The organism is Actinomadura sp. WMMA1423, from assembly GCF_006547145.1.
Lineage (GTDB): Bacteria > Actinomycetota > Actinomycetes > Streptosporangiales > Streptosporangiaceae > Spirillospora.
This window is the reverse complement of the sequence record NZ_CP041244.1, coordinates 3086777-3142110: the sequence shown is the minus strand read 5'-3', so window position 1 is coordinate 3142110 and position 55334 is coordinate 3086777. Positions and strand designations below refer to the sequence as shown.

Below are 55334 nucleotides of genomic sequence, written 5' to 3'. Positions count from 1 at the left end.
TCGCCGAGGTGCTCCAGCAGGAACCGGGCCTGGGCGTTCTCCAGCCGGTGCAGTTCGGCGATGATCGCCTGCTCGCGGGCGTCCTCCGGGGTCTCCAGGACCGACCAGTCCACCTCGCCGATGCCGTAGTGGTGGTGGTAGATCCCCGACACGTCGCCGAGGCGCAGGTTGACGGGATTGCGCTCGGTGTTCCAGTAGGTGGCGACGTCGTGCTGGTAGACGCTGGCGATGGCCGTCATGAATGCCTTCCTCCACGGGGACGGGGGGTTCGGATCACGGGTTGAAAGCTAACGGTGACCGTCCGTGTCCGAAAGGGCGGTGTTCAGCACAGAAGGAAGGCAGCGTCGTCAGGGGAATGTTCCGCCCCGGACACTCCCGCTGCGCCCGCGCCATCCGGGATAGGAGCGCCGTCCGGGATGGGGGTGAAAAGGGCGTGCTGTCCGGAGAAGGGGCGCGCTACCCGAGCCGCGCTACCCGAGCCGCGCTACCCGAGCAGGGGGCGCGGTTCGCGCTCCGGGCGGCGCGGGTTGCTGACCGCCAGGTAGAGCAGGACCATGCCGACGATCTGGGCGAGGTGGTAGACCGACGTCGGGTCCAGGGCGACGCGGCGGGTGAGGCTCGGGTCGATCGCCTTCGTCGCGGCCGCCGCGGCGCTGGCGACCAGCGCGACGATCACCGGGCCGGCCATCGGGTGGCGGTGCCAGGCCGCCCGGCCCCAGAGCGCGAGGATGCACGCCATCGTCACGCTCTCGCAGGCGAGCAGGGCCCCGACCCCGGCGTGGCCGGTGAACGCGAGGACGGCGTAGGCGCCGATCCCGACCGAGCGCAGCATCCAGAACGTCCTGCCGTGGCGCGGGCCGAGCACCTCGGCGACGGTGGCCGCCAGCAGGTAGGACACGGCGACGACGACCATGGCGCTGATCACGGCCCAGCTCGGCCCCGACCACCGCTCCGAGTATTTGACCAGGCCGTGGTGGACGAACCCGGCGAGCGCCGCGATCCCGGCCCACCAGAAGGCCGTGCGCCAGTGCGGATGCGCCGCCGGGGCCCGTCCCAGCCGGACCGCGAGCGCCACCACGACGAGGCCGAGGGCCAGGTCGCTCAGCGAGGGCGCGGGTTCGGCGAGCATGTTCCGCACGCTACCCGCACGGTCTCCGGAGCCCCTTGACCGCACCCGCCCGCATGAGGGACCGGGCCGGGGGTAGCCCCGCCTTGTGGACGTCGAGCTGGTCGAGGACGGCCCCTACCGGTTCCGGATCGGTCCGGTGGACGGGATGCGCGTGCCCGGCGTGGTGTTCGCCTCGCGGGAACTGCTGGCGCCCGCGGACAACGCGGTCGAGCAGGTCGCCGCCGTCGCGACCCTCCCGGGGGTGGTCGAGGCCTCCTACGCGATGCCCGACATCCATCTGGGATACGGCTTCCCGATCGGCGGCGTCGCGGCGACGGACCCGAGCGAGGGCGGCGTGGTCTCGCCCGGCGGCGTCGGGTTCGACATCTCGTGCGGTGTCAGGCTGCTCGCCGCCGACATCGACGCCGCGGGGCTCGGGCCCGTCCTGCGGGACCTGATGGACGGCCTGGACCCCGTCATCCCGCGCGGCATGGGCAAGGGCGCGGTCTGGCACCTGCCCGGACGCCGGGAGCTGACCGGCATCCTCACCGGGGGATCGCGGTACGCGGTCGAGCAGGGCCACGGCGACGAGCGCGACCTGCGCCGGTGCGAGGACGCCGGGGCCGTCGCCGACGCCGATCCCGGCCAGGTGAGCGAGCGCGCCGTGGAGCGCGGAGCCCGCCAGGTCGGCAGCCTCGGCTCCGGCAACCACTTCCTGGAGGTGCAGCGGGTCGAGGAGGTCTACGACGCCGAAGCGGCCGGGACGTTCGGGCTGCGGCCGGGGCAGGTCTGCGTCATGATCCACTGCGGCTCGCGGGGGCTCGGCCACCAGATCTGCACCGACCACGTCCGGGCGATGGAGCGGGCGATGCCGCGGCACGGCATCGAGGTGCCCGACCGCCAGCTCGCCTGCGCCCCGGTCGACTCCGCCGAGGGCCACGCCTACCTCGGCGCGATGGCGGCGGCGGCCAACTACGGCCGCGCCAACCGGCAGCTGCTCACCCAGGCGGCGCGCCGGGTGTTCCAGCGGGTCGCGGGCGCCCGCCTCGACCTGGTCTACGACGTCTCGCACAACCTGGCCAAGATGGAGGAGCACGTGGTGGACGGCCGGCGGCGCCGGCTGTGCGTGCACCGCAAGGGCGCCACCCGCGCCCTGCCGCCCGGCCATCCCGAACTGCCGCCGGACCTGCGCGAAGCCGGCCAGCCGGTGCTGATCCCCGGGACGATGGGCACCTCGTCCTACGTGCTGGCGGGCGTGCCGGGCGGGCCCGCGTTCTCGTCCACGTGCCACGGCGCCGGGCGGGTGCGGAGCCGCCACCAGGCCGCGCGCGGCGTCGACGGCAGGCGGCTCCGGGCGGACCTGGAGGAGCGGGGCGTCGCGGTGCGGCCGTCGTCGTGGCGCGGCCTGGCGGAGGAGGCGCCGGACGCCTACAAGGACGTGTCCGCCGTGGTCGAGGCCGCCGAGGGCGCCGGGCTCTGCCGCAAGGTCGCCCGCCTCGTCCCGATGGGCGTCGTCAAAGGCTGACCTGCTGGTCACGGGCGAGCCCGCCTCTCACACGTCGATCGTCACGGCGCAGGAGCAGCCTCGGGCGTCCCGGTCGAACCGCAGATCGTGCAGCGACACCGCCTTGGGGACGGCTCCCGTTCCTGCCGCCTCCGCCGCGTCCCCGGCCGGGAGGCGGGCGGTGAGGCCGCCGTCCGGCGCCTCGGCGATCTCGGCGCCCAGGACGAGGAGGCCGTCGGCGTCCAGCCGGTAGATCACCTCGTCCAGCACCGCCACGAGCAGGTCCGCGTCCGGGCCCGGCGGCACGTCCACCCGGAGGTCGCGGGACGCGCGGACGCCCGAGGCGTCGGCGAACGACTCCACGAGCCCGGCGACCGCCTCGGCGACGCAGGCCTCGCGCGTCGGCCCCCACGCCTCGAACCGCAGGTCGGCGGTGTGGGGGACGCCGCGATGCCCGCTCTCAGGATCCGGCATGACCGGACGGCTACCCGGCTCCGTCCAGGGAAAACGGTGCGGAGGCCGGCCCGGCCGCCCGGCCGCGCCGCGAAGATCAGCAATGGGCCTGGCCTGCGGCATGACGACGCAAAATCACGGGCCGGCGCGGCGCCGGGGCCGCGGAGGGCGGGAACTGTCCCCTCTGGAGGTGGAGCGTGGACAGGAGCGCGAGGACGAGGGCGTGCGCGGCGGCCGCGGCGGGGGCACTGGTGCTCACCGGGTGCAGCGGGGGGAGCCAGAACGCCGAGCACACCGGTAACACCGCGGCGGGGCAGACGTCGCCGCCGGTCTCGGGGACGGGGGCGGGGACGGGCCTGGAGCAGCAGTACGAGAAGGTCGTGGACGCCGTCCTGCCCTCGGTGGTGAAGATCCAGACAGACCAGGGGGAGGGGTCGGGCGTCGTCTTCGACGCCCAGGGGGACATCGTCACCAACGCCCACGTGGTCGCCGGGGCGAAGCGGATCGAGGTCACCTCCTCCGGCGGCGGCTCCCCGGCGAAGGCCTCCATGGTCGGCGCGTTCGCCGCCGACGACCTCGCCGTCGTGCGGGTGAGCGGCGGGTCGCTGAAACCGGCCTCGTGGGGCGAGTCGGGCAAGGCGCGGGTCGGGCAGATCGTCCTGGCGATGGGCAATCCGCTCGGGCTCTCCGGAAGCGTGACGAACGGGATCGTCTCGGCGCTGCACCGCACGGTGTCGACCAAGGGGGAGGGCTCGTTCCAGGGCTCGACGATCGCCGACGCCATCCAGACGAGCGCGGACATCAACCCGGGCAACAGCGGCGGCGCCCTGGTCACGCTGGACGGGCAGGTGATCGGCATCCCGACCGCCGCGGCGTCCGACCCGCAGATCGGCGCCGCGGCGCCCGGCATCGGGTTCGCGACGCCGAGCGACACCGTCAAGCGGATCGTCCCGCAGCTCATCGCGTCGGGGAAGGTGTCGAACTCGGGCCGGGCCGCGCTCGGCGTGGCGGTGCGCACGATCGTCGACCCGCAGACCGGCCGGCGGTCCGCGGTCGCCGTCGTGGAGGTGCAGAAGGGCGGCGGGGCGGCCAAGGCGGGGATCGTGCCGGGCGACCTGATCCTGTCGGTGAACGGGACCGCGACGCCCGACCAGACCGCGCTGACGACCGTCCTCGCGAACCTCAAGCCCGGCGACACGGTGAAGGTCGAGGTCCAGAAGTCGAACGGCTCCAAGCAGCAGGTCCAGGTGACGCTGGGCCAGCTGCCCGGAGGTGGCTGAACCTCCTCGGGCCGAAGGGCCCGGTACCGGTTGACGGTGGCCTGTACGGGAGTACAGTGTACAAGCGTACAGCTTGCTGAACATCGGTACAGGGGAGGGTGATGGCCGTGCCAGAGCGCGCCGAGGACCTGACCGGGCGCGCCCGGATCAGGGACGCGGCCCTGGCGGAGTTCGCCGAGCACGGGGTGAAGGGCGCCACGATCCGGGGCATCGCGAAGGCCGCCGGCGTGTCGCCCGCCCTCGTCCAGCACCACTTCGGGACGAAGGAGGCGCTGCGCGCCGCCTGCGACGAGCACGTGATGGAGGTCATCCGCGAGACCAAGCAGGAGGCGCTGCAGGGCGGGATGGCCAACCCGAGCTTCCTTTCGATCGCCATGCGGACCGCCCTGCCGATCCAGCGCTACGTGGCCCGCGCCCTGACCGACGGGTCCGCGGCCGCGGCGGCGCTCTTCGACGAGGCCGTCGCGTTCAGCGCGGAGATGCTCGAGCGCGGCGCGCCCGGCATGGCCAGGCCGGACACCGACGACCTGCACGGCTACGCGACCGCCCTCACCGGCATGAGCTTCGGCGTGATCGTCCTGCACGAGCACATGTCCCGGGCGCTCGGCGGCGACGTCCTGATGGGCGACGGCTACCCCCGGATGGCGCTGGCGATGGTCGACGTCCTCGACGACCGGCTCCTGTCGCCCGAAATGGTGGCGCAGACGCGCGCCGCCCTGAAGAACATGTCCGCCGCCGCCGGGCGGCCCCTCGACGAGGAGGACCGGTGACCACGAACACACCCCCCATATCCGTCTCCGGACTGGTCAAGACCTTCGGCCGGACCCGGGCGCTGGACGGCCTGGACCTGACCGTCGCCCCCGGCGAGGTGCACGGCTTCCTCGGTCCGAACGGCGCCGGGAAGTCGACCGCGATCCGGGTCCTGCTCGGCCTGCTGCGCGCCGACGGCGGGACCGTCCGGCTGCTCGGCGGCGACCCCTGGCGGGACGCGACGCGGCTGCACCGCCGGCTCGCCTACGTCCCCGGCGACGTCACGCTGTGGCCGAACCTGTCCGGCGGCGAGGTGATCGACCTGCTCGGCCGGATGCGCGGCGGCGTGGACGCGCGCCGCAAGGCCGAGCTGCTCGACCGGTTCGAGCTCGACCCGCGCAAGAAGGGCCGCGCCTACTCCAAGGGCAACCGGCAGAAGGTCGGGCTCGTCGCCGCGCTGGCGTCCGACGCCGAACTGCTGCTGCTGGACGAGCCCACCTCCGGCCTGGACCCCCTCATGGAGGAGGTGTTCCAGGAGTGCGTGCGGGAGGAGCGGCGCGCGGGCCGGACCGTCCTGCTGTCCAGCCACATCCTGTCCGAGGTCGAGGCGCTCTGCGACCGGGTCACGATCATCCGCAAGGGCGTGGCGGTCGAGTCGGGGACGCTGGCCGAGCTGCGGCACCTGACCCGCACGTCGATCGACGCGGAGCTGGCCGCGCCCCCGGACGGGCTGGCGCTGCCCGGCGCGCACGACGTCCGCGTCGACGGCAACAAGATCCGCTTCGAGGTGGACACCGCCGAGCTCGACGGGGCGCTGCGGCGCCTCACCGAGGTCGGCGTGCGGAGCCTGAACAGCCGCCCGCCGACGCTGGAGGAGCTGTTCCTGCGCCACTACAAGGACGACCTCGCCCAGGCGGCCCCGGAGGCGACGGCTCCGGAGGCGGCGCGATGAGCGCGGCGGTCCACGGCGTCCGCCAGGCCGCGCCCTCGCGCTCGACGCCGATGCGCGGGCTCACCGGGACCGGCGGGCTCGTCCGGCTCGTCCTGCGGCGCGACCGGTTCCTGCTGCCGTCCTGGGTGATCGTGCTCGCGATGATCCCGATCAACTTCGTGGCGGCCACCGACAGCCTCTATCCCACGGCGGCCGAGCGCCTCAAGTACGCGCAGACGACGGGGACGAACCCGACGTTCCTCGCCCTCTACGGGCCCCTCTACGACACCGGCCTCGGCGGCATCGTCGCCCAGCGCTCCGGGTTCCTCCCGGTGATCGTCGCGCTGATCAGCGTGCTCACGGTCGTCCGGCACACCCGGACCGAGGAGGAGGCGGGCCGCCGCGAGCTGCTCGGCGCCACCGTCACCGGGCGCGGCGCCGGGCTGGCCGCGGCGCTCATCGTGACCATGGCGGCCGACCTCGTGCTCGGCGGCCTGCTCACCGCGGGCCTGCTGGCCCAGGGCCTGCCGTTCGCGGGCTCGCTGGCGTTCGGGCTGCAACTGGCCGCCGCCGGGATCGTCTTCGCCGCCCTCGCGGGCGTCACCGCCCAGCTCAGCGAGGGCGCCGGTGCCGCCAGGGGAACGGCGATCACCGCGCTCGGCGCCGCGTTCGTGATCCGGATGGCCGCCGACGTGGGGGGCGCGGGCAACGGGCTGTCGTGGCTGGGCTGGCTGTCCCCGCTCGGCTGGGAGAACCGGCTGCGCGCCTACGGCGGGGAGCGCTGGTGGACGCTCGCGCTCGTCGCCGCGCTCACCGCCGCCCTCGTCGCCGCCGCGGGCGCGCTGTCGGCCCGCCGCGACGTCGGCGCGGGCGTGCTGCCGCCGAGGCTCGGCCCCGCCGACGCGCCGCGCCGGCTGTCCGGGCCGCTCGGCCTCGGCTGGCGGCTGCAGAGCCGGGCCCTCTACGGGTGGCTCGCGGGCTTCGCCGCGCTCGGCGTCGTGTACGGCGCGGTCGCGGGCGGTGTCGGCGACATGGTGAAGGACAACCCCGAGCTGGAGAAGATCTTCACGCGGCTCGGTGGGCAGGGCGGGATCACCGACGCCTACTTCGCCTCGATCGTGGGCATGCTCGGGCTGATCGCCTCCGCCTACGCCGTCTCGGCCACGCTGCGGCTGCGCACCGAGGAGGCCGGGCAGCGCGCCGAGCCGCTGCTCGCCACCCCCGTCGGACGGCTGCGGTGGGCGGCCGGCCACCTGGTCTTCGCGCTGCTCGGCCCGGTCGCGCTGCTCGCCGTCGCGGGCCTGGCCGCCGGGCTGGCGCACGGCCTGGACACCGGCGACCCCGGCCGCGTGGTGCCGCGCGTCCTCGGCGCCGCCCTCGCGCAGCTGCCCGCCGTCTGGCTGGTCGCGGCGATCGCGCTCGCGCTGTTCGGCCTCGCCCCGAGGCTCACCGCCGCCGCCTGGGCCGCGGTCGCGGTCTTCGCGGTCGTGACGCTCTTCGGAGCCGGGCTCGACCTCGACCAGTGGGCGCTGGACGTCTCGCCGTTCACCCACGTCCCGAAGCTGCCGGGGCACGAGTTCACGGCGGCGCCGCTGCTCTGGCTCCTCGTGGTCGCGGCCGTCCTGTCCGCGCTGGGCCTGATCGGATTCCGGCGCAGGGACCTGTCCACCGGGTGACGCCCCGGCGGAACGATCGGCCGGCACGGGGCAAGAGACATCGCGGAGCTGCCGGGCATCGCCGAAAAATCGACGGGCCCCGGCCGGGGCCAGCCGTTAGATTGGCCAGGTGAACTCCCGGAAACCCCTCGCCGTCTGCGTGTTCTGCTCGTCCAGCGGCAAGATCGACCGCCGCTACGTCGACCTCGCCGCCGAGGTCGGCGCCGAGCTGGCCCGGCGCGGCCACAGCCTCGTCAGCGGCGGCGCCCAGGTGTCGTGCATGGGCGCCGTCGCCCGCGCCGCGCGGGCCGGCGGCGCCCGGACGGTCGGCGTGATCCCCGAGGGCCTGGTCAGCGTCGAGATCTCCGACGAGGACAACGACGAGCTGATCGTGACCGCCGACATGCGGGCCCGCAAGGGCGAGATGGACAGGCGCAGCGACGCGTTCCTCGTCCTGCCCGGCGGCATCGGCACGCTGGAGGAGCTGTTCGAGGTGTGGACCGCCCGTGTCCTCGCCATGCACGACAAGCCCGTCGTGATCCTCGACCCGACCGGCGTCTACGAGCCGCTGCGCGAGCTGATGGTCGGCCTCACCGACCAGGGCTTCGCCCGCCCCAAGATCTGGGACGCCGTCGGCTGGACGAGCGGCGTCCCCGAGGCGTTCGACCTCCTGGAGCGGGCGCAGCCCCGCATCGAGTTCTCCACCGAGGACTACGCGGAGGCCGAGCTCTGACGGACGGCCGGGCCGCGCGGCCTCGCCTCAGTCGTGCTTGCGGCCCGGCATGTTCTCGTACATCTCGGTGAGCTTCTGGCGGAAGCCGCGGGCCGCGATGCCGATCTTCTGCGGGTCCCTGAGGCCGGCCTTGACGGCCTTCTTGGCCTGGTCCTTCATGATGTGCGGCGGGATCGGGGCGATCTCGTTGTCGACCACGAACTCCAGGACCACCGGGCGGTCGCTCGCGAGGGCCTCCCGCCAGGCCTCGGTGACCTTCTTCGGATCGTCGCAGTAGATGCCCCTGAGCCCCGCCAGCTCGGCGAACTTGGCGTAGGGGAAGTCGGGGATGCTCTGCGAGCCCTCGTACTTCGGGTCGCCGCCCATGGCGCGCTGCTCCCAGGTCACCTGGTTGAGGTCCTGGTTGTTGAAGATCGCGAAGATCAGCGGCGCCGAGCCGGCCATCCGGTCGGCGTACCGCTTGACGGTGATCATCTCGTTCATGCCGTTCATCTGGAACGCGCCGTCCCCGATGAAGGCGATCACCGGTCGGTCGGGGTAGGCGAACCGCGCCGCGATCGCGTACGGGACGCCGGGGCCCATCGTGGCCAGGGTCCCCGACAGCGAGGCCTTCATGCCGCCGCGGATCTTGATGTGCCGGGCCCACCAGTTGGTGCCCGAGCCGGAGTCGGCGGTGAGGATGGCGTCGTCGGGCAGGAGCGGGGACAGCTCGTGCGCGACGGCCTGCGGGTTGACCTTGCCGTCGAAGGTCTGGGCAGCCCGCTTGTCCATGACCGCGTCCCAGGCCCGGACGTTCTCCTCGATCTCCTCGCGCCAGGAGCGGTCCTCCTTGCGCCGCAGCAGCGGGATCAGCTCCCGGAGCGTCTCCTTGGCGTCCCCGACGACGTGCGCGTCCATCGGGTAGCGGATGCCGATCATGCGCCCGTCGATGTCGATCTCGACGCCGCGGCAGCTGCCCTCGTCCGGCAGCCACTCGGCGTACGGGAAGCTCGTGCCGATCATGAACAGCGTGTCGCAGTTCATCATCATCTCGTCGCTGGCCTTGGAGCCGAGCAGGCCGATCGGGCCGGTGACGAACGGCAGGTCGTCCGGGACGACCTCGCGGCCGAGCAGCGCCTTGGCGACCCCGGCGCCCAGCAGTTCGGCCGTCTCGATCACCTCGGCCTCGGCGTTCGCGGCGCCCTGGCCGATGAGCATCGCGACCTTGGTCCCCTCGTTGAGGATGTCGGCGGCCTTGCGCAGCTCCTCCGGATCCGGCAGGACGCGCGGCCGGCTCCACCCCACGCTGGAGTACACCGAGCCGTGCTCCTTGGGGGGCGACGGCACCGCGTCGGCCTCCTGGACGTCCTCCGGAATGATGATCGTCGCGACGCCGCGGGTGGTCAGGGCCGTCTTGAACGCCCGGTCGACGACGTGCCGCATCTGCCCGGGGTGCATGACGATCTGGCAGTACTCCGAGACGTCGGAGAACAGGTTCTCGAGGTTGACCTCCTGCTGGTAGTGCGTGCCCTGCGCCAGGCGCTTCTGCTGCCCGACGATCGCGACGACCGGCTGGTGGTCCAGCTTCGCGTCGTACAGGCCGTTCAGCAGGTGGATCGCGCCCGGACCGGACGTCGCCGCGCACACCCCGACCTCGCCGGTGAACTTCGCGTGCCCGCAGGCCATGAACGCGGCCATCTCCTCGTGCCGCGTCTGGATGAACTCCGGCTCGCCCTCCGCGCGGTCGAACGCGCCGAGCATCCCGTTGATGCCGTCGCCCGGATACCCGTAGACGCGCTCCACACCCCACTCGGTCAGCCGCTGGAGGACGTAGTCGGCCACTTGCTGCGCCATCGCTGTCTCCTTCGTCGTCACCTGTCCGTCATCGCCGCAGCAGCCGGGCCGCGCCCGCGGCGGCCCCCGCCGCCGCACCGGCGGTCGCGGCCCCCACCAGGTACTTGTGCCGCCCCGCCCACATCTGCGGGCTCCTGGCGTGCGCCTCCTCGTCGAACCGGCCGTGGCTGCCGCGGTCGCCGTCCGGCGCGCCGTCCGCGGGCTCCCAGAGGTTCACCGGCTGGTCCGGCCTCGCGCGCCTCTCCGTCTGCTGGGCCTTGAAGCCCGTCCGGGCCAGGTAGCGGTCCAGCAGGCCCGTCGCGAACTTGTCGGCGAGGATCGTGCCCACGGTGCTGCCGCCGACCCAGTACTCGCGCCGCCGCGGATGCTCGGCGGCGTGGACGAGCGCGTCCGCCGCGACCTCCGGCTGGTAGATCGGCGGGACGGGCTGCGGGCGGCGCGGCAGGCGGTTCAGCACCCAGTCGAACTGGGGGGTGTTGACCGCCGGCATCTGCACCATCGTCACCTTCACGCCGCTGCGCTCGTGCATCAGCTCCGCCCGCAGCGAGTCGTGCAGCCCTTGGACGGCGTGCTTGGAGCCGCAGTACGCGCTCTGCAGGGGGATGCCCCGGTAGGCCAGCGCCGACCCGCACTGGACGATCACGCCGCGGTCGCGCGGCATCATCCGCTTCAGCGCGGCCCTGGTGCCGTTGACGTACCCGAGGTAGGTGACCTCGGTGGTGCGCTTGAACTCCTCCGGCTCTATCTCCCAGAACGGCGCGAACACCGAGGAGAACGCCACGTTGACCCACACGTCGATCGGCCCGAGCTCCCGCTCGGCCAGCTCGGCCGCCGCGTCCACCGCCCCGGGGTCGGCGACGTCCACGCTGACCGGCAGCGCGCGCCCGCCGGCGGACTCGACGTCCACGGCGGCCCCGCGCAGCCCCTCCTCCCCGCGGGCGAGCAGGGCCACCCCCGCCCCGCGGCGCGCGAACGCCACGGCGGCGGCGCGTCCGATGCCGCCGGAGGCTCCCGTCACCACGACGACCGTGTCCTTACCGATCTTGTGCTTCATGTTCATCCCCACGACGGCGGCGCTGGATCCGGCACAGGGACCCACTGCCCGAGTCGAGGGCTCTGTAACAAAAGGCCCCGCCGGGGCCCGGTGGCCCTCGGATACGGTCGTTGATGTGCGCGTCCGCGCCCTCGCCCTCGCCGAAGGAGAAGAATGAACGCCGATGTCCCCGCCTCGCGGGAGCTCGCCGGGATCGCCGAACTCGCCGCCCGCGCCACCGGGGACCGGCTGCGGACCGCGTTCCGGTCGCGTCCCGAGGTCGACCTCAAGCGCGACATCCACGACCCCGTCACCGAGCACGACATGGCCGCCGAGGAGACCATCCGCGAGGTCCTCGCCGAGCACGCCCCCGGCAGCGTCGTGATCGGTGAGGAGGGCGGCGTGGGCGGCGGGGACGGCGACCTGCGCTGGTACGTCGACCCGATCGACGGGACGGCCAACTTCGCCGTCGGCCTGCCGTTCTTCTGCGTGTCCATCGGCGCCGCCCTGGGCGATGAGATGGTGGCGGGCGTGGTGTACGACCCGGTGCGCGACGACATGTTCACCGCCTCGCTCGACGGCGGAGCCACCTGCAACGGCGAGCCGATCCGCAGCCGCGGCGCGGCCCGCGACGCGAGCGCCGTCGTCGCCACGTCCTACCCGAGCGCCCATGACCTGAGCCTCGGACGCGAGGAGGCGCTGCGGCGCTACGGCCGGATCGTGGACGCGTTCGCCACCGTCCGCCGCCCCGGCAGCGCCGCCCTCACCCTCGCCCACGTCGCCGCCGGATGGGTGGACGTGGCCTACGACTCGTCCATCAACGCCTGGGACATCGCCGCCGGGCTGCTGCTGGTCAGGCAGGCCGGCGGGACGTACGTGCCGCTGCGCGGCGAGCCCGGCGGCCACGACTGGGAGGCCCCCGGCTACCTGGCGTGCGTGGAGGGCTTCGACCTGGCCGGCTCCGCCATCGCCGAGGCCGCGGACTACAAGCCCGCCGACTCCTGACCCCTGCCCACGGGTGCGCTCGCCCGCGGTGCCCGGGAGGTCGCACCGCCGACCGGTGGGCCGTGACGTGCGCCGGTAGGTGAGCGACTCCTCACGAGGGTCCTGCGGTGCGCGCGGCAAGGGTCGTCGGCAGCCCGAAACCCGTGACCGCGCCCGGGTCGCCGAAAGCGGTGATGCCGGCGATCCCGGCCGCGGTGACGGTGAGCACCGCCACTCCGTACGCGTGGTGGACGCCGTCGCCGCCGAGCCGGTACGAGGCGGCGGCGGGCTGGCCGTTCGCGGCGGTGGGGATCATGCGCCAGTCGCCGGGCGCGCCGGCGGTCCGGGCCAGGAAGGGGACGCAGCGGCGGCGGCCGGAGAACCAGGTGGCCGCCGGGGGGAACTCCAGGGCGGCGTCGGCGCTCAGCAGCCGCTCGAACGCGGCGCCGTCCGCGTTCTCGAACGCCGCGACGTAGCCGTCCAGCAGCGCGCGCTGCTCGGCCCCGCCCGGCGGGTCGCCCCGATCGACCGGGGAGGCCTCGTCCAGGCGGGCGCGGGCGCGCTGCAGGGCGCTTTTGACCGCTGCCGCGCTGGTGCCGAGCATCCGAGCCACCTCCGGCGACGAGAACCCCAGCACCTCGCGGAGCAGGAACACGGCTCGCTGCCGGGGCGGCAGGTGCTGCAGGCAGGCGGTCAACGCCAGGCGCAGGTTCTCCCGCGCGATGGCGGCCGTGGCGGGGTCGTCCGCCTCCGAGGCCACCAGCGCGTCCGGGATCGGCTGCAACCACCTCACCTCCGCCCCGGCCGCCCGCACCGGCGCGTGCGGGTCTTCCCCCGGCGGGCCGAGCCCGGAGGGCAGCACCCTCCGGTCGCGCCCTCGCAGCGCCGACAGGCACGCGTTGGTCGCGATCCGGTACAACCAGGTCCGCAGCGATGAGCGGCCTTCGAAGCTCCGGTGCGCTCGCCAGGCGTTCAGGTACGTCTCCTGCACCGCGTCCTCCGCCTCGTACACCGAGCCCAGCATCCGATAGCAGTGCGCCAGCAGTTCCCTGCGGAACGGCTCGGCTCGCTCAGCGAACTCCGCCGACGCGCTGCTCCCGCCCTTGGTCCGCGTCATCTCGCTCCCTCGCTTGACCACCCTGCGGACCGTTCAGGACGATGCCACCGCCCCCGACGCGGCGTTGGCGTCGGCCTCAAGGCCCACTTTGGGCCGTGCCCAGTCGGCCAGGCGCCGGATCGCCTCATCCGCCCGGGCCGCCCGGCCCGCACCGAGCTGGAAGGTGTGCTGCCGGCCCCCGACCACGTCGAGGCGCGCCTCGACGCCCGCTGCGCGGGCGCGCTCGGCCAGACGGCGGGCGTCGTCGAGGAGGGTCTCCTCGCCACCGGCCTGGATGTACAGCGGTGGCAAGCCGGTCAGATCGGCGTACAACGGGTTGGCGTACGGGTCCCGCGGGTCACCGTCCTCGCCCAGGAACATCCCGATCAGCAGCCGCGTCATCTGCGGATCGCCCAGCAGCGCGTCCCTGTCCCGGTTGGTCACCATTGATCGCCCCTTGGCCTCCATGTCCACCCACGGTGACAGCGGCATCGACGCCGCGGGCAGCGGCAGGCCCCGCGCGCGGGCGCGCAGCAGGGCCGTCACGGCGAGCCCGCCGCCGGCGGAGTCTCCGGCGAACGCGATCCGGCCGGCCGCGAACCCCTGGTCGAGCAGCCACCCGTAGACCGCGACCGAGTCGTCGACCTGTGCCGGATGAGGATGCTCCGGGGCGCGCCGGTATTCCGGGATCAACGCCCTCACGCCCATCGCCTTGGCCAGGTGGGCGAACATCTTGCGGTGCGTGTACCTCGAGCATGTCGCGAAACCGCCGCCGTGCAGGCACAGCAGGACCCGGTCCGGCGAGCAGTCCTTCGGGACCGCCCACAGGGCCGGCAGCCCCGCCGCCTGGGTCTCCAGGTAGTCCACGGCACCGGGCTCGGCGGTCACGTCGCCGTAGTGCTCCACGACGTCACGCCACCGCGCCAACGACATCCCCGGCGACATCTCCCGCCCCAAGGCCTCGAAATGCGCCTTCACCACATCATCCTGAGCACTCGACACCCGCGACGCCCCTCTCGAATCGACCTGACGTCCTCACATCTGCAGACGCGGCCGGACCGCGAAAGGAATCGGGGCGGTCCCGGTGCCGGCCGGCGCCTCGACCCGGCCCGGCGCCGCCCTCAGGGGCGGAGCAACGTTGTCCTGGGGTTTTTCCTTCCGGTCGGTGATCGTTCATTTCCGGTTCAGGCACGGCGACCAGGCTCCGGCGTGATCCCCTCAGATGAAGGAGTGCCCATGTCAGTGACCCGTCGCGGAGTCGTCAAGGGCGGCGCGGCCGGCGCGCTGTCCATCGCCCTCGCCGGAAGCCTGGACGGAATCTTCCAGACGTCCGCGGGCGCCGAAACGGGGGAGGCCTACGGGTACGGCCCGCTGGTCCCCGACCCCAAGGGCGTCCTGGACCTGCCCAAGGGCTTCTCCTACAAGACGATGTCGGTCGAAGGCGACCCGATCTCCGAGGGCGTCGTCGTCCCCGGGCACCACGACGGGATGGCCACCTTCCCCGGCGGCCGCCACGGCCGCACCCGCCTGGTGCGCAACCACGAGCAGAGCAACAACGGCACCCGCGCCGTGGGGCGCCCCGAGTGGACCTACGACCCGGCGGCCAACGGCGGCACCACCACGCTGGAGGTCGACGGCCAGGGGAACCTGCTGTCGCAGTACGTCAGCCTCGCCGGGACCTCCACCAACTGCGCGGGCGGACGGACCCCGTGGGGGACGTGGCTGACCTGCGAGGAGACCGAGGGCTTCACCGGCCAGACCAAGAGCCACGGCTGGGTGTTCGAGGTCGCCCCGACCGGCCGCAGGACCGAGCCCGTCCCGCTCACCGGGCTCGGCCGGTTCGCGCACGAGGCCGTCGCCGTCGACCCGCACACGCTCACCGCGTACCTGACCGAGGACGCGTCCAAGCCGTTCGGGCTCTTCTACCGGTTCCGCCCGCGCGCCCACCGCGGCGGCTACCACGCCTACATGGCGGGCGGGAGGCTGGAGGCGCTGAACGTCCGCGGCGTCCCGGACCTGTCGGCCGTCCAGGAGCCCGGGACGCGGCTGCGCGCCGAATGGGTCGAGGTCCCGGACCCGTCGGCGCAGCAGACCTCGGTCCGCAAGCAGTTCGACACGATCACGCGGAGCCAGAAGCTCGAAGGCGCCTGGTGGGGCCACGGCAAGGCCTACTTCGTGTGCAGCTACTCCCGGAAGTCCGACGGCGGCGCCGCCGACCACGCCGGGCAGGTCTGGACCTACGACCCGCGCCGCGGCGAGATCGAGCTCCAGCTCGTCTTCAAGCCGGGCGGGCGCTTCGACGGCCCCGACAACATCACCGTCTCGCCGTACGGCGGCGGCGTGATCCTGGCCGAGGACGGCGACGGCGAGCAGTACCTCATCGGCACCAATCGGCGCGACCAGCCGTTCGCGATGGCGCGCAACGCCCTGAACGACAGCGAGTTCACCGGCGTCACGTTCTCCCCGGACGGGCGGATCCTGTTCGCCAACCGCCAGTCCGACCCCGGCGCCACGTTCGCGATCACTGGGCCCTGGCACCGGCTACGCGGCTGACGGGCGGGCCCCGGCCTGCCGGGGCCGCGGTCAGGCGAGGCCCCGGCGGGCGACGGACGGGGGACGGGTGCCCCGGATGGAGGCCACCATGGCCAGCACCTGGCGCGTACCGTCCGCCTGGGCCTCCGGCACGCGGAACCACGTCGCGCCCAGCCACGCGTAGACCGAAGCCGCCGCCAGCAGGCCCGGATCGGGCTCCCGGGCGTCGGACTCCAGTGTGACCAGCACGGCGTCCCCGGACGCGACGAGCCGCTCCACCCGGCTCGCCGGGGGCGCCGTGCCCGCGTCCACGACACCGGCCGGAACCGGCGCGTCCGGTGGAAGGACCTTGCGCTCTTGCAACCCCATGCCGCCAAGCGTGGCACGATCGGGGACGAGGGATCGTCCTCCAGATGGGGTGCCGTCAGATCGGAGCGTGATCGTGGTCGTGGTTCTCGTCCTGGCCGGCGTGGCCGTGCTGGGCGCCGTCGTCGTCCTCGCCATGGGCCGGGGCGGCGAGCTGGCCGAGGCCCATCCCGACTATCCGCCGGTCAGCGTGGACGCCGAGGGGCGGCCCGTCATCGGCTGGGAAGGCTCCCACCTCCGGTTCCCCAGGACGCTCTGGGGGTACCAGATGCACGTGACGGACGACGCGGTCCACCGCCTCACCGAGGCCCTGCACGAGCGCGACGCCCGCGTGGCGGACCTGGAGCGGCAGCTCCGCGACCTCCGCAAGCGCGCCGGCGACGCCGAACCGTCGCGCCCGGTCGGCGCCCTGCACGGCATCGAGGACACGGGCGCCCGGGTCGCGCTGCACAAGGAGCCGGTCGAGCCGGACGGCGCCGCGGAGGAGCGCCCGTGAGCGCGGTCGCCGTCCACGCGGAGGCGGTCTCGGCGGCCCCGCCCGAGCGGGTCTTCGAGGTCCTCACCGACTGGCCGCGGCACGCCGACTGGATGCCGTTCACCCGCGCGGAGGGCGGCGACAAGGTCGGCGACGAGCTGCGCGCGTGGACGGGGATCGGCCCGGTCGGCTTCCTCGACACCATGGTCATCACCGACTGGCGGGCCGGCCGCCGCGTCGCCGTCCGCCACACCGGCCGCGTCGTGCGCGGCGAGGCGTTCTTCAAGGTCCTGCCGGAGGGCTCCGGCAGCCGCGTGGTCTGGGCGGAGCGCGTCGACCTGCCGCTCGGCCCCCTCGGCCGCGCCGCCTGGCTGGTCGCGGGGCCGGTCGTGAAGGCGTTCATGTCCCTCGGGCTGCGCCGCCTCGCCGCGCTGTCGCAGCCATGAGGTAGAACGGGCACGTGAGCACCGCGATTATCGGCGAGGACGGGCTGGCCCGCTGCCCGTGGGGGCTGTCGGCGCCCGACTACGTCGCCTACCACGACGAGGAATGGGGCCGCCCGGTCCGCGACGACCAGGGGCTCTACGAGCGGCTGTGCCTGGAGGCGTTCCAGTCCGGCCTGTCGTGGCTGACGATCCTGCGCAAGCGCGAGGGCTTCCGCGCCGCGTTCCACGGCTTCGACCCAGAGAAGGTCGCCGCGTTCGGCCCGGACGACGTCGAGCGCCTGATGGCCGACGCCGCCATCGTCCGCAACCGAGCCAAGATCGACGCGACGATCGCCAACGCCCGCGCGGCGCTCGACCTGCCGGGCGGCCTCGCCGCGACCGCCTGGCGATACGCCGACCCCGACTCCCCGCGCTATACCGACATGTCCGAGGTGCCCGCCTACACCGACGCCTCGAAGGCCCTCGCCAAGGAGCTGAAGAAGCACGGCTTCCGCTTCGTCGGCCCCACCACCGCCTACGCCCTCATGCAAGCCTGCGGCCTCGTCAACGACCACCTCTCTGGTTGTTTTGCAGCGTCCTCCTCCTTCGGGCCTTGACGGCCCTCCATCGTCGGGCACCGCGAGCGATCGCTGGCATCGCTCCGGCTCGCCTGGCGGCTCGCTGCGCGATCAGTTTCTCGCAGGCTCGAAACTGGCTTCGCACGCGATCGCGCCCCCTGAGGTCGTCGGTGGCTGAGGCGACGGCTGAGCATGCGCGATCGTTCAATTGAGGCGGATCAGTGGGTCGGCGACGCGATCGCTACCGCTCGTCTTGCGGGGAGGGCCGAGGTCGCGAAGGTTGCGGCCGTGGCGCCGGTCATCACCAGGGCGAACAGCCACCAGGGGGCGTTCGGGGCCAGGAACGAGCTGCCTGTGGCCACGTGCAGCAGGGTCACCGTGCCGAGTGCCGTGCCCAGGCCCAGGAGGCTGCCCAGCAGGACGACCGTCGCGGCCTCCCAGCGGACGATCAAGCGGATCTGGGCGGCCGTCGCGCCCACGGCGCCGAGCAGGCCGAACTCGCGGGTCCGATCGCCGACGTTCATCGACACGGTGGTCGCCATCCCGAACAGGGCCAGGACGAGCGCCATGCCGATGAAGCCGTAGATCACGCTCATCCCCTTGGTCATCGCGCCGGACGCCGTCCTCACGTAGCCGGCCCGGTCGAGGACCTTCAGGCCGGGCGCGTCGGCGAAGGCGCGGGACAGGTCACGCTCGGCGCCGCCGCGGACGAGCACCACCTGCGCGGCGGCGGCCGGGTCGAGCCGGTCCATCGTGGCCTGCGAGACGAGGGCCTGGTCGGCGAACAGGTGGGACGGGTCGTGGTAGGCGGCGGCGACGGTGAGCGCGACCCGCCCGCCCGGCCCTCGCACGACGATCCGCCGCCCCTTCTTGATCTTCTGCCCCTTCATGACCGTGGACGTGAGGGCGATCTGGCCGTCGCCGAGGCGGGGGAGGCGCCCGCCGAGCTTCAGGACGGCGGGGAGCGCCCGCTGGTCGGCGCCCGTGACCGTGAGGTAGACCGGCTCCGGTGCCTCGTCGGGCGAGGGCGGCCTGGGCGGGGGAGAGACGAGCTTGACCTCCGACATCGTGAGCGCCGCCGCGGCGGTCACGCCGGGCACGGCGGCGGCCTTGCCCGCGGCGTCGCGGGGGAGGGGAGCCTGCCCGTTCGAGTTCATCCCGGTCGCGGCGACCGCGTGGTCGGCGCGCATCACCTCCTTGCCCGCGGTGTCGAACCGGGCGTCCACCGACAGGACGATCATCGCCGTCGAGGAGACGAGCGCGACGCCGAGCATGAGGGAGGACGCCGCCGACGACACGCGGCGCGGGCTGCGGGTGATGGTGGCGCGGGCGAGCCGCCCGGCCTCCCCGCTCACGGCCGTCCCGACACGGCCGACCAGGCCGCCGAGGGGGCCGACGAAGAACGGGGCGAGGACGGCGAGGGCCGCGACCGTGGTCATGCAGCCGAGGAGCGTCATCACGCAGGTGCCGGCGGTGCGCTCCGGGCCGGGGGGTTCCTCGTAGCGGATCCCGAAGACGCCCCCGAAGAAGATCCAGGCGGCGGCGAACACCGCCAGGGCGCCGAGAACGCGCGGCCAGCGGCGGCCGACGGTCTCGGTGCTCGCGTCCCGCAGCGCCCCCATCGGGGAGATGTTCGCGGCGCGGCGCGCGGCGCGCCGGGCCGCGAGCTGGGTGACGAGGATCCCCGCCGCGGCGGGCACCGCGAGCGCGATCCAGCCGAACTGGGCGTCGGCGGCGGAGATGTCGAAGCCGTCCTCGGCGAACAGGTGGGTGAGCAGGGCCGACACCGGGTAGCCGAGCGCCGTGCCGCCGGCGGAGGCGACGGCGCCGAGGACGAGGGCCTCGAACCGGATCAGCCGCCTGATCTGCCGGGGCGTCGCGCCGATCGCGCTGAGCAGCGCGAGCCGCCGGGTCCGCTGCCGGACGAGCGTGCCGAACGTGTTGGCGACGACGAACAGCCCGACGAACACCGCGACGGACGAGATCATGCCGATGGCGCCGCCGATCGCCCCTCCGGCGCCCTCCAGCTCGGCGGACTGGGCGTGCCTGACGTCCGCCGCCGACCGGACGGTCAGGTCCTTGCCGAGGTCGCGCGCCAGGGCGGCGCGCAGCTCGGACGCCGGTCCCGACGCCTTCACCCAGACGCTCTGCCACGTCCCCGCCGGTAGGCCCGCGGCCTGCGCGACGGTGCCGGGGGGCGCCAGCACCAGGTCGCCGCTCGCGACGGAGCCGTGCCCCTGCACGGTCACGACCCCGACGATCTTCATGTCCCGGCTCTGCTTCGGCAGCAGCACCTTCAGCGTGTCCCCGACGTCCAGCCTCCCCGCGCGGGCGACGTGCCGGGTGACCGCGACCTCGCCGTCGGCGGCGGGCGCGCGCCCCGACTCCAGGTGGTAGGGGTTGAGGCGGCCGTCGGGCGTCCACGGCCGCAGCGTCGTCCCCGCCCCCGCCGGCGGCAGGATCGGCTTGCCGTCCGGGCCGCTCGCGGTCACCGGGACCATCGCGTCGCCCGCGACCGCGGCGACACCGGGACGTCCCGCGACGGCGCCGAGCGCGACCCTGCCGTCCGGCGGCGAGTACGGGTCGTCGGGGTCGGCCGAGCCGCCCTGGACGAGCACGTCGGCGCGGGAGTACTCGCTGGCGTCGCTGCCCGACACCGCCTCCTGGGCCCGCAGCGTGAACTGCAGGGCGCCCGCGATCAGCCCGATGGAGAACACCGCCGCGAGCAGCGTGGCGGCCAGGCGGGTCCAGCTCTCGGCGAAGGACCGGCGCGCGATCAGCCACATGGCGTCAGCCCTCCATCCGGCGCATCACGGCGTGGACGCCGTCGATCGTCGGCGCGGGCAGCTCCTGCACGATCAGCCCGTCGGCGAGGAACAGCACCCGGTCGGCGTGCGCGGCGGCCGCCGGATCGTGCGTCACCATGATCACCGTCTGCCGGTAGGCGTCGACGGCGGTGCGCAGGAACCCCAGCACCTCGGCGCCCGAGCGGGAGTCGAGGTTGCCGGTCGGCTCGTCGGCGAACAGCACCTCGGGACGGGTCAGCAGCGCCCGCGCCACGGCGACCCGCTGCTGCTGCCCGCCCGACAGCTCGCTCGGCCGGTGCGACAGCCGCTCCCGCAGCCCGAGCGAGTCCACGACCGTGTCGAACCACTCCCGGTCGGGGCGCCGGTTCCCGAGGCGCCCGGTCAGCCGGATGTTCTCCTCCGCCGTCAGCATCGGCAGCAGGTTGAACGACTGGAACACGAACCCGAGCCGGTCCCGGCGCAGCTTCGTCAGGCGCGTCCGCGACAGCCGGGTGATGTCCACGTCCCCGATCAGGATCGAGCCGGACGTGACGGTGTCGAGCCCGGCCATGCAGTGCAGGAACGTCGACTTCCCGGAGCCGGACGGCCCCATGATCGCGGTGAAGCGGCCCCGGGGGAAGGCCGCGGAGACGCCGCGCAGCGCGGTCACCTCGTTCTCGCCCGTCCCGTAGGACTTGACGATGTCGCGCGCGACGGCGACGTGGTCGTGGAGCTGCCCGGCGGGGGCTGCGGCGGCTGTCTGCATCATGCCGTCAAGCAAACCGGCGGGCGCCCCCCGCCCGCATTGACGCGGGCTCCCCACTCCGTGCGGGGGAAGGCCCTACCCCCGCACGAGGGGGAGCCCGACGGACGGCGGCCCTACCGGCCCTCGAACACCGGTTGCTGCTTCTTCAGGAACGCCTCGGTCGCGTTGTGGTGGTCGCTCGTCTTCTCGCACTCGTCCTGGAGCTCCGCCTCCCGTTCGAGAGCGGACGCCAGGTCGTGCGTCGCCGCGTGGTCGAGCGCCGCCTTGACCGCGCCGTAGGAGACCGTGGGCCCGGCCGCGAGGCGGCGCGCCAGCTCCACCGACGCCGGAGCCAGCTCGTCGGCCGGGACGACGCGCGTGACGAGCCCCATCTCCAGGGCCTCCTGGGCCTTCACCGGCTCGCCAAGGAGCAGCAGTTCGGCGGCCTTGGCCCGGCCCACGAGGCGCTGCAGCGTCCACGACATGCCGCTGTCGGGCGCGAGGCCGATCCCGGTGAACGCGGTCGCGAACCGGGCCTTGTCGGACGCGACGACCAGGTCGCACGCGAACGCCAGCGAGGCGCCCGCGCCCGCGGCCACCCCGTTCACCGCCGCCACCACCGGCTTGCGCATCCCCGCGATCGCCAGCACGATCGGGTTGTAGTGCTTGCGGACGGTGTCGTCCAGGCCCCGTCCCGCGGCGAGGTTGTCGCCGTGCTCGCGCAGGTCCTGGCCCGCGCAGAACGCCCGTCCCGCACCCGTCAGGACGACCGCCCGGACGGCCGGGTCGGCGGCCGCGCGCACCACCGCCGCGCGCAGCGACTCCTTCATCTCGACGGTCAGCGAGTTCATCCCGTCGGGGCGGTTGAGTGTGATCGTCCCCACACCCTCGGTCAGGTCGTAAAGCACGGTTTCAGACATCGTCGTCCTCTCGGTCCTCGGTAGATCTTCCCAGGCCACCTTCGAGGAACACCGGCGCCGCGGGCAAGAGCGGTCCCGCCGCCCGGCTGCGGCGTCCAGCGGCCGGGCGGAGGGGGCGTCCCGCTCCCGCCGATCCGGGGGCCCGGGGCGGCCCGCGACCTGCGCCCACGGGCCCCGGCTGCCGATCTGGAGGCTGATCGTTACCACTTCGCGCCCGGAAGACGAGATAATGGACCACTACTGATGACGCGGATGCGACACGCGGCCACGCGGCCAGAGGTGTGCGAGGCCGCGGCCCTACTTAGGAAGGGGATGCACGCATGGCGGCGATGAAGCCGCGGACGGGAGACGGTCCGCTCGAAGTGACCAAGGAGGGACGCGGAATCGTCATGCGGGTCCCCCTCGAAGGCGGCGGCCGCCTCGTGGTCGAGCTCTCCGCCGACGAGGCCAAGGAGCTCGGCGAGGCCCTCAAGGACGTCGTGGGCTGACGGCCCGCCGTTCCCGGCTTGTTGGTGACGGTCCCGGCGACGCCGCCGGGGCCCTTGCCATTCCCGTAACGATTCAGCGACCAGGGGGGACCCACCGCCATGCCCATCGAGACCCGCATCCACGGTGCCGGCGGCACCGTGTCGCAGACCGCGGTCGACCTCGGGGCCGAGGTGGTGGCCGTGCCCGTCCGGTCCGGCCCGCTCGCCCCGGCGGCGGAGGTCGCCGCCTCGCTCCCCTTCACGCTGGACGAGCTGCTCGCGCTGCACCAGGCCAAGGGCGAGCCCGGTGAGATCATCGCCACACAGGTCCGCGTCGGCGAGAGGGTCCGGGAACTGCTGCTCTACGGGGTCGGCGACGCCGCCCCGGCCGACCTGCGCAGGGCCGGCGCCGCGCTGGCCCGGCGCGGCAGGGGGCGGACGGCGCTGGTCGCCGGCGTCCCGGCAGGCGACCTCGCCGCCTTCGTCGAGGGGGCGCTGCTCGCCTCCTACGAGTTCAGGATCGGCGCCGCCCCGCCCAAGAAGGCGCTCGGCACCCTCGCCGTGCTGACCGAGGCGGGGCCCGCGGCGGACGCCCCCGCGATCGAGCTCGGCACCGTGCGGGCCCGGGCCACCGCCCTCGCCCGCGACCTCGCCAACACGCCGTCCCAGGAGAAGGACCCCTCCTGGCTCGCCGCGCAGGCCGAGCGCGTCGCCGCCGAGTCCGGCCTCGCCGTCCGCGTGCGCGGCGAGAAGGAGCTGGCGGAGGAGGGGTTCGGCGGCCTGCTGGCCGTCGGCGGCGGATCGGCCCGCCCGCCCCGGCTGATCGAGCTGTCCTACGAGCCGGAGGGAGAGGCTTCGCCGCGCCATGTCGTCCTGGTCGGCAAGGGCATCACGTTCGACAGCGGCGGCCTGTCGCTGAAGCCGAACGAGGGCATGAAGACGATGAAGACCGACATGGTGGGCGGCGGAGTCGTCATCGCCGTGATGAGCGCGCTGCGGGCCCTCGGCGTGCGCGCCCGCGTCACCGGCCTGGTCGCGGCGGCGGAGAACATGCCGTCCGGCTCGTCGATGCGCCCCGGCGACGTGATCACCCACTACGGCGGGACGACGTCGGAGGTGCTGAACACCGACGCCGAGGGGCGGCTCGTCCTCGCCGACGCCCTCGCCTACGCCGACGCGCGGCTCGACCCCGGCGTCATGGTCGACGTCGCCACCCTCACCGGCGCCGCCAAGGTCGCGCTCGGCCTGAAGCACGCGGCCCTGTTCGCGAGCGACGACGCCCTCGCCGGCGAGCTCACCCGGGCCGGGAAGGCCGCCGGCGAGCCGGTGTGGCGGCTCCCCCTGGTGGAGGACTACCGCGCCGCGATCGACTCCGACGTCGCCGACATCAACAACATCGGCCGCGGCGGCTACGGCGGCGGCTCGATCACGGCGGCGCTCTTCCTACGCGAGTTCACGGGCGGCCGCCCCTGGGCGCACCTCGACATCGCCGGGCCCGGCCGCTCCACCTCCGAGGACGCCGAGATCACCCGCGGCGCCACCGGGTACGGCGCCCGCCTCCTGCTCGACTGGCTGACCGCCTGACCCGCCCCGGGGCGGGGCGGCGGGTCACTTGGCGCGGCGGTCGATCACCGGGACGCGGCGCCGTCGCCTGGCCTGCTTGACGATCTCCGGGAGGGTCGCGTCCCAGGCCGGCTCGACCGCGAAGCACCACGGCACGGCCGCCGCCGTGGCGGGCACGTCCCGCATCGTGAGCGCCACCAGCGGCGCCCGCTCCGACGTGCGCGCCATCTCCGCCAGCTCCGCGGTCGGCAGGAAGACCAGGTAGTCCTGCTCGCCGCGGCGGGTGCCGCCGACGCCGCGCCGCAGCGCGGTGATCGCGGCCACCTCGTCCCAGGGCAGCGTCCGCCCGGACCGGCGCGGCAGCGGCCAGGGCGAGGGGCGCCGCACCCCCTCGCCGTCGAACTCCAGGACGGGCCGGCGCGACAGCATGCCCCCGGCCGACACGGCCAGGCCCGCCCCGAACAGGCCGAGCCCCGCCACGCCGAGCACCATGACCACGACGCTGCCGGCGCCCGCGCCGCGCATCACGCCGCCGGCGACGAACGCCACCGACGCCGCGAACAGGATCGCCAGCGCGGCGAGGCGCCACATCCCGCGCCAGGTGACCCGCACCCGGACCGCGAACGCCTCCCCGGCGTTCCGGTCGCGGACGGCGTCCTCAGTCACGCCGGACGGCGCAGAGCAGCCCGTCGCCCACCGGGATCAGCAGCGGGACGAGCCGGTCGTCCTCGCGGATCATGCGGTGCACCTCGCGGATCGCCTCGGTGTCGGGGTCGCGGCGGTCGGGGTCGGCGACCCTGTCGTGCCAGAGCGCGTTGTCGAAGGCGACGACGCCGCCCGGCCGCAGCAGGCGCAGCGCGTCGACGAGGTACTCGGGGTACTCGCGCTTCGCCGCGTCGCAGAACACCATGTCGTAGGCGCCGTCGGTCAGGCGGGGCAGGACCTCCAGCGCCGGACCGATGATCATCCGGGTGCGGAAGCCGGACAGGCCCGCCTCCCGGTAGGCCTGCTTCGCCAGCCGCTGGTTCTCCGGCTCGATGTCGACGCTGGTCAGCACGGCGTCCTTCGGCATGCCGCGCATCAGGTAGACGCCGGACACGCCGCAGCCCGAACCGACCTCCACGACCGTCCGCGCGCCGATCAGCGACGCGATGAAGCGCAGCGCGGCGCCTCCGGCCGGGCCGATCGGCACCGCGCCGACCTCCTCGCCGCGGCGCCTGGCGTTCAGGAGCGGCTCGTCCTCGGGGAGGAAATCCTCCACATAGGCCCGGGTGGCCTCAATGGCGTCGATGGCTGCCTCCTCGTGGGACCCCCGCATGGCTCATGCTGGGAAGACCATATCGCTGCAGGGGAACCAACTGGCGTTTCAGCGCGTTGTAAGCGACACAGGCAAGCACCGAGTCGGTATCAGAACCGCCCCAGCCCAGGCGAGACCGTGCCGTTCCAAGGCGAGACCTTGGCTCACGAGAGAGGAACAGCCCGGCACCATGGGAGTCGCAGCACTCAGTTTCAGAAGCGCTGTCGGGGTCGGCGCCAGGCAGGGGCTTGGAAACGCCGCTCGCACCCGGGAGAACGCCCCCGAGGCCGAATGGGCGCCGCCGTCCTGGGACGAGGTCGTCCGCGAGCACTCGGCCCGCGTCTACCGGCTGGCCTACCGCCTGACCGGCAACCAGCACGACGCCGAAGACCTCACGCAGGAGGTCTTCGTCCGCGTCTTCCGCTCCCTGTCGAACTACACGCCGGGGACGTTCGAAGGCTGGCTGCACCGGATCACCACGAACCTGTTCCTCGACATGGCCCGGCGCCGCCAGCGCATCCGCTTCGAGGGACTCGCCGACGACGCCGCGGAGCGCCTCCAGGGCCGCGAGCCGACCCCGGCGCAGGCGTTCGACGACAACAACTTCGACGCCGACGTCCAGGCCGCGCTCGACGCGCTGGCCCCCGACTACCGCGCCGCCGTCGTGCTGTGCGACATCGAGGGCCTGTCCTACGAGGAGATCTCGGCGACGCTCGGCGTCAAGCTCGGCACCGTGCGCAGCCGCATCCACCGGGGACGGGCGCAGCTGCGGGGGGCGCTGGAGCACCGCGCGCCCACCCGGCGCCGGCCCGGCACCCGCAACGACTACCAGGCCGCCGTCGCATGCGACGAGCCGGCCGCGGGCGGGGAGCCCGGGGGACTGCACGCGGCGGGCGGTGTCCGGCCGCTGCCGGAGGGCGTGTAAAGCTGTGCTTACCGCGCGCGGGGCGGGACCGCGCGCCTGACGGAACGGATCCACGGAGGCGGCGTGAGTTGTCTGGGGGAGCGTCTGACCGCGCTGGTCGACGGTGAGCTGGGGGACGAGGAGCGCGAGCGCGCCCACGCCCATCTCGCGGTGTGCGCCGGGTGCCGGGAAGAGGCCGACCAGCTGCGCAAGCTGAAGGGACGGCTGCGGGGGCTGTCGGAGCTGCCGGCGAGCGACGGCACCGGCGACCTGCCGTCCGGCGACTTCCTGAACCGGCTGAGGACCCTGCCCGGGGCGGCAGGGCTCGCGGATGCGCCCGCCGCGGGCGGAGCGCCCGCGCACGGAGCGCTCCCGCGCGAGCCCGTGCCGCACGCCGGGACGCGCCCCCGGCACCCTTCCCGGCCCGCACGATCATCGACCCGCCCCGTCAGGGCGCCGCACGCCGTCCGCCCGCGCGACGGCCGCCCGGCCGGGCACGCCGCGATCCGCGTCCAGCCGCGGCGCCGCTACCTGGTGGTCGGCGCCGCCACCCTGTTCCTCGGCCTCGGCACCGCCTCCTACGTGGCGGGCGGGCGCCAGGACACCCCCGCCGTCACGCCCGCCTTCGACCGGTTCGCCGTCGAGCACGCGCTCACCTCCGGTGACGCGCCGATGACCGATCCGCTCACCGACCCGGTCAACCAGGTCCAGGTCTCCCCGGGGCCGTGAGGCGGGCGACCTCCCCGGGGCGGTGCCGGCGCGGCGCCGTCCTGGCCGGCGGGATCGCGGGCGCCCTCGCGCTGGCGATGGCGCTCTCCGGCGACCCCGCCCCCGCGCGCCGCGCCCGCAGCGACCCGGGCGCGGTCGGGCTGCTGCGCACCGCCGCCGACGCCGCCCGGCGCGTCCCCTACGAGGGCCGGCGGTTCCTCACCACCCGCAGCGGCGGCCGGGACGCCACCTCCCGCGTCGCCGTGTCGCACACGCCGGGCGCGGGCATCCGCTACCGGTCGGGTCCGTCGGGGCAGGGCTACCGGCCCGAGTCCGCGGCCGGGGACACCACCGGCTTCACGCCGGCGACCCTGGCGCTGCTGACCCGCAACTACTCGGTGGTGCGCGCCCCCGACGCGTCGGTCTGCGGCCGCCCGGCCCGCGTCGTCGAGGCGCGCCGCGCCGACGGCAGCCCCGCCGGGCGCTTCTGGATCGACCGGGAGACCGGCCTGATGCTGCACCGCGAGCTGATCGACGCCACCGGCCGCCCGGTGGTCGCCACCGGCTTCACCGAGATCAGCTTCACCGCCTCGCCGCTCGAGCCCTCCCCGCTGAGCCGCCCGCTCGGCGGCCTGTCCCGCTTCCCCGGCGCGAACGCCGGCAGCCCCGCCGAGAGCACGAGCGTCCGCGACACCGCGAGCACCTGGGGCGAGAAGCTGGACGGCGAGCGCCTCGCCGGCCTGCGCGACCGCGGCTGGCCCGTCCCGGACGAGCTGCCGGGACGGCTCACCCTCTACGAGGCCCGCCGCGAGAGCCGCGGCGGCGCCCTGCACCTCAGCTACTCCGACGGCCTCGCCGCCGTCTCGGTGTTCGTGCAGCGAGGCTCCCTCGACGAGCGCGGCATGGCGGGCTGGCAGAGGACCGCCCGCCGCGGCCGGACGGTGTTCCGCCGCGAGGCCCTGCGGCGCTGGGCGGTCTCGGCCGGGAACGGCTACGTCTACACCGTGGTGACGGACGCCCCGCAGAGCACGGCCACGGCGGTGGCGCTGAGCATGCCGCGCGGCTCCGCGCCGCCCTGGAAGCGCGTCTCGCGCGGCGCCCGCCGCCTTGCCGCGGCGGCGAATCCGTTCGATTGACCCGAGATGTGGGTATCGGCGGCAGGTCTTATGCTCGCCACATGCCGTGCGGGGCAGCATGAGCACCGATGACGAGAACCATGCTCGGTAGGAGAGATGGGGATGACGGAAGACAACCGCGGCCCGGTCAGGGCGCCGTCGGAGGACGACGACGTCGTCCCCGGCCAGGAGCCTGAGCGGCAGGAGGCGGCGGCTCCTCCCGAGACGGTGGCCGACCGGGGGATCCCCCTGGAGCAGCAGGCGGACGAGCCCGAGGCCGACCCCGAGCCCGAACCGGCCCGCGGCGAGGACGGTGCCGCGGAGCACGCCGAGTTCGGCACCGGGGCGGGCGCCGAGGACGGGCGCGAGGTGGGCGAGGAGGGCGACCGCCTGGTGGCCGGGGGCTTCGCGCCGCCGGACTCCCTGGGCGGCCCGCCCGACACCAGCGAGGACGTCCTGTCGAAGGCCGCCGGGGGCATGCCGCAGGAGGTGCCGCTGCAGGACGCCTCGCCGCGGGACATGCCGCAGCCCCCGCCGCCCGTCCAGCTCGACAAGCCGCCCGTGGAGGCGCTCGACGACCGTCAGCGGCCCGGGTTCGTCCCCCACAACCAGGACCCGAGGGCCGCGCAGGGCGGCCCGTACGGGGGCTGGCCGCAGCAGTCCCACCAGGGCCCGCCGCCGCCCGCTCCCGGCCGCCCGCCGATGGGCCCGCCGCCCGCGCCGCCCGGCCCGCCGCCCCCCGGCGGCCCCGGCCCCCGCCCGATGGCCGGGTACGGGATGCCGCCCGGCGGCACCGGGCCCAACTGGGCGCCCGTCCCCGCACCGCCCTCGTCGTCGCGCGGCGGGCCGGGCCTCGGGCTCCTCGCCGTCGTCGCGCTGATCGTCGCGCTGGTGGCCGGGGCCGTCGGCGCCGGGATCGGCGTGATCGCGACCGGCGGGGACGACGACGGCGGCCCGGTGAGCCTCGGCGGCAGCAACAGCAGCGACACCAAGGTGCAGAGCCGCCCGCCGGACTCGGTCGCGGGCGTCGCGCAGCGCGTGCTGCCGAGCGTCGTGATGATCCGCGTGCAGTCCGCGCAGGGCGAGATCGGCGGCACCGGCTTCATCGTCAACGGCGGCTACGTCATCACCAACAACCACGTCGCCTCCGGCGGGGGCGGCGGTGGCGGCCGGATCCAGATCGTCTTCAACGACAAGAAGACGCTGCCCGCCACGGTGAAGGGCGCCGACCCGAGCTCGGACGTCGCCGTGCTGAAGCCGGAGGGCCAGCACTCGCTGCCGCCGCTGCCGGTCGGCGACTCCAGCGCCATCGCCGTCGGCGACCCGGTGATCGCGATCGGCTCGCCGCTCGGCCTGCAGGGCTCGGTCACCACCGGCATCGTCAGCTCGCTGAACCGGGCCGTGCCCACGCAGGGCGAGGGCGGCGGCGGCGACGCGTCCTACCTCAACGCGATCCAGACCGACGCCGCGATCAACCCGGGCAACTCGGGCGGCCCGCTGGTGGACGCGAAGGGCCGCGTGATCGGCATCAACACCGCGATCGCCACCCTCGGCGGCCAGGCGATGGGCGGGGAGCAGCAGAGCGGCAGCATCGGCCTCGGCTTCGCGATCCCGATCAACCAGGGCAAGCGGATCGCCGAGGAGATCATCCGGACCGGGACGGTCAAGCAGGCCAAGCTCGGCGTGCTGCCCGACCCCCGCTACCAGGAGGGCGGCGCCCGGATCATGCCGCAGCCGGTCAACGGGCAGGACCCGGTGACCAAGGGCGGCCCGGCGGACAAGGCGGGCCTCAAGCCCGGCGACGTGATCACCAAGGTCGACGACAAGCCGATCGAGGACGCCACCGACCTGATCGCGCAGATCCGCAGCCGGGCTCCGGGCGAGCGCGTGACCCTGACCTACCAGCGCGGCGGCAAGGAGGCCACGGCCCAGGTGACCCTGGGTTCCGACTAGGGGGATGTTCAAGTCCGGTTCATCCGGGCTGGGGATACGCTGGGGGGACCGGCCCGCCTCTGGGCCGGTCCCCTTGGGCTGTGCAGCCGGCCGCGACGGCGGCGGGCCCGTGTGTGTGGAGGACGGGTTGTTCGACGTCGGACTCGGTGAGATGGCGGTGCTCGTCGTCCTCGCCCTGGTCATCTTCGGGGACAAGCTGCCGCAGGTCGCGGGGCAGGCGGGCCGGATGCTGCGGCAGTTCCGCCAGATGGCCGACAGCGCCAAGGCCGACCTCCAGGAGGGGCTCGGCCCCGAGTTCAAGGACTTCGACCTCAACGACCTCAACCCGAAGACGTTCGTCCGCAAGCACCTCTTCGAGGACGACGACACCTACCCGAAGAACGACTCGGGCATCTTCGACGACGAGCCCTCGTACGCGACGACGACGACCGGCCTCGCCCCCAGCGAGAAGCCGCCCTTCGACAACGAGGCGACCTGACGCCGCGGGCCTTCCCGCGCCCCGGCGGCCCGCCCGGGCCGCCACGAGCCGTCCTCCCGGTACCCGACGTCTGAACTCCGGGCCGCCGCCCTCACCGCCCGGCCGTGCCTGGTCGCCTGCCCGGGACTTCCGGCCCCGGGCAGGCGGGCGGTCAGCGGCCCTTGGGGCTGATGCCGAGGGACATGCCCGCGAGGCCGCGGCTGCGGCCGGCGAGCTTGTCGGCGATCGTGCGCAGCTCCTTGGCGGCGCCGGCGTCGGGGTCGGCGAGCACCAGCGGGACGCCGTTGTCGCCGCCCTCGCGCAGGCGCGGGTCGATCTGCACCTGGCCGAGCATGGGGACGCGCGTCCCGAGCGTCTTGGTCAGGGCGTCGGCGACCGTCTGGCCGCCGCCCTCGCCGAAGATGTGCTGCTGCTCGCCGCAGTGCGGGCACGTCAGGTACGACATGTTCTCGATCACGCCGACGACCTGCTGGTGGGTCTGCGCGGCGATCGCGCCGGCCCGCTCGGCCACCTCGGCGGCGGCCTGCTGCGGGGTGGTGACGACGAGGATCTCCGCGGACGGCAGCAGCTGCGCGACGGAGATCGCGATGTCGCCGGTCCCGGGCGGCAGGTCCATGAGCAGGATGTCGAGGTCGCCCCAGTACACGTCCGCGAGGAACTGCTGGAGCGCGCGGTGCAGCATCGGCCCGCGCCACACGACCGGCTGGTTCCCGGCGGTGAACATGCCGACCGAGATCACCTTCACGTCGTGCGCGGTCGGCGGCATGATCATGTCTTCGACCTTGGTGGGCGGGGTGTCCACGCCCAGCATCCGCGGCACCGAGTGGCCGTAGATGTCGGCGTCCACGACCCCGACCTTGCGGCCCTGGGCGGCGAGCGCGGCGGCGAGGTTCACCGTCACCGACGACTTGCCCACGCCGCCCTTGCCGCTCGCCACCGCGTACACCTTGGTCAGCGAGTTCGGCTGGGCGAACGGGATCTCCTTGGCGGGCTGCCCGCCGCGCAGCTTGGTCTGCAGGTCCTTGCGCTGCTCCTCGCTCATCACGTCGAGGTCGACGCGCACCGCGGACACGCCGTCGAGCTTGGACACGGCCTCCGTGACGTTCTTGGTGATGGTGTCCTTCATCGGACAGCCGGCCACGGTCAGGTAGACGCCGACGCTGACGGTGCCGTCCGCGTCGATGTCGATGCTCTTGACCATGTCGAGCTCGGTGATGGGCTTACGGATCTCGGGATCGAGCACCGTGGCGAGGGCCGCGTTCACCCGCTCGGTCGTCACTAGGGAGGCCATGCGTCCATGGTATGAACCCGGGCCGCCAACCTGCTAATCAGGGTGTCGGGCTTCACACGCGGCGCGGGGTCCGCCCGGCGCGGCGCCCCTCCCGCGCGGGCCGTCCATCGCGCGGGACGCCCGCCGGGCCTACGATCATCCGGTGACCAGCGACCCCGTCCCGGGCGGTATCGGCTCGGCCGCCGCCGAACTGATCGTGTGGCGGACGATGCTGCGCGCGCAGGCGCAGCTCTCGCGCCGGCTGCAGGCCGACCTGCTGGCCGGCCACGACCTCGCGCTCGGCGCCTACGAGGTGCTGATGCACCTCGGCGAGGCGCCGCACGGGCGGCTGCGGATGAACGACCTCGCCGACCGCGTGCTGCTGTCGCGCAGCGGCCTGACGCGGCTGGTCGACCGGATGCAGCGCGACGGCCTGGTGGCCAGGCAGTCGTGCGCGAGCGACGCCCGCGGCCTGTTCGCCGCCCTGACGCCCGAGGGGCGGGCCCGGCTCGCCGAGGCCACCCCCACCTACCGGCAGGGCGTCCGCGACCACATCATGAGCCGGCTGGACGAGCCCGACCTGCGCGCGCTCGGCCCCATCCTCGACAAGCTCGCCGACGAGGGCGCCCCCGCCCGCTAGGGGACGGGCTTCTTGGCGTCCAGGTCCCTGAGGATCTGCTGGAGCTCGGACCGCACGAAGTCGCGCGTGGCGACCTCGCTCAGCGCCACCCTCAGCCCCGCGATCTCGCGGGTCAGGTACTCGGTGTCGGCGATGCTGCGCTCGTTGCGCCCCCGGTCCTGCTCGTACTGGACGCGGTCCCGGTCGTCCTGCCGGTTCTGCGCCAGCAGGATCAGCGGCGCCGCGTAGGAGGCCTGGAGCGACAGCATCAGCGTCAGGAAGATGAACGGGTACGGGTCGAACCGCAGGGCCGGCGGCGCCGCCACGTTCCACACGAGCCAGAGCGACACGAACACGGTCATGTAGACGATGAAGCGGGCCGTGCCCAGGAAGCGCGCGATCTGCTCCGACACCCGCCCGAACGACTCGGGGTCGTAGTAGAGGCGGCGCGGCAGCAGCGTCCGGCGCAGCTCCCTCGGCTGGTCCAGGCGCGCGGTGATCTCGCGTGTCGTCGTCATGTCGTCCCCCGCAGAGCCTCTTCCTCGGGATCGGCGGTCTCCTCGGCGGCCGCCTCCATCGCGGCCTCCCGCCAGTCCTCGGGCAGCAGATGGTCGAGCACGTCGTCGATCGTCACCGTGCCCAGCAGGTGCCCGTTCTCGTCCACGACCGCGCCCGCGACCAGGTTGTAGGTGGCCAGGAACATCGCGACGGCCTCCAGCGACATCGTCGGGCGCAGCGGGTCGAGTTCGGTGTCGACGATCCCGCTGACCAGCGTCGGCGGCGGCTCGCGCAGCAGCTTCTGGAAGTGCACCGTGCCGAGGTAGCGGCCGGTCGGCGTCGCGGTCGGCGGGCGGCACACGTACACCTGCGCCGCCAGCGCCGGGTTCAGGTCGGGGCGGCGGATCAGCGCGAGCGCCTCGGCGACCGTCGCGTCCGGCGCGACCACCACCGGGTCGGTCGTCATCAGGCCGCCCGCCGAGTTGTCGGGGTAGGTGAGCAGCCGCCGGACGGGGGCCGCGTCGCGCGGCTCCATCAGCGTCAGCAGCTGCTCGCGCTGCTCGGTCGGCAGGTCGCCCAGCAGGTCCGCGGCGTCGTCGGGGCCCATCGCCTCCAGGACGTCGGCGGCGCGGTCCACGCCGAGCTTGCCGAGGATCTCGATCTGGTCGTCCTCGGGCAGCTCCTCCAGGACGTCGGCGAGCCGCTCGTCGTCCAGCGCGACCGCGACCTCCGTGCGCCGCTTCTCGGGGAGCTCGTGCACGATGCTGGCGAGGTCGGCGGGCTTCATCCGCTCGAACGCGGCGATCAGCCCGGCCGCGCCCTGCCCGTGCTCGACGGCGGAGAACCCCTCCACGGCGTCCCAGTCCAGGACCATGCTCTCGCCGCGCTTGCGCAGGCCCCGGCCCGTCCGGCGGCGCACCGCGACCTTGGTGATCAGCCAGTCGCGGGTCCGGGTCGGCTCCATCGCCACGTCCAGCACGGACAGTGCCTCGCCGGTCTCGCGCACCCGGACGGTCCGGTCGAGGATCTCGGCGATCACCAGCGTCTCCGAACCGCGCTTGCTGAAGCGGCGCACGTTGAGCCGCCCGTCGAAGACGATCGCGTCCGCCTCGATCACCGTGACCCGGGTGATCGGCAGGAACACCGCGTGCCGTGACGCGACCTCCACCACGAGGCCCAGCACCCGCGGCGGGCGCGGCGCGAGGCGCATCGCGACCACGACGTCGCGGACCCGGCCCACCTGGTCTCCTGCCGGGTCGAACACCGCGACGCCCGCGAGCCGGGCGATGAACACCCGGGACGGCGCTCCGCTCATGGCCAGGACACTACCCGTGATCTCCCGGCTGATCCGGACGGGTATGTCACATCCGGCCGTGACCCGGAGTCTGGGGGGCGAACGGGACGTGAAAGGGTGGAGGACCGTGAGCGACGTCTTCACAGAGCCCTTCGAGCAGCACCGCAACCTGCTGTTCGCGGTGGCCTACCGGATGCTCGGCACGGCGGCCGACGCCGAGGACGCCGTGCAGGACGCCTGGCTCCGCTGGTCGGCGGGCGACCGCTCCGGCGTCTCCGACCCCAAGGCCTACCTCGTCCGGATCACCACCAACGTCGCGCTCGACCGGCTGCGCTCGGCGCAGGCCCGGCGCGAGACCTACGTCGGGCCGTGGCTGCCCGAGCCGATGCTGACCTCCCCGGACGTCGCCGAGGACGCCGAGATGTCGGAGTCGGTGTCGATGGCGATGCTCGTCGTCCTGGAGACGCTGAGCCCCCTCGAACGCGCCGTGTTCGTCCTGAAGGAGGTCTTCGGCTACCCCTACGCCGAGATCGCCCGGGCGCTGGACCGCTCGGAGGCGTCGGTCCGGCAGCTCGGCACCCGCGCCCGCAAGCACGTGGAGGCGCGCCGCCCCCGCTTCGAGGCCGGCGGCGCCGAGCGGCGCGCCGCCACCGAGCGGTTCTTCGAGGCGGTCCTGGGCGGCGACGTCAACCGGCTCATGGAGGTCCTCGCGCCCGACGTCGCGCTGTGGTCGGACGGCGGCGGCAAGGTCCGGGCGCCGCGCCGGGCGATCTTCGGCGCGGAGAAGGTCGCGCGCTTCCTCACCGCCATCGAGGGGCAGCCCTACGAGGGCGTCGACCCTGCCGACATGCGCTTCCGGCGCGTCCACCTCAACGGCGAGCCGGCCGTCGTCGTGGACGGGCCGGACGGGCCGATCAGCACCGTCTCCGCCGACATCGACGAGGACGGCCGGATCGCGGCCGTCCACCTGGTCGCCAACCCCGACAAGCTCCGCGCCCTGGCGGAGGGTCGTCGGCTCCCGATGTGAGCACCGCCGGTGCCGGGCCGCTGAGCCGAGCCGCCGGTGTGACGGGCTGCCGGGTCGGCAGCTACGCCTACCTGTTTGCAGGCCGGTGTTCCGGCCTTCAGGCCGGGCTATCGCCGGCCCGAGCGTGTCCTGCCGGCGGGTTCAAGAGTCGTCGAGGTTCTGGTTGGCGGCCTCGGCGATGGGGACGGGGACGATCGCGGCGATGCGGCGGCCTCGGTTGGTGATGTAGGTGATGCGTCCTCGGACGGCGGCGTCGTGGAGGACGTCGGCGAACTGGCGACGTGCGTCGGCGACGCTCATCTCTTCCGATTCCATGATCGTCAGTGTACGAGCACGTATTTCCAAGTACAAGGATGTACAATTCAAAGGTGCAGCTCAGGTACAGCTTCCGGCTCTACCCGACCTCCGGTCAGCAGGAGGCGGTGGCTCGGGCGTTCGGGTGCGCGCGGGTGGTGTTCAACGACGCCCTGCGCGCCCGTCGGGAGGCGCACGCGGCCGGGCTGCCCTACCCCTCGGATGGGGACCTGTCCAAGCAGGTCATCACCGAGGCCAAGAAGACGTCCGAGCGGGTATGGCTGGGTGAGGTGTCGTCCGTGGTGCTCCAACAGGCCCTGGCCGATCTGAACACCGCGTACCGCAACTTCTTCGCCTCGGTGTCCGGCAAGCGGCGAGGCCGCAAGGTCGCGCCGTCCCGGTTCCGGTCCCGCAAGGACTCCCGGCAGGCGGTTAGGTTCACCCGCAACGCCCGCTGGTCGATCACGGCGGGAGGGAGGCTGCGCCTGCCGAAGGTCGGGGACGTGCGGGTGCGGTGGTCGCGGGACCTGCCCTGCGACCCGTCGAGCGTGACGGTGATCAAGGACGCGGCGGGCCGGTACTTCGCCTCTTTCGTCGTCGAGACCACCCAGGAGCCGTTGCCGGAGGTGGCGGCCGAGGTCGGGATCGATCTGGGGTTGACGCATCTCGCGGTGCTGTCGGACGGCCGGAAGGTCACCAGCCCGAAGTTCCTGCGCCGCGCCGAACGCCGTCTCGGCAAGGCCCAGCAGGCACTGTCACGCAAGCAGAAGGGCTCAGCCAACCGCCGCAAGGCGGTCGCGCGGGTCGCGCGCATGCACGCCCGCGTAAGCGATGCGCGGCGAGACCACCACCATCGGCTCTCCACACAGTTGATCCGCGACAACCAAGCGGTCTACGTGGAGGACCTCGCGGTGAACGCTCTCGCCCGCACCCGGTTGGCCAAGTCGGTGCACGACGCGGGCTGGTCCCGGTTCGTCGGGATGCTGGAGTACAAGGCCGCACGGTACGGCCGCACCTTGGGGAAGGTGGACCGCTGGTTCCCCTCCTCGAAGTTGTGCTCGGCGTGCGGGACCGCGGCCGAGGCGATGCCGCTGAACGTGCGCACGTGGACATGCCCGTGCGGGGCGGTCCACGACCGCGATGTCAACGCCGCGAACAACATCCTGGCCGCCGGGCGGGCGGACAGGCTAAACGCCTGCGGAGGGACCGCAAGACCCGCCGCCTAGCGGGGGGCAGGACCCGGTGAAACAGGAAGCCACAGAAGCGCCGCACACGCGGCACAGGCTGAATCCTTGGCCTTCAAAGGCCGGGGAGCGCGTCAACGGTCGACCTGGCGCCGCTTGCCGCCGTACAGGCGCGGCGGCGCGCCGGCGGTGGTCGCGGGGGTCGGGACCGGCCGTACGGTCGCGTAGTCCTCGCTCGCCTCGACGGTCTCGCCGGCCGGGGTGAGCCGCACGATCCACGACTCCTCGGCCCACGTCTCTACCTGGCCCTCGTGGGTCCGGGCGTTGAGGCGCTCCTTGGCGAGGACCGGGGTCACCTCGTCCCACAGCTCCGAGCCGGGCTCGACCCTCTCGGCGTCGGCGACGAACGCCAGGAGCCGCCCGCCCTTGTCCTTGCTGCGCAGGATCACCGTCACCTGCTCGGCCTCGGGAAGACCCGGGAGCGGCTGCTCGCCCTCACCGCCGGTCAGCACGTACGCCGACCCGTCGTGCCACACATGCCAGGCGGCGCGCGGCTGGAGGAGGCCGGGCAGCTCCAGCCACAGCAGCCCCGACTTTTTGGCCGCCTCCTCCACCAGCGCCCTGTTCAGACCCATGCACCGAGGGTCTCACACCGCTGGATAGCATCCGGGGCCATGCGCTCTCGACGTACCACCCTCGCGGTCCCGGGCAGCAATCCCCGCTTCATCGAGAAGGCGCAGGGGCTGCCCGCCGACGAGGTCTTCCTCGACCTGGAGGACGCCGTCGCCCCGTCGGCGAAGGAGGGCGCCCGCGCCACCGTGGTCGCCGCGCTCAACGAGGGCGACTGGACGGGGAAGACGCGGGTGGTGCGCGTCAACGACCTGGAGACCCACTGGGCCTACCGCGACGTGATCGAGGTCGTGGAGGGCGCGGGCGCCGAGCTCGACGCGGTCATGCTGCCGAAGGTGCCGGACGCCGGCCACGTCCAGTGGCTCGACCGGCTCCTCACCCAGATCGAGCGGGCGATGGGGCTGCCCGTGGGCCGCATCGGGATCGAGGCGCAGATCGAGGACGCGCGGGGCATGGTCAACGTCGACGCGATCGCCGCGTCCTCGCCCCGGCTGGAGGCGCTCGTCCTCGGGCCCGGCGACCTCATGGCGTCGATCAACATGAAGACGCTCGTCGTCGGCGAGCAGCCGCCCGGCTACACCGAGGGCGACGCCTACCACTACATCCTCATGCGGATCCTTATGGCCGCCCGCGCCCATGACCTCCAGGCGATCGACGGGCCCTACTTCAACGTCCGCGACGTGGACGCCTTCACCCGCGTCGCCGAGCGCTCCGCCGCCCTCGGCTTCGACGGCAAGTGGGTGCTGCACCCGTCCCAGATCGAGGCGGGCAACGCGGTCTTCTCGCCGTCCCAGGACGACTACGACCACGCCGAGCTGATCCTGGACGCCTACGACCACTCGCTCGGCGAGGGGCGCGGCGCCGCCCGGCTCGGCGACGAGATGATCGACGAGGCGTCCCGCAAGATGGCCCTCGTGATCGCCGCCAAGGGCCGCGCGGCCGGGATGGCGCGGACGAAGCGCTTCGATCCGCCCGGGAACTGAAGGACCCGTACGATTCGTCCCACGTTGTACGCGAGGGTTCGCTGGACGGGCGGGTCCGGCCTGCACGCGGGTCCACAGGGCGCGAGGGTTCACAGGGCGCGAGGGTTCACAGGGCGCGAGGGTTCACAGGGCGCGAGGGTTCACAGGGCGCGAGGGTTCACAGGGCGCGAGGGTTCACAGGGCGCGAGGGTTCACAGGGCGCGAGGGTTCACAGGGCGCGAGGGTTCACAGAAGGGGTCACACGTGGCAGGAGCAGGGGACGGCGACGGCTGGGCGCCCCTAGACCCCGACCTCGGACGCGAGCCGCGGGAGGACCCGCGGCCGTCCGGTGCTCAGCCCGTGCCGGAGGGTGAGGCGCGGCCGTCCGCCTCGGCCTGGCCGCCGCCGAAGCACGCTCAGCCGCAGGGCGCCGGGTGGTCCTACGGCCCCCAGCAGCCCTACGGCCCCGGACAGCCGCCCGAGACCGGGCAGCCGTACGCGCCCGAGCAGCCCTACGGAGCCGAGCAGCCTTACGGAGCCGAGCAGCCCTACGGGGCCCGGCCCTACGGCGAGCAGCCTTACGGCACCGGGCAGCCGCCCGGGTACGGCTACCCGCAGGAGGCGCCGTACGGGAAGGTCCCCTACGACGCCACGTACGGGGCCCGGGCGGTCGAGCGGCCCTGGGTGGTGCCGACGCCGAAGGCGAGCCCGTTCCACCGGCTGGCGCGCAACGAGGTGCACCGATGGTGGTGCCCGCTGGTGGGCACCCTCGGGATCGCCGTCACGGGGATGGCCCTGGTCATCGGCCTGATGATCGTGGGCATCATCGTCCACCTGGTGGTCACGGGCGAAGTCCCGGACAGCTCCGGGGCGGACGCCGACTCGATGTTCGGCGGCGGGACGGCCGACCTGGCGTTCAACCTCGGCGCGCTGGCGGTGTTCCTGCCCGTGGTGCTGCTCGGGGCCTGGGTCGTCCAGCGGCGGCGGCCGGGGACGCTCTCCTCGGTCGCGGGACGGCTGCGCTGGCGCTGGCTGCTGGCTTGCAGCGGCCTGGCGATCCTGTTCTGCGCCGTCTCCTACGGGGCGGCGATCGTCGCCGGTGCCACGTTGGACGACCAGTCGAGCGGCGACGAGCACTGGGTGGGGTGGGGGAAGTTCCTCGCCCCGGCCATCGTCATCATCCTGCTGGTGCCGTTCCAGTCGGCGGCGGAGGAGTACGCGTTCCGCGGCTGGATGCTCCAGGCCGTGGGCTCCTGCACTCTGGAGAACGCCAGGAACCGCGTCGGACGCGCGTTCAGCGTCGTGTTCCGCACGCCGTGGCCGGGGATCGTCGTGGGGTCGGCCCTCTTCACGGCAGGCCACGGCTACACCGGCTGGGGGATCCTCGACATCTTCGCCTTCGGCGCGATCGCGGCATGGCTCGCGGTGCGCACCGGCGGGCTGGAGTCCAGCATCGCGCTGCATGTGTTCAACAACCTGGTGGCCTTCCTCGGGCCCGCGGCGGTCGGCGAACTCGACATCGAGCAGGGCGGCGTCCCCTGGCAGGTCGTCGCGGCGGACGTCGTCCCGATGCTGCTCTACGCCGCCGCCGTCGTGTGGCTGGCGCGGCGGATGCGGGTCCAGACCGTCACGGCGGGCGGCGGGGACGGCGAGGCGCCGGTGACGGCGGCCACGGAGCCCGTCCACGCCTCGTAGCGGCGTCCGGTCAGAGGACGCCCCATCCGGAGAGGGCGTCGACCAGGCCGGGTGTCAGGGGGAGGGCGTCGAGTTCTGCGGGCGCGACCCAGCGCGCGTCCTCGGCGTCGTCGCCCGCGCGGAGCGTCCCGCCGCACACGGTCGCCGTGTAGTCGTAGATCTCGTAGACGACGCCGCCGGGCCCGGGGCGCTCGACCGTCCCGGCCAGGGGGCCGACGAGGACGTCGAGGCCGGTCTCCTCCCTGAGTTCGCGGACGAGCGCCGCCGCGTCGTCCTCGCCGGGCTCGACCCGCCCGCCCGGGATGGACCACAGGCCCTCGCCCGGCGGGCGACCGCGCCTGACCAGCAGAAGCCGCCCGTCGCCGTCCCGCACGATCCCGCCCACGCAGCGCACTCGCATGACCCCATTTTGTCGCCACTTTTCCGTGGCGGGGGCCCGGCCGACCTTGACGAGCCGGGATCTGGCCGCGCAGGGTGGTTACTCATGAGGGCGGAGCCCACATGCCCGCGCTGCGGGGGACCTGTCAGCGCGCCGAACCTCTGGTCCAGCGACTGGAGTTGCGGCGTGCACGGCGCCGTACTGCCGAAACAGCCGTCCAGGCGGGCGGGCCCCGAGGGGCTGGCCGCCGTGCTCCAGGACGCGAGGGTCCCCGTCTGGACGCCCTGGCCGCTCCCGTCGGCGTGGCTCGTCACGGGGTTCGCCTCGGTGGGGGACGAGCGCTCGGGCGGGCGCGCGGCCGCCGTCGCGGCGTCCGGACCGGGACTGCTGCGCGGCCCCGCCGACATGGTCCTGATCGCCGAGGAGCCGGGGATCGGTCTCGGCGCCCACTACGCCGGGCTCGCGGGCCCCGATCCCGGAACCGGGTTCAACGGCGGCCCGCCGCACGTGAAGCTGGAGGTCGGAGGCCCCGCCGCGACCTGCGGGCAGACGGTGCCCATGTGGGCGGTCGGCGACCGCCCCGACCGCGCCGCCTACGTCGGCGAGGCGATGGGGAACTGGCTGTGGGCGGTGCTGTGGCCCGCCGACGCCGGGGTCCTCATGCTGGAGCGCCTGACCCTGCTCGACCTGCGCGAGCCGGGCATGGAGCTCGACCTGCCCTACGGCGCGCTCAGCCCCCGCCTTGACGGCTGAGCGGCGTCCCGCTGGTATGAGCACCATGCGGATAGACCTGCACTGCCACAGCAACGCGTCCGACGGCACCCGGGCCCCGGCCGAGGTCGTCCGGCGGGCGCGCGGCAACGGCGTGGACGTCGTCGCGCTCACCGACCACGACACGGTCGCGGGCTGGGACGAGGCCGCCGCGTCCCTGCCGGACGGGCTGGCCCTCGTCCCCGGCATCGAGCTGTCGTGCAAGGAGGGCGGCCGCAGCCTGCACATGCTCGGCTACCTGTTCGATCCCGGCGAGCCGGAGCTGGCCGCCGAGCTGGCCCGCATCCGCGACGACCGGGTGGTCAGGGCGCGCGGCATGGTGGAACGGCTCCAGGAGCTGGGCACCGGCGTCACGTGGGACATGGTCCGCGCGCTGGCGAGGGGCGAGGCGGTCGGGCGCCCGCACATCGCCCGCGCCATGGTGGAGGCGGGCGCGATCGAGACGGCCGACGAGGCGTTCACGTCCCGCTGGATCGCGCCGGGCGGCCGCGCCTACGTCGAGCGGTACGCGCTCGATCCCGAGCGGGCGATCGGGCTGGTCCGCGCCGCCGGGGGAGTGTGCGTCGTGGCGCACCCGCGGGCGCGCCGCCGCGGCTACGTGTTCGGGGACGAGGTGATCGAGCGGCTCGCCGCCGCCGGGCTCGCCGGGATCGAGACCGACCACCCCGACCACGCCCCCGAGGACCGCGCCCGCCTGCGCGACCTGGCCGCCGCGCTCGGGCTGGCCGTCACCGGCTCCAGCGACGACCACGGCGCGCTCACCGGCGACCGGATCGGCGCCGAGACGACCGCCCCGGAGGCGTTCGAGGCGCTCCGCGCCGCCGCCACCGGCGGTGATCTCCGTCTGCCCGACCGGGGCGGCGAATCACGGTAGGGTGCGAAGCGTGGACGCGCGCATCGAACAGGTGGTGACGTCGGGGACGCTGACCCTGGACGACACCGAGTACGACGTCGAGAACAACACCTACATCGTCGGCGACGACGACGAGGTCATCGTGATCGACCCGGCCAACGACGCCGAGGCCATCCTCAAGGAGGTCGGTGACCGCGAGGTCATGGCCGTCCTGCTGACCGACGGCAACGAGCACCGCCTCAGCGTGGTCCTCGAGGTCGCCGCGGCCGGCGAGGAGGACGAGGACAACTGGGCCCCGATCGCGCTGCACCGCGCCGACCGGCTGCTGTGGCGCGACTACTTCGGCCGCCTCGCCAAGGAGGAGGACGACGAGGACGACGCCAAGGCGCTGCGCTCCCTCGAACCCGACATCTGGCTGGAGGACGGCGGCGTCTTCGAGATCGGCGAGGCCCAGCTGGAGATCGTGCACACCCCGGGCCACACCCCCGGCAGCGTCTGCGTGATCAGCGAGCAGCTCGGCCTGCTGTTCTCCGGCGACACCCTGCACCGCGGCCGCCCCGGCTCGGTCGGCGGCGTCTACGAGGACCTGCGCAAGCAGCTCAACTCGATCGGCGCCCTGCTGACCCCGCTCCCGAAGGACCTGCGGGTCCTGCCCGCGCAGGGCGAGGAGACCACGGTCGGCGACGAGGACGCCCGCTGGGAGAGCTGGGGCTCCCTGGCGCAGGAGAACGACGACTGACCGGGCCTCGGGGGCCGTCCCCCAGGGGAGGATGGCGTAGTGGCTGAGCAGCTCGGGTTCGAGGGTATGCCCCAGCGGCTCTACACGTGCACGCCGTCGCGGCTGAACACGTGGCTCGACTGCCCGCGCCGGTACCGGATGACCTATCTGGATCGTCCGATGCCCCCCAAGGGGCCGCCGTGGGCGCACAACAGCGTCGGGGCGAGCGTCCACAACGCGCTGGCGGGCTGGTGGCGGCTGCCCGTCGACGAGCGCAGTCCCGAGGCGGCCGGGAGCCTGCTGGTCCGCGGCTGGCTGACCGACGGCTTCCGGGACGAGGCCCAGTCCGCGCAGTGGCGCGAGCGGGCCCGGGAGATGACGGAGCGGTACGTCGCGGGCCTCGACCCGTCCGACGAGCCGCTCGGCGTCGAGCGCACCGTGGCGACCCGCACCGACCGGATCGCGGTGTCCGGACGCATCGACCGGCTCGACGCGCGGGGCCCGGAGCTCGTCGTCGTCGACTACAAGACGGGCCGGCACGTCCTCACCGCCGACGACGCCCGCGGCTCGCTGGCGCTGGCGATCTACGCGGTGGCGGCGGCGCGCGTCCTGCGCCGCCCGTGCCGCCGCGTCGAGCTGCACCACCTGCCCTCCGGCGAGGTCGCGGTGTGGGAGCACACCGAGGAGTCGCTGGCCCGGCACATCCGGCGCGCCGAGCAGATCGCCGCCGAGGCCGCGTCCGCCGACGCGGCCTACCGCGAGCTCGCGGGCCCCGCGACGGGGAGCCGCGCCGCCGTGCCGAGGCCCCGCGAAGGGGAGGTCGACCACGGCCCGTACGACGAGCTGTTCCCGCCGCGTCCGGGGAACCTGTGCTCGTGGTGCGACTTCGCACGCCACTGCCCCGAGGGCCGCGAGGCCGCCCCGCGCAAAGAGCCGTGGGCGGCCCTCCCCGTGGACGCCCCCTAAGCCGGGGTGAGCGCGCGGCGGTCGGGCCAGCGGCGCGGGTCGCGCAGGCCGTACAGGCCCTTGCTCAGGTCGTAGCCGTCGGCCGCGAGCCGCTGCCGGGCGCGGTCCAGCATGTCGCGGGTGTTCTTGGCGAAGGCGTAGTCGTGCAGTCGCTCCGGTACCGAGTTCATGGCGAGCCGGAACGAGCGGAGCGCGGCCGTCACCGCGGGCTGGGGCACCTCGGGCAGGGACCCGTACATCTCGCGCGCCCAGTCCGGCAGGGAGTAGTAGCAGAGCGCGCCGAACGGGAAGTAGCCCGGCTTGCCGGGGGAGAGGAACCTCAGGTTGTCCGGCAGCGCCGGCCACATGAGGAACCGGACGGTCTCCGCCGCCTCCTCGGTGACCCGCAACCGGGGCCGCATCTCGGCGAAGAACGCCTCCATGTCGGCGACGCTGCCGGGGACGTCGTCGGCGTGCAGCCCGACGAGCGTCGCCGACTTGCGCTGCTCGTACAGGTACCGGTCGGCCATGGCGCCGGTCAGCGGCAGCCCGGCCCGCCGCGCCACCTCCAGGTAGGAGTACACCTCGGCGCAGTGCACCCACAGCAGCAGTTCGGGCTGGTCGAGCCGTTCCTTCCTCCCGGTGTCGTGGTTGAGGATGCGCAGGCTCCGGTGGATCTCCCGCACCCGGTACGCGGCCTCCTCGACCTCCTCCGGGCTGCCGAACGTGCCGAGCCCGACGAAGTCGGACGTCCGCTGGAGCCGTCCGAACGGGTCCTCGCGGAAGTTGGAGTTCTGCCAGACGCCCCACATCGCCATCGGGTGCAGCGCCTGGAGCATGAGGCTGCGCACGCCTCCGACCCACATGGACCGGTCGATGTGCACGCGCCACGTGACGCTCTCGGGGGGCTGGACGGTCGCCGGCATGTACACCTCCATGAGACAAACTGAAGTAAGTGTGTCATTACATCGGTGGGCTCGCGACACCGCCCCCGTGTTCTGGCCGAGATATACATAAAGCTTATATATAAAGCTGCTATGCTTCTGGCATGAGTCGCCAGGGCGCCGCGCACGGCGCTTCCGATGCCATCGGCTCGGCCCTCTACGGTCTGGCCATCAGGGCCGTGAGACGCCTTCCCCGCGACATGAGCCTGACGTCCGCCGCCACCTTGGCCACCCTGGACAGGACCGGCCCGCGACGGATCACCGATCTGGCGGTGGCCGAGGGCGTCACCCAGCCCGCGATGACCGTCCTGGTCCGAGTGATGGAGGAATCCGGGCTGGTCGAGCGGACGGGCGATCCGTCCGACAGGCGGGTCACGCTGGTGCGCCTGACCGAGGCCGGCGCGTCGTACGTCCGGACACGGCGCCAGGCGGGCGTCGACGCCTACGCGCGCTTGGTCGACGAACTCACCGGTGACGAGGTCGAGGCCTTGGCGGCGGCCCTTCCGGCGCTGCTGCATCTGGCAGAACTCGAAAGCCGCGCCCGGCAGGAGCCGGACCGGTGACCGCGTCCCAGGCTCATGGCCCGCCCATGAGCACTGCCCCGATACGTTCCGAGGCGCGTCTGCTCGTTCCCGCCCTGATCTTCGTCGCCCTGGTCGTGGCGGCGGTCGCCAGCCTCGGGACGCCGCTCATCACCAGCGTGGCGACCACGTTCAACGTCTCCCTCGACAGCGCGCAGTGGACGCTGACCATCGCCCTCCTCAGCGGCGCTGTCGCCACCCCCGTCCTCGGCCGGCTCGGCGCCGGCCCGCACCGGCGGGCCACGATTCTCGCCACGCTGGCGATCGTCGTCGTCGGCAGCGCGCTCACCGTGCTGCCGCTGCCGTTCGCCTGGCTGCTCGTGGGCAGAGCGGCCCAAGGCGTCGGACTCGGTCTCACGGCGCTGATGATGGGCGTGGCCCGCGACCATCTTCCCAAGGAGCGCGGCGCGGCCACGATCGCCCTGATCTCAGTGGTCTCCATCATCGGAGCCGGCGTCGGCTACCCGCTGGCCGCGCTGCTCGCCCAGTTCGGGGGACTGCGGGCCGCTTACGGCCTCGGCCTGCTCGTCACCACCATCGCATTCGTGACCGCGTGGCGCTCCATGCCCGCAGCTCCCGAAGGCCGCTCCGCTCACGTGAACGTGGCCGGTGCGCTCGTCCTGGCGGGTGGACTGCTCCTCGTCCTGTTCCTGGCCGGCGAGAGGAGCCTGTGGAGCCGGCACCTCGCCGTGGCGGGGACCCTTGCCGTCGCAGCCGTACTCCTGCTCTGCGTCTGGACCGTTTCCGAACTGCGAACCAAGACGCCACTGGTCGATGTTCGGGCGGTACGGCACCCGGCGGTCGCCGGGGCGAACATCGCCATGTTCGTCGGCGGGAGCGGCATGTACCTCCTGCTCACGCTCATCACCCGTTACGCGCAGACGCCGCACAGCGCCGGCTACGGCTTCGGCCTGACCACCTTCGTGGCGGGGCTGGTCCTCATCCCGTTCTCCGTGCTGGGGTTCGTCGCAGGCAAGCTCACGCCCCGGGTCCGCGAGCGGATCGACGGCCCCCTGCTCCTGGCCGGCAGCGCCGCCATCGTCGGCGGCGGGTTCGTCCTGTTCGCGGCGGCCCGGTCCAACCTGGCCGAACTGCTGGTGGCCATGGGCGTGCTGGGCTTCGGCGTCGGCGGTTTCTCGGCCGCGATGCCCGGCGTCATACTGGCCGTCACGCCCAAGAGTGAGACGTCGAGCGCCATGAGCTTCAACTACGTCGTCCGCAGTGTCGGGTACTCCCTGGGCAGCGCCATCGGCGGTCTGGTCCTGGCCGTCGGCACCGACGCCGGTCGCCTCTTCCCGACCGAGGGCGCCTACACCACCGCGGCGCTGGTCGGCGTCGCCGCGATGGCGATCACGACGATGACCAGCCTCGTCCTCGCCCGCCGGCGCCCACCCGAGACCAGTCCGACCGCAGCCCCAGCCGGTTGATCGAAGGTTGGGTGGGACGCAACACCCGTGAAGTAGGGCGGCCCCCGCATGCTGGATGCGGGGACCGTGGGTAGGGGTCGATCACGCCGCGGTCAGGCGAAGGCGGCGTGCACGATGAGTGCGGCGAGGAACGGCAGGACGGCGAAGCCCATGGCACTGATCGCGCACTGAAGGCAGCGGAACTTGGTGTGAACGATCACCCTCAGTTCCTCCGCCTCGGTGGCGGCCTGGGAGTCGCCCTCGGCCAGGATGGTCCCGAACCCGAGCCTTCCCCTCCGGGGGAATACGACCATCAGCAGGAAGACGGTCGACACGGCCAAGGCCAGGCCGGCGATGCACAGCAGAATGCTCTCTGCCGGCGACGCGTCCTGGACCTTGTCGTAGACGAAGGCGAGCCCTGCCAGGCTCGCTCCGGTGAGAAGGCTGACCTTGGAGTCGGCGAATGCCGTCTTGGCCCGCAAGGCATCGGGCGAGGACGGGGTGTTCTCGATTGCAGTCATGATGCTCCTAGAGCGGCTTTCGATTGACGGCTCCGTAAGGAGACGGGCCGGGCGCGGTGATCTCCGGCCAGGGAAGATGGTACAGAGCTTCCCAAGGCTGCGAGGCGGGGGGTGATCACCACGAACGAGATGTTTGTCTCGCCAAGGGAAAGGGCCGCGAGCCTGGTGTTCGGACCCAGCGGTCGATCCGGCGGCTTGGGCGCCGACCGGCGGGCGCGAGCCGAGCCGAAGCTGTGTTTCGGGGCTGGAATTCGGGCATGCTCCGGTGCCCGGCGAATTGCGCCCCGTGACGGACGGCTTTTCGCTCGTCGCACTGCGTGCGGCCTTCGCCGTGAAAGCGGTCAAGCGGGCATCGAAGGGGATGCCGGGCGCGGTACGCCGCAAACGCATGATGCCGGGCATGAGCGGGCTGAGAATGGCTGCGGCAGGCTCGAAAATGGTTCTTTGATGCCTGCTCCGGGCCCTTGACGCCGCGGACCAGGCTGCCTACAGTTCAGTAACTTACAGATTGATCTTGGAGTGGGCGGGGCCCCAGGCGGCGTCCGCACGCTCCGAGAATGGTCAGTCACGGCCTGACCGCATTCCCTCCATCCCGGGGCACGGCGTTCGATTCGGCGTGCCCGAAAACGGGATGCCCGGAAATGCGCGGGCCTTTCGCCGCCGCATTGGGGTGCACTGTGAGTTCTCGAATAGCGATCGTCGGCATGGCGTGCCGCTTCCCGGACGCCGCCACTCCCGAGGAGCTGTGGGACAACGTCCTGGCCGGGCGCCGCTCGTTCCGCCGCATCCCGTCCCAGCGGATCAGGCTGGAGGACTACTACAGCGCCGACCGCTCCGCGGCCGACCAGATCTACATCACCGAGGCGGCGCTGCTGCGCGACTGGGAGTTCGACCGCGTCAAGTTCAAGGTCGCCGGGTCCACCTACCGCAACGCCGACCTCACCCACTGGCTCGCGCTGGAGACGGCGGCGGAGGCGCTGGCCGACGCCGGGTTCCCCGAGGGCCGCGGCGCCCCGGGCGAGAGCACCGGCGTGCTCGTCGGCAACTCCCTCACCGGCGAGGGCATCCGCGCGGCGCAGATGCGGCTGCGATGGCCCTACGTGCGGCGCGTGGTGGCCGACGCGCTGAAGGGCGACGTGGAGACCGACCGCCTCGCGTCGCTGCTCGCCGACCTGGAGCACTCCTACAAGGCGCCGTTCCCCGTCCCGGACGGCGACTCCCTGGCGGGCGGCCTGTCCAACACGATCGCCGGGCGCATCTGCAACCACTTCGACTTCAACGGCGGCGGCTACGTCGTGGACGGCGCGTGCGCGTCGTCGCTGCTGTCGGTCATCACGGCGTGCAACTCGCTGCTGACCGGCGACCTGGACCTGGCGGTCGCGGGCGGCGTGGACATCAGCGTCGACGCCACCGAGCTGATCGGGTTCTCCCGCGCGGGCGCGCTCGCCGTCGAGGAGATGCGCGTCTACGACCAGCGGTCCGCCGGGTTCTGGCCCGGCGAGGGCTGCGGCATGGTCGTGCTGATGCGCGAGGAGGACGCGGTCGCGCGGGGCCACCGCGTGCGCGGCTTCATCGACGGGTGGGGCGTGTCCTCGGACGGGGCGGGCGGCATCACCCGCCCGGAGACCGACGGGCAGCGCCTGGCGCTCGACCGCGCCTACCGGCGCGCCGGGTTCGGCCCGGACGAGGTCGCCTACTTCGAGGGGCACGGCACCGGCACGGCCGTCGGCGACGCCGCCGAGCTGGAGACGCTGATCGAGGCGCGCCGCGCGGCCGGCGGGTCCGCGCCGCCCGCCGCGGTCGGCTCGATCAAGGCCAACATCGGGCACACCAAGGCCGCCGCGGGCGTCGCCGGGCTGATCAAGAGCGTGCAGGCGGTCGGCGCGGGCGTGCTGCCCCCGACCACCGGCTGCGAGCGCCCGCACCCGCTGCTGGACGAGGGCCGCGACGCGCTGCGCGTCCTGCGCAAGGGCGAGGCGTGGCCGGAGGGCGCGCCGCCGCGCGCGGGCGTCAGCGCGATGGGCTTCGGCGGCATCAACACGCACATGGTGGTCGAGGCGCCGCGGCCCTCGCGCCGCGCCCGCGTCGGCAACCGCACCCGCACCGTCCTCAACTCCCCGCAGGACGCCGAGCTGTTCGCGCTGGACGCCGACTCGCCCGCCGCGCTCGCCGAGCGGGCCACGGCGCTGGCGGCGGTGGCGGAGGCCGCCGCCCGGTCCGAGCTGCCCGACCTCGCCGCGCACCTGGCCGGGGGGTGGCGCGGCGGCCGTGGCGCGCCGCCGTCGTCGCCGGAGCCCCGGCGGCGCTCGCGGACGCCCTGCGCCACGTCGCCGAACTGGCCGGCGAGGCGACCGGGTCCGCGGGCGAAGGGGCCGTGCGGCACATCGACCCGGCGGCCGGCGTGTTCGTCGGCGGTCCGGGCGAGCGGCCCCGCATCGTGCTGCTGTTCCCCGGCCAGGGGTCGGGCACCCGCTCGGACGGCGGGGCGCTGCGCCGCCGCTTCGAGTCCGTGGAGGAGCTGTACGAGACGGCCGCGCTGCCCGTCGGGGCCGACCAGGTCGAGACCGCCGTCGCCCAGCCGCGCATCGCGACCGCCTCGGCCGCCGGGCTGCGGGTGCTGTCCGCGCTCGGCGTGGAGGGCGCCGCCGCGGTGGGGCACAGCCTCGGCGAGATCACCGCGCTGCACTGGGCCGACGCCCTCGACGAGGACGCGCTGCTGCGGATCGCGGCGGCGCGCGGCGCGACGATGAGCGAGCTGGCGGCGGACGACGGCGCGATGGCGGGCATCACCGCCGACGCCGAGACCGTCGCCGGGCTGCTCGACGGCGCGGACGACGGCGTGGTCATCGCTGGCCACAACGGCCCCAGGCAGACCGTGGTCTCCGGCCCGGCGGACGGGCTGCTGCGGGTCATCGGCCGCGCCACCCGGGCCGGGCTCCAGGCCGTCCGGCTGCCGGTGTCGCACGCGTTCCACTCGCCGCTGGTCGCGCCCGCAGCCGAGGCGTTCGAGGCCCGGTTGCGCGGCGAGCCGCTCGCGCCGGCGCGCCGCCCGGTGTTCTCCACGGTGACCGGCGCGGCGCTGCCCGCCGCGCTGACGCCGGAGGAGCTGCGCGCCCTGCTGCGCGAGCAGATCACCGCCCCCGTCCTGTTCGCCGAGGCCCTCGGTGCCGGCGCCGAGAGGTCGGATCTGCTCATCGAGGTCGGGCCGGGGCAGGTGCTCACGCACCTCGCCCGCGAGATCACCGGCGTGCCCGCCGTCGCGACGCGCACCGACGAGGACTCCCTGGCCGGGCTGCTCGGGGCGCTCGGCGCCGCGTTCGCCGTCGGCGCGGACGTGCGGGTCGGGGAGCTGTTCGCCGACCGGCTGGTCCGGCCGTTCGACCCCGAGACCGAGCCGGTGTTCATCTCCAACTTCTGCGAGATCGTGCCCGAGGTGGACGCGGCGCTGCTCGCCGACGCCGCCGCCCGCGCCGCCGTGCCGGGCGCCGGGGCCGGTGCCGCCTCCGGGGACGGCGTACCGGCCGAGGTCGGGACCGACGACCCGCTGCTGCTGATGCGGACGCTGGTCGCGCGCCGCGCCGAGTTCCCGCTCGACGCCGTCCAGGCCGACAGCAAGTTCCTGGACGACCTGCACCTCAGCTCGATCGTCGTGTCCGAACTGGTCGGCGAGGCCATGCGCACGCTGGACCTGGCCGAGACCGCCGCCCCCACCGGCTACGCGACCGCCACACTCGGGCAGGTCGCCGAGACGCTCCGGGAACTGGTCGCGACCGGGGGCGCCGGGGAGGACGACGCCGAGGCCGCCGCCGCCAGGATCGTCCCGCCCGGGGTCGGTCCTTGGGTGCGGGCCTTCGCGGTGGACCGGCGGGAGACGGCGGCGCCCGGACGGGTCGCCCCGCGCGCCGCGGGCTCCTGGCGGGTCGTCGGGGACCACCCCGCGGCCGGGGCGCTGCGCGAGGCGCTGGAGGCGGCGGAGTTGGGGGAGGGCGTCCTGGTCGTCGTCCCCTCCGCCGCGGACCGGCTCGCGGCGCTGCGGGCGGGCGCGGACGCCGTCCTCGCGGGCAAGGACGTGACGCGCTGCGTCGTCGTCCAGGACGGGCCGGGTGCGGCAGGGTTCGCCAAGACCCTGCACCTGGAGGCGCCCTGGGTGGCGACCACCGTGGTGACCGCCGACCTCGGCGATCCCGCGACCCCGGCGCTGGTCGCGGCGGACGCCGCCGCGACGGGCCGGTTCCGCGAGGTGATCCACGACGGCGCGCGCCGCGAGCCCGTGCTCGCGCCGGTCGAGCCGCACGGCACCGACCTGCCGCTCGGCCCGGACGACGTGCTGCTCGTCACCGGCGGCGGCAAGGGCATCTCCGCCGAGTGCGCCCTTGCCCTGGCCCGCGAGAGCGGCGCCCGGCTCGCCCTGGTCGGGCGGTCCGACCCGGCGGGCGACGCGGAGCTGACCGCCAACCTCGAACGCATGGAGGCCGCCGGGGTCGCCGCCCGCTACCTGCGCGCCGACGTGACCGACGCCGCCCGGGTCGCCGAGGCCGTCGCCGAGGCGGAGGCCGCGCTCGGCCCGGTCACGGCCGTCCTGCACGGCGCGGGCGGCAACGTCCCGAAGCTGCTGGAGGAGCTGACCGACGACGACTACGCCCGCACCATCGACCCCAAGGTCGCGGGCCTGGAGGCCGTCCTCGCGGCCGTCGACGCCGCCCGCCTGCGGCTCGTCATCACCTTCGGGAGCATGACCGGGCGCGCCGGGCTGCGCGGCGAGGCCCACTACGCCGTCGCCAACGAGTGGCAGAGCGACCTGGTCGAGCGGCTCGCCGCCGAGTTGCCGCACTGCCGGTTCCGCGCCGTCGAGTGGTCGCTGTGGTCGGGCGTCGGAATGGGGGAGCGGCTCGGCTCGGTGGAGAACCTGTCCCGCGCCGGCGTCACCACGATCACCCCGGAGCAGGGCGTCGCGATGCTGCGCGACCTGGCCGCCGACCCGGGCGCGCCCGTCGTCGCGGTCGTCACCGGGCGGTTCGGCGAGATGCCCACCGTGTCGTTCGGCGCGGACGAGCCGCCGCTGCTGCGCTTCCTGGAGCGGCCGCGGGTGAGCTACCCCGGCATCGAGCTGGTCGCCGACTCCGATGTGGGCTGGGGCAGCGACCCCTACCTCGCCGAGCACGTGTTCGGCGGCGGGACCGAGGCCGTCCTGCCCGGCACGGTCGGCATGGAGATCATGGCGCAGGCCGCCGCCGCGCTGCTCGGCCTGGACGTCGCGTCCGGTGCCGCGCCCGTCCTCACCGACGTGGAGTTCCTGCGGGCGATCGCGGTCGCCGAGGACGCCACCGTCACCGTCCGGGTCGCCGCGCTGCGCACCGGCCCCGGCAGCGTCGCGACGGTCGTGCGGTGCAGCACCACCGACTTCAGGGTGGACCACTTCCGCGCCGTCTGCGAGACGCCCGCCGCCGCGCCCAAGGGCAGCGGGCTCGTCCGGCCGGAGAACGCCGCGCTGCCGCCCATGGCGATCGACCCGCAGACCGAGCTGTACGGGCCGATGCTGTTCCACGGGCCCCGGTTCCGGCTGATGGGCGACATCCGGCGCGCCGACGCCAGGCACGTCACCGCCCGGCTGCTGCCCGACACCCGCGTGGACTGGTTCGGCCGCTACCTGCCGGACCGGCTGCTGCTCGGCGACCCCGCCGCCCGCGACGCCTACATGCAGCCGCTCGCCCTGTGCGCCCCGACCGTCCTCGCGATCCCGGCGGGCGTGCGGCGGCTCGTCCCCGGGCCGCGCGCGGGCGCGACCGCCGCGTTCGTCCACGCCCGCTACCGGCTTGACGAGGACTGCTGGGACATGGAGGTCACCGACGAGGACGGCGAGCTGATCGAGACCTGGGAGGGCTTCACGACCCGGATGGTGGAGAAGTTCCCGCTGCCCGCCGGCTGGGTGCCCGCCCTCCTCGGCCCCTACGTCGAGCACGCCCTCGTCGCGTTCGGCCTCACCGGCCGGGTCGTGGTCGACTCCGACCCGGAGGGCGCGTCCCCGGACGAGGCGGCCGAGCTCGCCGTCCGCCGGCTGCTCGGCGGCGGCGTCACCCTGCGCCGCGGCCCGGACGGCAGGCCGGAGGCCAGTACCGGTGCCGCCGTGTCGATCGCGCACAGCGCGGGCGTCACCCTGGCGTCCAGTACGCCGGGCTGCGACCTGCGCCTGGTCACCTCCCGGGACCGCGAGGAGTGGGCAGGGCTGCTCGGCGCGGACGGCCTCGCGCTCGCCGACGCGCTCGACGAGGAGTTCGACACCGCCGCGACCCGCATGCAGGCGGCGGCGGAGTCGGCGGCCGGAGCGGCGCTCCCCGCCGGGACGCGGTTCACCGTCCACTCCACCCACGAGGACGGCTGGGTGGTGCTGGCCGCCGGGGACGTCCGCGTGGCCACCATGGCGACCGGCGTCCGCGGCGTCGCCGAACCCGTCGTCCTGGCCGTGCTGAGCGAGGAGGCGCCCGCGTGAAGGGCTTCGAGTACCGGCACGTCGTCACCATCGAGGACACCGACCTGCTGGGCAACGTCAACTACGTCAACTACATCAGCTGGCAGGGCCGCGCCCGCGAGCTGTGCCTGCGCGAGTACACCCCCGACGTGGTCGCCGGGTTCGGGGACGGCGTGCGGCTGCTCACCGTGAGCTGCCAGTGCGAGTACCTCCGCGAGCTGACGATCTTCGACGAGGTGGCCGTGCGGATGACGCCCGGCGAGGTCGGCCAGACCCAGATGACCATGAAGTTCGAGTACTGGCGGCAGCGCTCCGACGGCGAGGAGCTGGTCGCCACGGGCGAGCAGCGCGTCGCCTGCGTCCGCCCCGGCCCCGGCGGCGACATGGTGCCCGCCCGCCTCCCCGAGTCGATGCGCCGCCTGGTCGACGCCGTGACCGCCGGCCGCCGCTGAGAGGAGAACGACCATGCAAGGCGTGTCCGCTACGGCCCGCTGGACGGCCGCCGCCCGCGCGGTGGAGACCCGCCGCTCCGACGCCCTGTTCACCGACGAGCTCGCCGAGGCGCTCGCCGGGCCCGAGGGCTTCGCCCGCTGGGAGCGCTACGACAACCCCGGCACGACCGAGTTCCTCGCCATCCGCACCCGCTGGCTGGACGAGGTGGTCGCCCGTTCGCCGCTGCCCCAGGTCGTCCTGGTCGCGGCGGGCCTGGACACGCGCTCGGTCCGGCTGCGGTGGCCGGACGGGACCGTCCTGTACGAGCTGGACCATGCCGACCTCGTCGAATGGAAGGACAAGCGGCTCGCCGAACTCGGCGCCCGGCACCGCTGCGAGCGGCGCGCCGTCGGCGCCGACCTGACCGGCCCGTGGGACGAATCGCTCCGCGCCGCCGGCTGGGACCCGTCCGTCGCCACCCTGTGGATCGTCGAGGGCCTGCTGTTCTACCTGGCCGAACGGGACGCCCGGACGCTCCTGGAGCGCCTGGCGTCCCTGTCGGCTCCCGGCAGCGTGCTGGCCGGCGACCTGATCGCCCACCAGTCGATGATCAGCGAGTTCACCCGGGAGGGCCTGGCGCGCCTGCGCGCGGACGGCTGCCCCTGGCTGTGGGGGACCGACCAGCCGGAGGAGTTCCTGGACTCCTGCGGCTGGCCGGACTCCGAGGTCCGGCTGCCGGGCGAGGACGGCGCCTCCTACGACCGCTGGCCGTGGCCGCCCCTGCCCCGCGGCACGCTCGGCCTCCCGATGAACTACCTGTTCACAGCGACTCGTCCCGCATGACCTCCAGGTTCAGGAACCGCGGGCCGTCGGTGCACAGCGCCTCCATCTCCCCGGCGATGTGCCGGGTCTCGGGCAGGTCGCTGTTGCGCATCGCCTCCTCGTAGGAGGGGAACTCGACGATGTCGACGTAGTGGGCCGGGTCCTCGCGGTCATGGGTGTGCAGCTCGTGCGTCGCGGTGCGCTTGCCCTGGCTGGCCTTCGCCCACTCGTCGAACAGGCTCTCCAGCTCGTCCTGGCGGTCGGTCCGGTAGTCGATGATCTGTACGAAGCCCATACGGCTCAACCCCCGACCGTCGCGCGCTCGTCCTTGAGGTGGGTGCGGATCTCCTC

Annotated in this window: 56 protein-coding genes and 1 pseudogene (2 of these 57 running past the window's edge); 34 read left to right on the top strand and 23 right to left on the bottom strand. The window is 73.9% G+C overall.

Features of this window, described 5'->3' with window-relative positions:
- Together FKD65_RS14635 and FKD65_RS14630 are read right to left on the bottom strand one after the other, a co-directional pair.
- Positions 1-239: the start of a geranyl diphosphate 2-C-methyltransferase gene (locus FKD65_RS14635; RefSeq protein ID WP_141578020.1), read on the bottom strand. 598 nt of this gene lie to the left of the window's left edge; only the first 239 of its 837 coding nucleotides appear in the window; the start codon lies at positions 237-239; the stop codon falls past the left edge of the window.
- Between the two features lie 245 nt (positions 240-484).
- Positions 485-1129 (bottom strand): hypothetical protein, encoded by a 645-nt coding sequence (locus tag FKD65_RS14630; RefSeq protein ID WP_141578019.1) that lies wholly within the window; start codon positions 1127-1129, stop codon positions 485-487.
- Between the two features lie 85 nt (positions 1130-1214).
- On the opposite strand from FKD65_RS14630, the gene FKD65_RS14625 reads away from it, so the two are divergent.
- Positions 1215-2633, top strand: coding sequence for an RtcB family protein (locus tag FKD65_RS14625; protein ID WP_302931599.1), 1419 nt, complete (start codon positions 1215-1217; stop codon positions 2631-2633).
- Between the two features lie 27 nt (positions 2634-2660).
- Here FKD65_RS14625 and FKD65_RS14620 read toward each other — a convergent pair whose 3' ends face one another.
- The gene (locus tag FKD65_RS14620; protein ID WP_141578018.1) at positions 2661-3086 is read right to left on the bottom strand and encodes an archease; all 426 of its coding nucleotides are present in this window, start codon (positions 3084-3086) and stop codon (positions 2661-2663) included.
- A gap of 176 nt (positions 3087-3262) precedes the next feature.
- On the opposite strand from FKD65_RS14620, the gene FKD65_RS14615 reads away from it, so the two are divergent.
- From FKD65_RS14615 to FKD65_RS14595, 5 genes are all read left to right on the top strand, one after another.
- On the top strand, positions 3263-4345 hold the full coding sequence (locus tag FKD65_RS14615; protein WP_141578017.1) for a S1C family serine protease: 1083 nt from the start codon (positions 3263-3265) through the stop codon (positions 4343-4345).
- 101 nt (positions 4346-4446) lie between these two features.
- Positions 4447-5115 (top strand): TetR/AcrR family transcriptional regulator, encoded by a 669-nt coding sequence (locus tag FKD65_RS14610; RefSeq protein WP_141578016.1) that lies wholly within the window; start codon positions 4447-4449, stop codon positions 5113-5115.
- Positions 5112-6047 carry an ABC transporter ATP-binding protein gene (locus tag FKD65_RS14605; RefSeq protein WP_141578015.1) on the top strand — a complete coding sequence of 312 codons (936 nt, stop codon included), beginning with the start codon at positions 5112-5114 and terminating at the stop codon, positions 6045-6047. Before FKD65_RS14610 ends, FKD65_RS14605 begins: the two co-directional genes overlap by 4 nt.
- Positions 6044-7702 carry an ABC transporter permease gene (locus FKD65_RS14600; protein WP_240810151.1) on the top strand — a complete coding sequence of 553 codons (1659 nt, stop codon included), beginning with the start codon at positions 6044-6046 and terminating at the stop codon, positions 7700-7702. Before FKD65_RS14605 ends, FKD65_RS14600 begins: the two co-directional genes overlap by 4 nt.
- 109 nt (positions 7703-7811) lie before the next feature.
- The gene (locus tag FKD65_RS14595) at positions 7812-8414 is read left to right on the top strand and encodes a TIGR00730 family Rossman fold protein (RefSeq protein WP_240810150.1); all 603 of its coding nucleotides are present in this window, start codon (positions 7812-7814) and stop codon (positions 8412-8414) included.
- 27 nt (positions 8415-8441) lie between these two features.
- Here FKD65_RS14595 and FKD65_RS14590 read toward each other — a convergent pair whose 3' ends face one another.
- Both FKD65_RS14590 and FKD65_RS14585 read right to left on the bottom strand, forming a co-directional pair.
- Positions 8442-10247 carry a thiamine pyrophosphate-requiring protein gene (locus tag FKD65_RS14590; protein ID WP_141578014.1) on the bottom strand — a complete coding sequence of 602 codons (1806 nt, stop codon included), beginning with the start codon at positions 10245-10247 and terminating at the stop codon, positions 8442-8444.
- A gap of 28 nt (positions 10248-10275) precedes the next feature.
- Positions 10276-11301: an SDR family oxidoreductase gene (locus FKD65_RS14585; RefSeq protein ID WP_141578013.1), complete on the bottom strand. Its 1026-nt coding sequence runs from the start codon at positions 11299-11301 to the stop codon at positions 10276-10278.
- 153 nt (positions 11302-11454) lie between these two features.
- Here FKD65_RS14585 and FKD65_RS14580 point away from each other — a divergent pair, with 153 nt between their 5' ends.
- Positions 11455-12285 carry an inositol monophosphatase family protein gene (locus FKD65_RS14580; RefSeq protein WP_141578012.1) on the top strand — a complete coding sequence of 277 codons (831 nt, stop codon included), beginning with the start codon at positions 11455-11457 and terminating at the stop codon, positions 12283-12285.
- A 91-nt stretch (positions 12286-12376) separates the two neighbouring features.
- Here FKD65_RS14580 and FKD65_RS14575 read toward each other — a convergent pair whose 3' ends face one another.
- Positions 12377-13381 carry a sigma-70 family RNA polymerase sigma factor gene (locus tag FKD65_RS14575; protein ID WP_141578011.1) on the bottom strand — a complete coding sequence of 335 codons (1005 nt, stop codon included), beginning with the start codon at positions 13379-13381 and terminating at the stop codon, positions 12377-12379.
- Positions 13382-13414: 33 nt separating this feature from the next.
- Positions 13415-14338, bottom strand: a complete 924-nt coding sequence (locus FKD65_RS14570; RefSeq protein ID WP_205718666.1) for an alpha/beta hydrolase — start codon at positions 14336-14338, stop codon at positions 13415-13417.
- Between the two features lie 258 nt (positions 14339-14596).
- Here FKD65_RS14570 and FKD65_RS14565 point away from each other — a divergent pair, with 258 nt between their 5' ends.
- Entirely contained in the window at positions 14597-15913 is a 1317-nt protein-coding gene (locus tag FKD65_RS14565) for an alkaline phosphatase PhoX (protein WP_141578010.1), read from the top strand.
- Between the two features lie 30 nt (positions 15914-15943).
- On the opposite strand, the gene FKD65_RS14560 is transcribed toward FKD65_RS14565, so the two are convergent.
- On the bottom strand, positions 15944-16261 hold the full coding sequence (locus FKD65_RS14560; protein ID WP_141578009.1) for a hypothetical protein: 318 nt from the start codon (positions 16259-16261) through the stop codon (positions 15944-15946).
- A gap of 67 nt (positions 16262-16328) precedes the next feature.
- On the opposite strand from FKD65_RS14560, the gene FKD65_RS14555 reads away from it, so the two are divergent.
- From FKD65_RS14555 to FKD65_RS14545, 3 genes are read left to right on the top strand one after another with little or no spacing between them, the layout of a single operon-like run.
- Positions 16329-16754 carry a hypothetical protein gene (locus FKD65_RS14555; protein ID WP_141578008.1) on the top strand — a complete coding sequence of 142 codons (426 nt, stop codon included), beginning with the start codon at positions 16329-16331 and terminating at the stop codon, positions 16752-16754.
- Positions 16751-17179: an SRPBCC family protein gene (locus FKD65_RS14550; protein WP_141578007.1), complete on the top strand. Its 429-nt coding sequence runs from the start codon at positions 16751-16753 to the stop codon at positions 17177-17179. Before FKD65_RS14555 ends, FKD65_RS14550 begins: the two co-directional genes overlap by 4 nt.
- Positions 17180-17193: 14 nt before the next feature.
- Positions 17194-17775 carry a DNA-3-methyladenine glycosylase I gene (locus FKD65_RS14545; protein WP_141578006.1) on the top strand — a complete coding sequence of 194 codons (582 nt, stop codon included), beginning with the start codon at positions 17194-17196 and terminating at the stop codon, positions 17773-17775.
- Positions 17776-17954: 179 nt separating this feature from the next.
- Here FKD65_RS14545 and FKD65_RS14540 read toward each other — a convergent pair whose 3' ends face one another.
- The 3 genes from FKD65_RS14540 to FKD65_RS14530 all read right to left on the bottom strand — a co-directional run bounded on the left by FKD65_RS14540 (position 17955) and on the right by FKD65_RS14530 (position 22187).
- Positions 17955-20522: an FtsX-like permease family protein gene (locus FKD65_RS14540; RefSeq protein ID WP_141578005.1), complete on the bottom strand. Its 2568-nt coding sequence runs from the start codon at positions 20520-20522 to the stop codon at positions 17955-17957.
- Between the two features lie 4 nt (positions 20523-20526).
- A complete protein-coding gene (locus FKD65_RS14535; protein ID WP_205718665.1) occupies positions 20527-21291 on the bottom strand; it encodes an ABC transporter ATP-binding protein in 765 nt (254 codons plus the stop codon).
- A 110-nt stretch (positions 21292-21401) separates the two neighbouring features.
- Entirely contained in the window at positions 21402-22187 is a 786-nt protein-coding gene (locus tag FKD65_RS14530) for an enoyl-CoA hydratase-related protein (RefSeq protein ID WP_141578004.1), read from the bottom strand.
- A gap of 320 nt (positions 22188-22507) precedes the next feature.
- Between FKD65_RS14530 and FKD65_RS14525 the strand changes: the two genes are divergently transcribed.
- Together FKD65_RS14525 and FKD65_RS14520 are read left to right on the top strand one after the other, a co-directional pair.
- A complete protein-coding gene (locus FKD65_RS14525) occupies positions 22508-22675 on the top strand; it encodes a DUF3117 domain-containing protein (RefSeq protein WP_083980698.1) in 168 nt (55 codons plus the stop codon).
- Positions 22676-22774: 99 nt separating this feature from the next.
- Positions 22775-24238: a M17 family metallopeptidase gene (locus FKD65_RS14520; protein ID WP_141578003.1), complete on the top strand. Its 1464-nt coding sequence runs from the start codon at positions 22775-22777 to the stop codon at positions 24236-24238.
- Positions 24239-24262: 24 nt separating this feature from the next.
- Here FKD65_RS14520 and FKD65_RS14515 read toward each other — a convergent pair whose 3' ends face one another.
- Positions 24263-24883, bottom strand: a complete 621-nt coding sequence (locus tag FKD65_RS14515) for a hypothetical protein (RefSeq protein WP_141578002.1) — start codon at positions 24881-24883, stop codon at positions 24263-24265.
- Positions 24876-25535, bottom strand: a complete 660-nt coding sequence (locus FKD65_RS14510; RefSeq protein WP_168221039.1) for an O-methyltransferase — start codon at positions 25533-25535, stop codon at positions 24876-24878. Before FKD65_RS14510 ends, FKD65_RS14515 begins: the two co-directional genes overlap by 8 nt.
- Positions 25536-25704: 169 nt before the next feature.
- On the opposite strand from FKD65_RS14510, the gene sigE reads away from it, so the two are divergent.
- The 5 genes from sigE to FKD65_RS14485 all read left to right on the top strand — a co-directional run bounded on the left by sigE (position 25705) and on the right by FKD65_RS14485 (position 30672).
- The gene (gene sigE / locus FKD65_RS14505; protein WP_141578001.1) at positions 25705-26439 is read left to right on the top strand and encodes an RNA polymerase sigma factor SigE; all 735 of its coding nucleotides are present in this window, start codon (positions 25705-25707) and stop codon (positions 26437-26439) included.
- A gap of 63 nt (positions 26440-26502) precedes the next feature.
- Positions 26503-27147: an anti-sigma factor gene (locus tag FKD65_RS44905; protein WP_205718664.1), complete on the top strand. Its 645-nt coding sequence runs from the start codon at positions 26503-26505 to the stop codon at positions 27145-27147.
- Positions 27144-28262: a MucB/RseB C-terminal domain-containing protein gene (locus tag FKD65_RS14495; protein WP_240810149.1), complete on the top strand. Its 1119-nt coding sequence runs from the start codon at positions 27144-27146 to the stop codon at positions 28260-28262. The genes FKD65_RS44905 and FKD65_RS14495 overlap by 4 nt, the downstream gene beginning before the upstream one ends.
- A gap of 102 nt (positions 28263-28364) precedes the next feature.
- Positions 28365-30194: a S1C family serine protease gene (locus FKD65_RS14490; protein ID WP_141578000.1), complete on the top strand. Its 1830-nt coding sequence runs from the start codon at positions 28365-28367 to the stop codon at positions 30192-30194.
- A gap of 127 nt (positions 30195-30321) precedes the next feature.
- A complete protein-coding gene (locus FKD65_RS14485; protein WP_141577999.1) occupies positions 30322-30672 on the top strand; it encodes a sec-independent translocase in 351 nt (116 codons plus the stop codon).
- Positions 30673-30823: 151 nt separating this feature from the next.
- On the opposite strand, the gene FKD65_RS14480 is transcribed toward FKD65_RS14485, so the two are convergent.
- A complete protein-coding gene (locus FKD65_RS14480) occupies positions 30824-31963 on the bottom strand; it encodes an Mrp/NBP35 family ATP-binding protein (RefSeq protein ID WP_141577998.1) in 1140 nt (379 codons plus the stop codon).
- Positions 31964-32105: 142 nt separating this feature from the next.
- Between FKD65_RS14480 and FKD65_RS14475 the strand changes: the two genes are divergently transcribed.
- The gene (locus FKD65_RS14475; protein WP_240810148.1) at positions 32106-32582 is read left to right on the top strand and encodes a MarR family winged helix-turn-helix transcriptional regulator; all 477 of its coding nucleotides are present in this window, start codon (positions 32106-32108) and stop codon (positions 32580-32582) included.
- On the opposite strand, the gene FKD65_RS14470 is transcribed toward FKD65_RS14475, so the two are convergent.
- Both FKD65_RS14470 and FKD65_RS14465 read right to left on the bottom strand, forming a co-directional pair.
- Complete coding sequence (locus FKD65_RS14470) at positions 32579-33079, bottom strand: DUF1003 domain-containing protein (protein ID WP_141577997.1); 501 nt, start codon at positions 33077-33079, stop codon at positions 32579-32581. The two genes, FKD65_RS14475 and FKD65_RS14470, sit on opposite strands and share 4 nt — an antisense overlap.
- Positions 33076-34374: a CBS domain-containing protein gene (locus FKD65_RS14465; RefSeq protein ID WP_141577996.1), complete on the bottom strand. Its 1299-nt coding sequence runs from the start codon at positions 34372-34374 to the stop codon at positions 33076-33078. Before FKD65_RS14465 ends, FKD65_RS14470 begins: the two co-directional genes overlap by 4 nt.
- Before the next feature lie 106 nt (positions 34375-34480).
- Here FKD65_RS14465 and FKD65_RS14460 point away from each other — a divergent pair, with 106 nt between their 5' ends.
- Positions 34481-35380 (top strand): RNA polymerase sigma-70 factor, encoded by a 900-nt coding sequence (locus FKD65_RS14460; protein WP_240810147.1) that lies wholly within the window; start codon positions 34481-34483, stop codon positions 35378-35380.
- Positions 35381-35521: 141 nt separating this feature from the next.
- Here FKD65_RS14460 and FKD65_RS14455 read toward each other — a convergent pair whose 3' ends face one another.
- Positions 35522-35695: a type II toxin-antitoxin system prevent-host-death family antitoxin gene (locus FKD65_RS14455; protein ID WP_141577994.1), complete on the bottom strand. Its 174-nt coding sequence runs from the start codon at positions 35693-35695 to the stop codon at positions 35522-35524.
- A gap of 53 nt (positions 35696-35748) precedes the next feature.
- On the opposite strand from FKD65_RS14455, the gene FKD65_RS14450 reads away from it, so the two are divergent.
- On the top strand, positions 35749-36900 hold the full coding sequence (locus FKD65_RS14450) for an RNA-guided endonuclease TnpB family protein (protein WP_141577993.1): 1152 nt from the start codon (positions 35749-35751) through the stop codon (positions 36898-36900).
- A gap of 92 nt (positions 36901-36992) precedes the next feature.
- Here the strand turns inward: FKD65_RS14450 and FKD65_RS14445 are convergent, their stop codons facing one another.
- Positions 36993-37493, bottom strand: a complete 501-nt coding sequence (locus FKD65_RS14445; protein ID WP_141577992.1) for a hypothetical protein — start codon at positions 37491-37493, stop codon at positions 36993-36995.
- A 39-nt stretch (positions 37494-37532) separates the two neighbouring features.
- Between FKD65_RS14445 and FKD65_RS14440 the strand changes: the two genes are divergently transcribed.
- Both FKD65_RS14440 and FKD65_RS46250 read left to right on the top strand, forming a co-directional pair.
- Positions 37533-38471 (top strand): CoA ester lyase, encoded by a 939-nt coding sequence (locus tag FKD65_RS14440; protein ID WP_141577991.1) that lies wholly within the window; start codon positions 37533-37535, stop codon positions 38469-38471.
- Between the two features lie 243 nt (positions 38472-38714).
- Positions 38715-40145, top strand: coding sequence for a CPBP family intramembrane glutamic endopeptidase (locus FKD65_RS46250; RefSeq protein WP_141577990.1), 1431 nt, complete (start codon positions 38715-38717; stop codon positions 40143-40145).
- A 10-nt stretch (positions 40146-40155) separates the two neighbouring features.
- Here FKD65_RS46250 and FKD65_RS14430 read toward each other — a convergent pair whose 3' ends face one another.
- Positions 40156-40545: an NUDIX hydrolase gene (locus FKD65_RS14430; RefSeq protein ID WP_141577989.1), complete on the bottom strand. Its 390-nt coding sequence runs from the start codon at positions 40543-40545 to the stop codon at positions 40156-40158.
- An 84-nt stretch (positions 40546-40629) separates the two neighbouring features.
- On the opposite strand from FKD65_RS14430, the gene FKD65_RS14425 reads away from it, so the two are divergent.
- From FKD65_RS14425 to FKD65_RS14410, 4 genes are read left to right on the top strand one after another with little or no spacing between them, the layout of a single operon-like run.
- Positions 40630-41277 carry a DUF6758 family protein gene (locus FKD65_RS14425; RefSeq protein ID WP_141577988.1) on the top strand — a complete coding sequence of 216 codons (648 nt, stop codon included), beginning with the start codon at positions 40630-40632 and terminating at the stop codon, positions 41275-41277.
- Positions 41278-41302: 25 nt separating this feature from the next.
- Positions 41303-42169: a PHP domain-containing protein gene (locus FKD65_RS14420; RefSeq protein WP_141577987.1), complete on the top strand. Its 867-nt coding sequence runs from the start codon at positions 41303-41305 to the stop codon at positions 42167-42169.
- A 10-nt stretch (positions 42170-42179) separates the two neighbouring features.
- Entirely contained in the window at positions 42180-42887 is a 708-nt protein-coding gene (locus tag FKD65_RS14415; RefSeq protein WP_141577986.1) for an MBL fold metallo-hydrolase, read from the top strand.
- Between the two features lie 39 nt (positions 42888-42926).
- Positions 42927-43832, top strand: a complete 906-nt coding sequence (locus FKD65_RS14410) for a RecB family exonuclease (protein WP_368367253.1) — start codon at positions 42927-42929, stop codon at positions 43830-43832.
- Here FKD65_RS14410 and FKD65_RS14405 read toward each other — a convergent pair.
- Positions 43829-44749 carry an oxygenase MpaB family protein gene (locus FKD65_RS14405; protein ID WP_240810146.1) on the bottom strand — a complete coding sequence of 307 codons (921 nt, stop codon included), beginning with the start codon at positions 44747-44749 and terminating at the stop codon, positions 43829-43831. The genes FKD65_RS14410 and FKD65_RS14405 overlap by 4 nt on opposite strands.
- A 110-nt stretch (positions 44750-44859) precedes the next feature.
- Between FKD65_RS14405 and FKD65_RS14400 the strand changes: the two genes are divergently transcribed.
- Positions 44860-45318, top strand: coding sequence for a MarR family winged helix-turn-helix transcriptional regulator (locus tag FKD65_RS14400; RefSeq protein WP_240810145.1), 459 nt, complete (start codon positions 44860-44862; stop codon positions 45316-45318).
- Positions 45319-45344: 26 nt separating this feature from the next.
- Complete coding sequence (locus FKD65_RS14395) at positions 45345-46763, top strand: MFS transporter (RefSeq protein ID WP_141577985.1); 1419 nt, start codon at positions 45345-45347, stop codon at positions 46761-46763.
- A gap of 92 nt (positions 46764-46855) precedes the next feature.
- Here FKD65_RS14395 and FKD65_RS14390 read toward each other — a convergent pair whose 3' ends face one another.
- Positions 46856-47263, bottom strand: a complete 408-nt coding sequence (locus tag FKD65_RS14390) for a hypothetical protein (protein ID WP_141577984.1) — start codon at positions 47261-47263, stop codon at positions 46856-46858.
- Positions 47264-47528: 265 nt separating this feature from the next.
- On the opposite strand from FKD65_RS14390, the gene FKD65_RS14385 reads away from it, so the two are divergent.
- The 5 genes and pseudogenes from FKD65_RS14385 (at position 47529) to FKD65_RS14370 (ending at position 55004) form a co-directional block, all read left to right on the top strand.
- Complete coding sequence (locus FKD65_RS14385; RefSeq protein ID WP_141577983.1) at positions 47529-47711, top strand: hypothetical protein; 183 nt, start codon at positions 47529-47531, stop codon at positions 47709-47711.
- A gap of 109 nt (positions 47712-47820) precedes the next feature.
- Positions 47821-49116, top strand: a pseudogene (locus FKD65_RS45510) (beta-ketoacyl synthase N-terminal-like domain-containing protein); the annotation flags it as partial.
- A 521-nt stretch (positions 49117-49637) separates the two neighbouring features.
- Positions 49638-53750: an SDR family NAD(P)-dependent oxidoreductase gene (locus tag FKD65_RS14380; RefSeq protein WP_240810144.1), complete on the top strand. Its 4113-nt coding sequence runs from the start codon at positions 49638-49640 to the stop codon at positions 53748-53750.
- Positions 53747-54181 (top strand): thioesterase family protein, encoded by a 435-nt coding sequence (locus tag FKD65_RS14375; protein WP_141577982.1) that lies wholly within the window; start codon positions 53747-53749, stop codon positions 54179-54181. The genes FKD65_RS14380 and FKD65_RS14375 overlap by 4 nt, the downstream gene beginning before the upstream one ends.
- A 22-nt stretch (positions 54182-54203) precedes the next feature.
- Complete coding sequence (locus tag FKD65_RS14370; RefSeq protein ID WP_205718663.1) at positions 54204-55004, top strand: SAM-dependent methyltransferase; 801 nt, start codon at positions 54204-54206, stop codon at positions 55002-55004.
- Here FKD65_RS14370 and FKD65_RS14365 read toward each other — a convergent pair.
- Complete coding sequence (locus FKD65_RS14365; RefSeq protein ID WP_141577980.1) at positions 54982-55278, bottom strand: hypothetical protein; 297 nt, start codon at positions 55276-55278, stop codon at positions 54982-54984. The genes FKD65_RS14370 and FKD65_RS14365 overlap by 23 nt on opposite strands.
- Positions 55279-55283: 5 nt before the next feature.
- On the bottom strand, positions 55284-55334 hold the 3' portion of the coding sequence (locus tag FKD65_RS14360; RefSeq protein WP_141577979.1) for a DUF1059 domain-containing protein. 144 nt of this gene lie beyond the right edge of the window; 51 of the gene's 195 nt are visible here — the last part of the coding sequence; its start codon lies beyond the right edge, outside the window — the gene reads right to left on this strand; its stop codon occupies positions 55284-55286.

Bases quoted from the DNA above. Each gene is read 5' to 3' on its own strand.
- FKD65_RS14600 (WP_240810151.1), top strand. From the start codon at position 6,044: ATGAGCGCGGCGGTCCACGGCGTCCGCCAGGCCGCGCCCTCGCGCTCG.
- FKD65_RS14525 (WP_083980698.1), top strand. From the start codon at position 22,508: ATGGCGGCGATGAAGCCGCGGACGGGAGACGGTCCGCTCGAAGTGACC.
- FKD65_RS14445 (WP_141577992.1), bottom strand. From the start codon at position 37,493: ATGGGTCTGAACAGGGCGCTGGTGGAGGAGGCGGCCAAAAAGTCGGGG.
- FKD65_RS14425 (WP_141577988.1), top strand. From the start codon at position 40,630: ATGAGGGCGGAGCCCACATGCCCGCGCTGCGGGGGACCTGTCAGCGCG.
- FKD65_RS14490 (WP_141578000.1), top strand. From the start codon at position 28,365: ATGACGGAAGACAACCGCGGCCCGGTCAGGGCGCCGTCGGAGGACGAC.
- FKD65_RS14585 (WP_141578013.1), bottom strand. From the start codon at position 11,301: ATGAAGCACAAGATCGGTAAGGACACGGTCGTCGTGGTGACGGGAGCC.
- FKD65_RS14480 (WP_141577998.1), bottom strand. From the start codon at position 31,963: ATGGCCTCCCTAGTGACGACCGAGCGGGTGAACGCGGCCCTCGCCACG.
- FKD65_RS14590 (WP_141578014.1), bottom strand. From the start codon at position 10,247: ATGGCGCAGCAAGTGGCCGACTACGTCCTCCAGCGGCTGACCGAGTGG.
- FKD65_RS14540 (WP_141578005.1), bottom strand. From the start codon at position 20,522: ATGTGGCTGATCGCGCGCCGGTCCTTCGCCGAGAGCTGGACCCGCCTG.
- FKD65_RS14580 (WP_141578012.1), top strand. From the start codon at position 11,455: ATGAACGCCGATGTCCCCGCCTCGCGGGAGCTCGCCGGGATCGCCGAA.
- sigE (WP_141578001.1), top strand. From the start codon at position 25,705: ATGGGAGTCGCAGCACTCAGTTTCAGAAGCGCTGTCGGGGTCGGCGCC.
- FKD65_RS14390 (WP_141577984.1), bottom strand. From the start codon at position 47,263: ATGACTGCAATCGAGAACACCCCGTCCTCGCCCGATGCCTTGCGGGCC.
- FKD65_RS14610 (WP_141578016.1), top strand. From the start codon at position 4,447: ATGGCCGTGCCAGAGCGCGCCGAGGACCTGACCGGGCGCGCCCGGATC.
- FKD65_RS14470 (WP_141577997.1), bottom strand. From the start codon at position 33,079: ATGACGACGACACGCGAGATCACCGCGCGCCTGGACCAGCCGAGGGAG.
- FKD65_RS14520 (WP_141578003.1), top strand. From the start codon at position 22,775: ATGCCCATCGAGACCCGCATCCACGGTGCCGGCGGCACCGTGTCGCAG.
- FKD65_RS14405 (WP_240810146.1), bottom strand. From the start codon at position 44,749: ATGGAGGTGTACATGCCGGCGACCGTCCAGCCCCCCGAGAGCGTCACG.
- FKD65_RS14440 (WP_141577991.1), top strand. From the start codon at position 37,533: ATGCGCTCTCGACGTACCACCCTCGCGGTCCCGGGCAGCAATCCCCGC.
- FKD65_RS14565 (WP_141578010.1), top strand. From the start codon at position 14,597: ATGTCAGTGACCCGTCGCGGAGTCGTCAAGGGCGGCGCGGCCGGCGCG.
- FKD65_RS14630 (WP_141578019.1), bottom strand. From the start codon at position 1,129: ATGCTCGCCGAACCCGCGCCCTCGCTGAGCGACCTGGCCCTCGGCCTC.
- FKD65_RS14510 (WP_168221039.1), bottom strand. From the start codon at position 25,535: ATGCGGGGGTCCCACGAGGAGGCAGCCATCGACGCCATTGAGGCCACC.
- FKD65_RS14400 (WP_240810145.1), top strand. From the start codon at position 44,860: ATGAGTCGCCAGGGCGCCGCGCACGGCGCTTCCGATGCCATCGGCTCG.
- FKD65_RS14530 (WP_141578004.1), bottom strand. From the start codon at position 22,187: ATGTCTGAAACCGTGCTTTACGACCTGACCGAGGGTGTGGGGACGATC.
- FKD65_RS14430 (WP_141577989.1), bottom strand. From the start codon at position 40,545: ATGCGAGTGCGCTGCGTGGGCGGGATCGTGCGGGACGGCGACGGGCGG.
- FKD65_RS14465 (WP_141577996.1), bottom strand. From the start codon at position 34,374: ATGAGCGGAGCGCCGTCCCGGGTGTTCATCGCCCGGCTCGCGGGCGTC.
- FKD65_RS14395 (WP_141577985.1), top strand. From the start codon at position 45,345: ATGAGCACTGCCCCGATACGTTCCGAGGCGCGTCTGCTCGTTCCCGCC.
- FKD65_RS14535 (WP_205718665.1), bottom strand. From the start codon at position 21,291: ATGATGCAGACAGCCGCCGCAGCCCCCGCCGGGCAGCTCCACGACCAC.
- FKD65_RS14420 (WP_141577987.1), top strand. From the start codon at position 41,303: ATGCGGATAGACCTGCACTGCCACAGCAACGCGTCCGACGGCACCCGG.
- FKD65_RS14575 (WP_141578011.1), bottom strand. From the start codon at position 13,381: ATGACGCGGACCAAGGGCGGGAGCAGCGCGTCGGCGGAGTTCGCTGAG.
- FKD65_RS14560 (WP_141578009.1), bottom strand. From the start codon at position 16,261: ATGGGGTTGCAAGAGCGCAAGGTCCTTCCACCGGACGCGCCGGTTCCG.
- FKD65_RS14620 (WP_141578018.1), bottom strand. From the start codon at position 3,086: ATGCCGGATCCTGAGAGCGGGCATCGCGGCGTCCCCCACACCGCCGAC.
- FKD65_RS14365 (WP_141577980.1), bottom strand. From the start codon at position 55,278: ATGGGCTTCGTACAGATCATCGACTACCGGACCGACCGCCAGGACGAG.
- FKD65_RS14455 (WP_141577994.1), bottom strand. From the start codon at position 35,695: ATGGAATCGGAAGAGATGAGCGTCGCCGACGCACGTCGCCAGTTCGCC.